This window comes from Gemmatimonadota bacterium (assembly GCA_026702745.1).
In the GTDB taxonomy this organism is placed as follows: Bacteria; JAAXHH01; JAAXHH01; order JAAXHH01; family JAAXHH01; genus JAAXHH01.
Genome location: JAPPBT010000021.1, coordinates 1 through 45,298 on the forward strand (window position 1 = coordinate 1; position 45,298 = coordinate 45,298).

The window sequence follows — 45,298 nt, forward strand, 5'->3', positions numbered from 1 at the left end:
CTGTCCCTACCGCCCAGATACCTGGGCAGGACGTGATCCACGGTCAGGGGTCCTCTCGTCGTACTGCAGTACTGGCACTGGTGGCCGTCGCGCTTGAGGATGTTCTTGCGGGACAGCATGATGCCCTTGCGGGGTATGCGGACGAAGTTCACGAGCCGGACGATACTGGGCCGGTCGAACAGCGTGTAAACGCCCCGCACCGGGTCCGCATAATTGTCAATGATCTCCGCCTTGCGCAGAAAAACGAGAATGACCGCCCGTCTTGCCGTACAAACACTCAAAGGCTCGTAGTTCTGGTTCAGAACGAGGACATGTTCGCTTACCATGCCTTGCACGCCTTTCCGAAACCCCTGTTCCTCCCTCGCGAAACGATCCTGAACCGGTTACGGGAACGATCCCCGTTAAACCTACACAATGTAGATTTATCAAGGGCTTACGTCAATAGTTTTATTGGCGGACACAGGCGGGTGGAACGGAGTTTCATGCACGGTGGCATCCTGTTGCGACGGGGCAAATTACGACTTGATTCCTGACCGGTTCTGGTTATTGTAAGATACGGATTCATATTACGGCGTATCGATCCAAAATCACGGCTCAGTTACAGGTGCGCGTTGACTCAAAACGTATACTGTGTCTGCACCCCGACCTAAGGTAAATATGTCTGACTCAATCAGTAAATTTCAAACACTACTAAGAGAACTGTTTCAGTTCGACTGCGCTGATCTAGATTTCGGCATCTACCGTATCATGAATCACAAGAGAGATGAGATCGAACGGTTTATCACGGTGGATCTGCCAGTTAATGTCAAAGAGGAATTGAATCGTGGAGCACTAGCCGAGCAAGCTCAAGCAGCAGCTGAACTAGAAGAAACCGCACAGCAGATCAGAACCACTTTGACACAGGACGCGATTGACGCCGATGGAAATCTGGTCAAATTTCAGGACGCGGATATCGGTAAAAGGTACCTCGAGCTAAGGGAGAAGGCACATGGCGGTGGCAACCGGGATGCTCTCGAATCAGTAGTCTTCAATCACCTATATGCCTTCTTCAGTCGCTACTACCAGGAAGGCGATTTCATCTCAAAGCCCCGCTACTCCAAGCGCCACCGATACGCGATTCCCTACAACGGCGAAGAGGTCCATTTACACTGGGCCAATAAGGACCAGTATTACGTTAAGACCGGCGAAAACTTCCGAGATTACTCGTTTCAAGTACGCGATGTAACCGTGCATTTCAAACTTCAAGCGGCCGACGTGGAGCAGGACAACGTCAAGGGTGACAAGAGGTTTTTCTTTCCCAGCAACGTGGAACCAACCTGGGACGGAAACAACAGACGGCTCCAGATTGGTTTTGAATTCCGTCCGCTTACCGCGCAGGAGGAAATCACCTACAGCAAAAGAAACCAGCAGGATGCTATTCTCGCCGAAGCAGTTGAAAAGATACCTGGTCGGCTTGAACAGGCCCCCGCTGCATTGAGTGCACTAATGACAGAGAGACGTGAAAACGGGGATAGCAAGCCGGTAACTGTCCTTGAACACCACTTGAAGCAGTATACCCGCCGCAACACCTCGGACTTCTTCATCCACAAGGATCTCAAGGGATTTCTCGACAACGAACTCGATTTCTATCTCAAGAACGAAGTACTGATCCTCGACGAAGTAGAGACGGGTGGAGAAGAACGTGCTGAAGGATGGTTTCAGATAATGAGGATGATCCGTTCTGTAGGCCGTCAGATAATCGAATTCCTGAATCAGATCGAGAATTTCCAGAAATTGCTTTGGGAAAAGCGCAAGTTCATCACTGAAACGCAGTATTGTATATCGGTCGGACATGTTGACCAATGTTTCTATGAAGAAGTCTCTAAATGCGAGGCGCAGTGGGAGGAATGGAAAACGCTGGCCCTTCTCGATATCGGCGAAAATCACACGGACCTGTTTAATCTGACCAATGACTATGTAGGTAAACGTGTAGAGTTCCTGCAGAATCGCCCGACGCTTCCTCTCGATACGAAGCACTTCGACGAGGACTTTGTCGATCGCCTGTTAGGCAGTTTCGAGGATCTGGACGGCATGACGGGCGGGCTGTTGATCCACGGCGAGAACTGGCAGGCGTTGAATCAGTTGTCAAGAATGTACATGGGTCAGTTTAAATGTGTGCATATAGATCCGCCATACAACACACAGACAAGCGGGTTTCTCTACAAAAACGGATACCAGCATTCGAGTTGGCTTGCTATGATGCAAAATCGTATCGCTGCAACAGTCCCGTTACTTGCACAGGATGGTTCCTTCCTGTGCCACATTGACGAGAACGAGTATGAACGACTGTACCTTATGGTGGACGGGTTTCCAATTAGAGATTCCGGTACAGTTGTGTGGGATAAGAGAAATCCCATGACAGGCGGTGGTGGTATCGCAATCCAACATGAATATGTTATCTGGAGATCCGATTCTACCGAAGCATTCAATCTTCGGAACCAGTCTGTCATTAGCATTTTAAACAAAGCAAAGGAACTCGTATCACTGAATGGTGGACTTACGCCTGAATCCAAACGATCGTTTTCGAAGTGGGTAGTTAGTAACCCGGCACTTAGTGGTGGTGAAAGAGCCTACCGTTTTTTGGATGAAAATGGTCACGTGTTTCAAAGCGTTAGCCTTAGGGCACCCGAACCACGTCAAGATCCTAAATTCCATGTTCCACTGATTCATCCGGTAACAGGCCAGCCATGTCCCGTCCCTCCGAATGGTTTCTCACGTACTCCTGAAACTCTTCAGCGTATGATCGAGAAGGGAGAGATCATTTTTGGTAGTGACCACACAACCCAACCGAGGCAGAAACGTTTTTTGACGGAAGACTCAAGAAGGCAATTCACGTCCATCATTCAAGACGCTACTCGTGGCAAATTGGATTTGAAAAACTTAAACTTGGAGGATTTTCCCTATTGCCATTCGGTGCGTTTCTACGAGGGCTTGTTAGCAGCGGCTACACCTGAAAACGATAGCGCTGTCCTTGATTATTTTGCAGGCTCGGGAACTACTGGTCACGCAGTCATAAATCTTAACAGAGAAGACGGTGGCCAGCGTACGTTTATCCTTGTCGAGATGGGCGATCACTTCGACACAGTGCTACTGCCACGCATTAAAAAAGTAACGTTCACGCCAGAGTGGAAGGACGGTAAGCCGAAACGCATGGCAACACAGGAAGAAGCAAATCGTAGCCCGAGCATTATAAAGTACATGCGATTGGAATCCTATGAGGACGCGCTGAACAACATCGACTTCGCCGAGAGATCCGGACAGAATGCCCTACAATTCAACGACTACCTGCTTAAGTACATGCTCCGATGGGAAACGAAACACTGTTCGACCCTCCTGAACGTCGAGAATCTAACCCAGCCTTTCAACTATACGCTCAATTTCCACGTAGACGGTCAGATCCGGCAGCGAATCGCCGACATTCCGGAGACGTTCAACTACCTGATCGGTCTGCGCGTTGATACCCGTCGAGTGTACAACAGCGATGATCGGCGATACTTGGTTTATCGAGGTCAGATTGAGCAGCGGCGAGTTGTCGTTATCTGGAGAGAAACCCAGCATTGGAACAATGCCGATCTGACACGCGATAAGGCGTTTGTAGACGAACTTAGACTGGCAGAGGGTGCGGATGAGGTCTATGTGAACGGTGATTCCCTTATCCGAGAAGCAAATGCACTGGAGCCGGAGTTCAAGCGCAGGATGTTCGCAGGCGCTCAGATGTAAAATGGATTCTTTTTGATACTGAAGTATTCTGGGATTCTGACCTTCAGGTATCTTGAGATGTGGTTAGGTGGTTCTTGTCCAGTCTGACCTTATCCGGGCTTTTGTAAGGAGTTCTGTTATGGATAATGCCTTTAAACAAGCAACTCCTATAGTAATCAAGAAGTTGGTGCGAAATGTGGTGAAATGTGTAGATCCTATACGGATTATTCTCTTTGGCTCAGCGGCCAGAGGAGACATGGAAGCGCATAGCGACCTGGATCTACTCGTCGTTATGCCCGAGGGCGTTCATCGGCGAAGAACGGCGCAGAAACTCTATAGGGAAATTACCGGGCTAGGTGTGCCATTCGACATTGTCGTTGCAACACCGAATGATCTAGAAAAGCACAGACAGAATGTAGGTTTGATCTACAAAAACGCATTGGAGGAGGGTAAGGAGATATATGGCCGTTGACTCTTCCTCTCCAGGCAGTGCCAAAGACTGGCTTCGTCATGCGCGCAGCGACCTGGAACTTGCCTGCATAGACCAGCCGGAAGGCGTCTTGCTGGAAACCCTCTGTTTCCATGCTCAACAAGCCACGGAGAAAGCCCTGAAGGCCGTTTTTGTGTTTCTTGAAACAGATTTCCCTCGAACGCACAATATACGAACATTGCTGGATCTGTTATCGAATCACATCGGCATTCCTCAAGTAGTAGATGCAAGCGCGGGACTTACCGACTATGCCGTTGAATCCCGCTATCCCATGAATACCGAACCCGTCGACGAAGAAGAATACCAGCATGCAATCGGTCTCGCCAAATTGGTGGTGCATTGGGCCGAAACATTGATTTGCGAAAACATACGGTGAGTGGCCATGGTGTTTTGATCGTCTTGGCGTTCATCGTGGACGGTTTACATAGCGGGTTATTGCAAATACCAGCAAATCGAAGTATCGAAACAAGCTTCTACTAGGTAGTCTTCCCAGAGACAATTCTATCTTGGATTTTTACTCGTGTACCTCAAAGCGCAAGATTGCCGAATTCTGTCAGCGCAATCGCATCAAGCGACTCGCCTTAATCGAATCTATACAACGCGACGCTATCACGCTTGAAAGCGACTTGGACGTACTAGTCGCCTTCGAATCGGATGTCCGTATTGGATACATCGGACTGGCCGGTTTAGAGATCGAGCTAATGGAATTGCTCGGGTGGAAGACTGACATTCACACACTAGAGGGAGTAGAAAGAAGCCGCAACTGGTTGCTTCGCAAGATAATACTCGGTTCGGCGGAGACGGTATATGAGCAGACGAGATGATCAATTAGCCTTGGTAAAGATGCGGAACCACGCTGCGGAAGCGATAGCTATACTCGGTGAGTCTAGTTTGAATGATCTCGAAGAAAACCGTGTCACTGAACTTGGATTGTGGAAACTGTTGGAGATTATTGGCGAAGCGGCCAACCGCATTTCTGCAGAGACGCAACGACTCCATCAAGAGGTTCCCTGGCCTCAGATCATGGCAATGGGTAACCGAATGGTATACGGCTACGACGACATCAGTCTTGAAAGATTGTGGGACACAACAAAGTGGGAACTACCGCCACTCGTGAAGCAACTAGATCTCCTTATCGACAAAGAGAATCTATAATGCCTTCCGAACAGCATACCAGCCTAGACCGGCGTCTGGTCCTGTTGGCGTGGTTGAATCGCCAGTTCGGATACGAGCAGAACCGCGATCTACTGGTAGATATGAGAGAAGCGGATGAAGGATTTGACGCCTACGGTCACAGTTCAATCTACCATCGATTGATCAGCCGTGGTGACAAGATAAAGATCCCTCCTGAAATACTCGCCAAATACGACAAGAACATCCATAAACACCTTATGGCTATGAACGCGCTACGTTCTGAGCCCATAGTCTTGAGATACTTCCAACACTTGGCGGCGTGGTATACGGAGTATGCTCTTGACAGTTACTTCAACAGACCGGGGCAAACTGTGAGTGCTCTGAACGACTTCGCCAGAGCGCACAATGCACATACTTCGAACCAGATCGCATTCTCAAAGTCCGATCTGCGCAAGTTGGCTTTCTGGATGGCGACCGGAAGTGGAAAGACGCTTATAATGCACCTCAACTACCGGCAGTTTCTCCACTACAATGATCAGCAGTTAGACAACATTCTTCTGATAACGCCTAACGAGGGGTTGAGCACACAGCACATTGAAGAAATGACGGCGTCGAACATCCCCTGCCGACGCTTCGAACGTCACGGGGACAGCCTGATGTCATCCACCCGCGAGGCGGTCCAGGTCATAGAGATCACCAAACTGACGGAGCAGAAACGTGGCGGTGGAGTAAGCGTCCCAGTAGAGGCATTCGAAGGCAACAACCTGATTTTCGTTGACGAAGGGCACAAGGGATCCGGTGGTGAGGCTTGGAGGAGAGTACGAGAGGAATTGGGAAAGACAGGTTACACGTTCGAGTACAGTGCGACGTTCGGCCAGGCGCTATCATCTGCTGGTAATGACGCGCTGACTATAGAATACGGCAAGGCGATCGCCTTCGACTATTCGTATAGGTACTTTCACGGCGATGGTTACGGGAAAGATTTTCGGGTACTCAATTTGAACGAGGAAACGACATCCGAGTATACCGATCTGCTGTTACTGGGAAATCTGCTTTCTTTTTACGAACAGCAATGCTTGTTCGAAGCGCGAACCGAAGCGTTACGTACCTACGGACTGGAACGTCCTCTCTCATTGTTTATAGGTAGAAAGGTAAATGATGTTTACAACCAGAGTGGGGAAAAGCAGAGTGACGTGTTGACTGTAGCTCGTTTCCTGCATTGCGTCCTGAGCAAGCCGGACTGGGCTGCAGAGGCAATCGGCAGACTCCTCGAAGGAGAGACCGGTCTTTGCACGCCTCATGGACAGGACGTATTTGGCGATCAATTTGGGTATCTTCGTGCAATGAATCAGAATCCCCAAGAGATATACCGGGATCTGCTCACCTGTGTGTTCCACGCCCCGACATCTGGTGGACTGCATCTATGTGCAATACGCGGTTCAGACGGTGAAATCGGTCTGAAGGCAAGCACCGCAGATACCTATTTCGGGTTGATCTATATTGGCGACTCTACCGCGTTTAGAAACCTGGCGGGATCAGATGATTCCGGCATTGTGGTAGAGGAAGATGCGCTTACCGGTGGGTTATTCAACGATATCAATAGCCAAGGCACCACGATCAACGTCCTCATCGGTGCTAAAAGGTTTATCGAGGGTTGGGATTCCTACAGGGTATCCAATATGGGACTACTAAACGTCGGTAAAAGCGAAGGATCGGAAATCATCCAACTTTTTGGACGTGGCGTTCGCCTTCGGGGCAAAGACCGTTCCCTTAAAAGGAGTGCCTCTTTAAGTGGCGTCCATCCTGACCGGATCGAACTGCTCGAGACGCTGAATATATATGCTGTTAGGGCAAATTACATGGCTCAGTTCCAAGTGTACTTGAATCGAGAAGGTATCGACACCGAAGGATACATCGATCTACCACTTACCATACGTTCCGAGTCGGATCTCTCAAATATGGGTCTTCTGATCCCCCGCATACCAGCGGATACCGATTTCGCTCGGGAGGAGGATCTTGCACTGACCCCGGATCATACGGTACAGGTCCGGGTGGATGTAAGCACAAGGGTTCAGACTCTCGAAAGCGGTGTTGAAGGTGTTGAGACAACCGTCGTCCAGGCAGGCACGGAGACGATCCTCACCGATGACCTTTTGGAGCTGATCGATTGGGAAAGAGTGTATATCGAACTGCTCGAGTACAAACATTCGAAGGATTTGAAAAACCTGTACATACAGCCGTCCCTGCTACGGTCCATAATATCGGATAATCTGCATTTCACACTTATAGCAGACGACGACCTGGTCCATCCGAAATCCTTTGAAGAAGTAGCACGCCTTCAGGAAGTAGTGACTACGATACTGCGCCGTTACGTAGACGCATTCTACCGATCCAGGCAGAGAGCTTGGGAATCGAACCGGATGATTTACAAAATACTGGACGAACATGACCCCAATCTGCGCTTTAACCATCTCTACTCTTCTGACGGGAAGGGACAATACATCGTTAGTGTCCGGCGGTCCGAAGACTCAATGATCGAAGAGATTGAAAACCTCATTTCTGGCAACGATCGGATATATCAGGAAGAATCGGCCGAATTACCCCGCCTTCACTTCGACAGGCATCTCTATCAACCATTGCTGATAGAGCAGAATGAAAAGGTTAAAAGTACACCTCCGGCATTAACAAAAAGTGAGCGAGCATTTGTCACCGATCTGAAAGAATACTGGGTGAGCGAAAAGGACAAATCCCTGCTGGAAGTCGAGGTTTTTCTTCTGAGGAATCTCAGCCGCGGGACTGGCGTTGGTTTCTTCGAATCGAGCGGATTCTATCCCGATTTCATCCTCTGGATCAAGGAAACGGGTAAACAACACATCGTATTTATCGAGCCTCACGGTATGATCCACGCAGAAGCATACGAACACGACGAGAAAGCACAACTTCATGTGAGATTACCGGATATGGCCAAGAAGATCGGTGAGAGAAGTGGACGCGACGACATTACGCTTGACTCGTACGTCATTTCGGCAACGCGTTTCCAAGACCTTCGCAAGAGGTATAGCGACGGAACTTGGGATATGGAAAGATTCGCAGAAGCCCACATACTCTTCGCCGAGCAGTACAACTACTTAAGTCAGATTTTCGAAGCTCAACTTTCAACCTGACACAACCCCTATGACCCCCTTCGAAGAACTCGTGGACATCATGGCGAAACTCCGGTCGAAGGGAGGCTGTCCCTGGGACCGGGAACAGACCCACCAGACCCTGCGGCCGTACCTTATCGAGGAGGCCTACGAGGTGCTGGACGCGCTGGACAACGGCGAGGACGGCGACTTCCGGGACGAACTGGGTGACCTGCTACTCCAGGTGGTCTTCCACGCGCAAATCGCTACCGAGGAGCAGCGGTTCGACATCCACGATGTGGCCCGGGCGATCAACAACAAGCTCGTCCGGCGCCATCCCCACGTTTTCGGGGACATCCGGGCGGACACGGCCGACGAGGTGCTGACCAACTGGGAGAAGATCAAACAGGAGGAGAAGGGGAACGAAGGACCCGGGTCGGTACTCGACGGCCTCCCGGCGGGCATGCCGGCCTTGCTCCGCGCCTACCGCATCCAGGAGAAGGTCGCCCGGGTCAACTTCGACTGGGACGACGTTAAAGCGGTGCTCGAAAAGGTCGGCGAGGAAATCGGCGAGGTGCGACGCGCCCTGGAGCACGGGGACCGGTCGAAGATCGAGGAGGAGATGGGCGACCTGCTGTTCTCCCTGGTGAACCTTTCCCGCCACCTCAACGTGCCGCCGGAGGATGCCCTGAGAAGGAGCAACGACAAGTTCATCCGCCGTTTCCGGTATATCGAGGCCGCCCTCGAACTCAAAGGAGAAAGCCTGGAAAAGGCCACCTTCGAGGAACTGGACGCCCTGTGGGACGAGGCCAAGCAAAGGGAGTCGGATGGCGACGCCGGATGAATCGGTGCTCCAGTTCGGCAGCGGCCGGTTTCTCCGCGCCTTCGCCGACCTCTTCATCCACGAGGCCAGGCAGGCCGGGCAGGACATCGGCCGGATCGTCGTGGTCCAGTCCACGGGCACCGGGCGGGCGCAGTTGTTCAACGAGCAGCACGGTCGTTACCGGATCCGGGTGCGGGGGATCCGTGACGGAAAACGGATCGACGAAACCGTCGAGGTGGAGAGCGTCTCGAGGGCTTTGAGTGCCGCGGAGGACTGGGAAGCCGTCCTGGCCGCGGGGCGCGACCCGTCCACGGAGTATATCCTATCCAACACCTCGGAGACCGGATACGACGTGCCGGAATCGGAACGGCTGGACGGCGAGTCGCCGGTTTCTTTCCCCGGAAAGCTGCTCACCGTACTCCATGCGCGGTATGAATACGGCGGCGCACCGGTGACCGTCATCCCCTGCGAACTGATCGACGGCAACGCAGGGGCGTTACGCGGGCTGGTCCGCGACCTGGGCCGGCAACGGCGTCTGGGCGACGGCTTCCTGGGCTGGCTGGAAGAAGGCGTGACCTGGCTGCATACGCTCGTGGACCGGATCACTATCGAACCGCCGCCGGGTTTTCCCAATCCCCACGGCGACGGGCTGCTGGCGCTGACCGAACCCTTCGCCTTCTGGGCCCTGGAGGACCGGCCGGGCGCCGCGCCGTTCATCGAGCATCCGGCCATTACACGCACACCGGACGTCCGTCCCTACGCGCTGCGCAAGGTGCGGGTGCTCAACGGCGCCCACACGGCGCTGGTCTGCCGGGCCATGCCCCTGGGCATCCGGACCGTCAGGGAGGCGGTCGACCATGGGGACACGGGTCCCTGGCTGCGGGAACTGATGCTGGAGGAAATCGTGCCGGCCCTGCCGGACGAGGTGGAAGACGCCCGGTCCTTCGCCGAGGATTGCATCGAACGGTTCCGGAATCCATTCCTGGGCCACCGACTCGAATCCATCGCGGTGGACCATGAAATCAAGGTGAAGATGCGCCTGGTACCCTCTTACGAAGCATACGTCGAGAAGTTTAAGCGCAAGCCGACCCTGCTGTCCGCCCTGCTCACGTGAAGTGTGCGTTCTGAAAAGCGAGTCCTGAAAAGCGAGTCCTGCCCCTATGCCCACTATCGTACTCGAAAAACCGGGACGTTTCGTCCTTGAGGATACTCCCGAGCCGACGCCTCCTGGTCCCGGCGAGGTGCTTGTGCGCATACGCCGGGTTGGGATCTGCGGCACGGACCTGCACGCCTTCGAGGGTACGCAGCCCTTCTTCGACTACCCCCGTATCCTCGGGCACGAACTGGGGGTGGAGGTCATCGCGACCGGTCGGGACGTGACGCACATCCATCCCGGTGACCTGTGCGCAGTCGTTCCCTACATGGACTGCGGGAACTGTGTGCCCTGCCGCATGGGCAAGACGAACTGCTGCTCGAACCTCGACGTCCTGGGCGTACACGTGGACGGCGGCATGCGGGACGTCCTCGTGCTCCCGGCCGGGAAGCTGCTGCGTTCCGATGTCATGTCCCTCGAGCAGCTGGCCCTTGTGGAGACCCTGGGCATCGGCGCCCACGCCGTGGACCGCGCCGCGATCGAAAAGGGCGAAACGGTCCTGCTCATCGGCGCCGGACCCATCGGTCTGTCCGTGCTGACCTTCGCCCTCCTGGCCGGCGCGCGTGTGATTTTGCTGGAGATCAGCGAGAAACGCATCGCATTCTGCAAGCGTCGTTACGACCTTTTCGATATCATTTCCGACACCACGGACGTGCCGTCGAAGCTGTGCGAAATACTGGGCGGCGAACTACCTACAGCGGTATTCGACGCCACCGGCCACGCTGGATCCATGATGCAGGCCCACGACTACGTCGCCAACGGCGGACGCCTGGTCTACGTAGGCATCACCGGCTCGCGCATCTCCTTCGACGGACCCGACTTCCATCGGAGGGAGATGACCCTGGTCGGCAGCCGGAACGCCCGCACGGTCGACCTGCAGCGGGTCATCGGGCATATCGAGGCCGGCCGAATCGACACCTCGCCCTGGATTACGCACAGGGCCGATCCGGACGGCATGCTGGTGGATTTTCCCATGTGGCTCGACCCGGAGAGCGGGGTAGTCAAGGCCGTACTCGAAATGGTCTGACAGAAACGGCCTGACGACGGAGCGAACCAGGACGCTTACCGGGCGCAGAACGCTGATTAATCCGTCACGGCTCACTGATTTGCGGGCCACGACACACTATAGGGAACATTACGCGTTGTATATTCCGGCTGCGGTTCGTATCATGAAAACTACCGAAGGATATGACGACTTTGTTTGTCAAAGTGGACACCAAGGAAAAGGAGAGAAAGCGTGGACAAGCAGACCCTGATCGACAACCTGAACGGAGACCTGGCCGCCGAACTCGGCGCGATCATCCAGTTCACCATCTACGCGGCCAAGGCCAGCGGCCCCTATCGGCCCGAACTGGCCAAGTTCTTTCAGGACGAGGTTGCCGATGAGCAACTTCATGCGCAATACCTGGCCGACAAGATCGTGGTACTCGGCGGCGAGCCCACGACCGTTCCCCGGCCGGTCAAGGTGAGCGATTCGAACCGCGAGAACCTGGAGACCATGCTTGAGGACGAACGTACGATCGTCCGGCGGTACGTCCAACGCCGATCCGAGGCTGAGGAATACGGCGACTACGGGCTCATGGTCCAGCTGGAAGACATGATCCGGGACGAGAGCAGTCACGCCGAAGAAGTGGAACGCATACTTCGGGACTGGCCCCTGTAACTCCAACCGCGGCGGCTGAATGCTTCGATTCATCTGGAAATGGTTCCTTCGGCTGGCCGTCGCAGCCGTGGTCATACTTGTCGCGGTCCTGGCATACTACTCGATCGTATCCCGCCCCATGCCCGAGCATTCATTCACGGATACCGACCAGTTCCTGGCCATCGCCCACCGCGGCGGCGCGGGACTGTGGCCTGAAAACACCCTGTTCGCCTTTCAGAACGCGGTCAGAATCGGTGCGGACGCACTGGAATTCGACGTGCACGCCACGAGCGACGGTGAACTGGTGGTCATTCACGATGCCACGGTCGACCGTACGACCGACGGCGCTGGCCGGGTCGACGAGATGTCCTGGGCCGCACTGCGGGAACTGGACGCGGGTTACCGGTGGACCGCGGATGACGGCGCGAGCTTTCCGTTCCGAGGCATGGGTTTGCGGGTACCATCCCTCGAGGAGGTACTGAACGGCCTCCCCGATACCCGAATGATCATCGAGCTGAAAGACGTGTCCGATGCTGCCAGGGTCCGTTTTTCCGAGGCAATCGCGCAGTGTTCGTACCCGGAACGGAAGGTCATCGCTTCATTTCAGTCCGAGACCGTCAAATACATACGAGACAACAACCCGGGCATCGCAACATCGTCCACCGCCGGCGAGGTGCTCGGCTTCTGGGTGCTGAACACCCTGAGACTCGGGTTCGCCTTTGTTCCCGGTGGAGAGACGATGCAGGTACCGCCCAGTTTTCAGGATCTGACGCTGGTAAGCACCCGGTTCGTATCGGGCGCTCACCGGCACAACATGGACGTGTATGTCTGGACGATCAACGAGGAAGCGGAGATGAGACGCCATGTCGATCACGGCGTGGACGGCATTATTACGGACTATCCGGATCGTCTCCTGCAGGTACTGGACCGGTACCCGGAATTGCGGGAACCGGAAAACGGGGAAGGAGAAGCACCGTCACCATGAGCGAACAGGCTATTCTGTCGGTCAGGGACCTGAGTAAGACCTACCCGAGCGGCGGCGGGATGCTTACCGTTTTGCGGGATATCGAATTCGACCTGATGCCGGGCGACTCCCTGGCGATCATCGGCCCCTCCGGCAGCGGGAAAACGACGCTGCTCGGTCTCTGCGCCGGCCTGGACCGGGCGACTACGGGATCCGTCTCAATGAACGGCATCGTGCTGGACGATCTCGATGAAGATGAACGAGCCCGCGTCCGCAACCGGCACGTGGGTTTCGTCTTCCAGAATTTCCAGCTGATCCCGACCCTCACCAGTCTCGAGAATGTCATGGTCCCGGCCGAATTGCGCGGTGAAAAGGCGGTCTACCGCCGCGCGGAGGAACTCCTGGACCGCGTGGGGCTGGCGGACCGGACCACCCACTACCCGGTACAGCTGTCCGGGGGCGAACAGCAGCGGGTCGCCATGGCCAGGGCCTTCATCAACCGTCCGGCACTGCTCTTCGTGGACGAACCCACGGGCAATCTCGACGCCGATACGGCCGCTACCGTGGAAAGCCTGTTGTTTGAACTGAACGAGGAATCCGGGACGACCCTGGTCACCGTGACCCACAACCTCGACCTGGCACGCAGGACCCGCCGCATCGTCCGGTTGAGCGGGGGCCGCATGGTCGAAGACTACCTTCCCGAGCATTCCGGAATCCCGGAAGCCCCGTCCCTTTCCCTTACTCCAGATCCCCAGTCATGAGCGTTCCTGCCGCATCCGATAAGACGCCGGTACGGGCAGGCTGGCTGCTCAGCATGGCCTGGCGGGACAGCCGGACCTACAGGCGCCGCCTGCTCCTGTACATGTCTTCCATCATCCTGGGCACCGCCGCGCTGGTGTCCATACGTACCCTGGGCGACAGCATGGCGGCCGCAATCGACCTGGAGGCCAAGGCCCTGCTCGGCGCCGACCTCGACATCAACACCCGGACGGCCTTCTCTGATTCGGCCGAAGTCTTTCTCGGAAACCTGGGCGGCGAGCAGTCGCGCCAGTCCAGTTTCGTCTCCATGGTCTCCTTCCCGCGGACGGGTTCGTCACGCCTCTCCAACGTCAGGGCGCTCGAGGGCGCGTTCCCCTACTACGGCGTGCTGGAAACGGTCCCTCCCGCCGCCGCACAGGCGTTCAGAACGGACGGCACGGCCCTCGTGGACGACAACCTGATGATCCAGCACGGCGTGGAGGTCGGCGACTCGATCCGCGTCGGGATGCGCACACTCGAGATCTCCGGCCGCCTGGTCAGCATACCCGGCGAAACCGCGGCCATGAGCACGATCGGCCCCCGGGTCTACATCCCCATGTCGGAACTCGAATCCACGGGATTGATCCAGCCCGGCAGCCGCGTGACCTACCGGGCCCTGTTCCGGTTCGACGACGGTGTGGATGCGGACGAACTCGCGGCAACCTATGGCGCGGACACCGCGGCCAAGTGGGGGTGGGACTGGGACACCGTCAGGGACCGCCAGGCGGGCCTGGAACGGTCCCTGGGCAATCTCTACCGGTTTCTCAACCTGAGCGGTTTCATCGCCCTGATCCTCGGCAGCGTAGGGGTCGCCAGTGCCATTCACACCTATGTGCGGCGGAAACGGGGCACCATAGCCGTACTGCGCTGCCTGGGTGCGGAGGGGCGGCATACCTTCGCAGTGTACGTCATCCAGGCCGTGGCCATCGGCGTGATCGGTTCCGCCATCGGCGCGGTCGTGGGTTATCTCGTCCTTGGCGTATTGCCCGTGCTGATCCAGGACTTCGTTCCCTTCGAACTGGTGGTGGGGTTTACCTGGCTTCCGCTGCTTCAGGGCATGGGGCTCGGGCTGCTCATGGCGTTGTTGTTCGCCCTCCTGCCGCTTCTCGCGATCCGGGACATTTCTCCCCTGCTCACGCTGCGCTCCTCCGTTGAAACACCGCGGCGCGCCAACACGGACCCGCGGCGCATCCTGCTGATCGCCGTGCTCGTGGCCGGCGTCGTGCTCTTCGGCATCACCCAGACCAGGGTATGGCTGCAGGGCGTGGGATTCGCGGGGGGACTGATCTGCGCCTTCCTGCTGCTGACCCTGGTCGCACGGAGCCTGATCAAGCTGGCCCGGCGCATCGTGCCGGCTACGTGGCCCTATGTCTGGCGGCAGGGCCTGGCCAATCTCTTCCGCCCGGACAACCAGACTGTCACCATGGTCGTCGCCCTCGGGCTGGGCGCCTTCCTGATCACGACGCTGTACCTCCTGCAGTACTCCCTCGTGGGACACATTACCCAGGTCGGCGGAGACCGGCAGTCGAACCTGGTGCTCTTCGACATACAACCCGGCCAGCGGGAGGATATCCTGGAATCAATGCGCCGCAACGAGCTGCCGGTCATGCAGCAGACGCCGGTGGTAAGCATGCGGCTGGCGGGCCTGAAGGGGCGGACGGTCGCGGAGGTGATGGCGGATTCGACGGAAAGGGTTCCGCGCTGGGCGCTGCGCCGTGAATACCGTTCGACCTACCGGAGCCACCTGGAAGACGCGGAAACACTCCTGCAAGGGTCTTTGCAGCCCCGCGCCGAGACCGGGAAGGATTCCGTATTCGTATCCATAGAAAAGGGCATCGCCGACCGCCTGGGGCTGGGGATCGGCGACGAGATCGTGTTCGACGTGCAGGGCGTGCCGGTGCCTACCACCGTGGGGAGCGTGAGGGCGGTAGACTGGCAGCGGATGCAGCCCAACTTCTTCGTGGTCTTCCCGGAAGGCGTCCTGGAAGAGGCGCCCCAGTTTCACGTGATCGTGACCCGTATCGATGATCCGCAGGTCTCGGCAAGCTTTCAGCGAGAAACGGTCAGCCGGTTTCCCAACGTTTCATTGATCGACCTGAGCCTTATCCTGAACACCCTCAACGACATACTCGGCAAGGTCTCCCTCATCGTCCGTTTCATGGCGCTGTTCAGCGTATTCACCGGCGTCATCGTCCTGGTGGGCGTCGTGACCAACAGTCGCTACCAGCGAATGCAGGAAAGCGTGCTGCTGAAGACCCTCGGCGGCTCCCGGAACCAGATTCTGAAGATCATGACGATCGAGTACCTGTTCCTGGGCGCGATCGGCGCATTGACGGGGGTCGTGCTGGCCTTTGCCGCCACGTGGATCCTGGCCGTCTTCGTCTTCAACATCTCCTACGTACCGGCCTACATCCCCGTGCTGGCCGTGGTCGGCGGGATCGCGTTGATCACCATCCTGGTGGGCATGGCCGCCAGCGCCGGCATCTACCGCCAGTCCCCGCTGGAAGTGCTCCGGGCGGAAATCTGACGATCCGCGGGATCAGGGCAGAAGTTCCTTCAGAACCGGCTCGAGCACCTTCCAGACCAGCTCGGCCATGATCGCGTGCCCTTCCGCGGTCGGATGGATGCCATCCGGCAGATTCAGTTCCGGTATGCCGCCAACACCCTCGAGAATGAAGGGGATCAGCGAGACACGCTCCGATTCCGCCAGCGCCGGGTAGATCTCCCTGAATTCAGTGACGAAGCGCTGCCCCATATTGGGCGGCGCCTGCATGCCAGCGAGAATGATCTTCGTCGCCGGATACCGCTCCCGGACGCGCCGGATGATGGCCCGCAGGTTCCGGCGGGTGACGCCGGGATCGACACCCCGTAGTCCGTCGTTCCCGCCGAGTTCGAGGATGAACACGTCCGGACGGTTCTGCAGCACCCAGTCGATACGGCTCAGGCCGCCCGCCGTGGTCTCCCCGCCCACGCCGCCGTTGATCACCTTGAACGGCCAGCCGAGTCCGTCGATCTTATCCTGCACGCGTTGCGGAAAGGCCTTGTCGGGATCGACCCCAAACCCCGCCGTAAGGCTGTTGCCGTAGAACAGCACGGTCATCGGCGCTCCTTCGCCCGGGGCGTCCTGCCCGCTGTCCGCCGTGTCCTGCCAACTGTCCGTGTTCGCCGCGTCCTGCCCGCTGTCCGCCGCTGCGACGGGGAGCAACCAGATTACGGGGAGTAGCAAGATCACGGGGAGTAGCAAGGTGGACCGTCGTTTAAGCATGATGTTATCACTCCGGCGTCAGTGGAGAAAACACGAATTTCCAGGGTTTACCGCTTGACGACACTGGCCGCGCCAGGTAGTATGAAAGTATAACCCCAGTCTTTCATCCCTCAAAGATCCATTTCTCCAGAAATCGCCAATTTCAATGCGAAGCAAACCTGCATTTCGCCATCTGCCGGTATGGACCCGGGTCATTACGGCACTCGCCATGACCGGTCTCTTCGCAGCCCTGCTGAACGACTTCGCCATTACCCGCAATGCATCTGCCCGTCTGTACTACCTGGCCGAGGAAACGCCCGAGTGCCAGGTGGGACTCGTACTGGGCACTTCCAAGTACGCCGAGGGGCACGTCAACCAGTACTATCGCGCACGCATCGAGGCTGCCGCCGAATTGTTTCACGCCGGCCGGGTAAGGGCCATTCTCGTCAGTGGGGACGCTTCCACACAATACTACGACGAGACGACGACGATGCAGCGGGACCTGGTCGAACTGGGGGTACCTGAAGACTTCATCATGCTCGACTATGCCGGCGTGCGGACCCTGGACTCCGTCTTTCGGGCGAAGAAAGTATTCGGACTCGACCGCGTCATCGTCGTTTCTCAGCAGTTTCACTGCGAACGGGCACTTTACCTCGCGGATGCCGTCGATCTCGCAGCGACGGGATTCTGCGCCGAAGACACCCCTTATACCCAGTCTTTGCTGGTTCGCAGTCGCGAAACGCTGGCCCGGGCGATGGCTTTTGTCGACCTGAACATCTTCGGCACTCAGCCGCGTTCCCTGGAGCAGGACGAACGGGCCAAACGGGCCAGTCGATGAACATGGCCGGGCGGGCCAGCCGGTGCGCACGGGCCAGTCGATGAGCAAAGGCCGCGCGTCAGGGCATTGACATTCCACTTGTCCCGGCCTCCCCCTCCGTATACATTCCGGTTTTCCATTTCAGCCGACCATTCAGCCGCATCCCCGCGACACCACGACCCGTGGAGGTAGGTGTTTGGATTTCGACACGTCGCTCGAGTACGCGCGACAACTGGACCGCCGCGATGAACTGGGCGGGTTCCGGGATCACTTTCTGATCGACGACCCCGGCCTGATCTACCTGGACGGCAATTCCCTCGGACGGGTTCCAAAGGACGCCATCCCCCTGATGGACCGGCTGATCCGGCAACAGTGGGGGAACCGGCTCATACGGGCCTGGAATGACGAATGGATGGGGCTTTCGAGGCGTATCGGCGGAAAGCTCGCCGGCCTGATCGGCGCCCGACCCGACGAGGTGATCATCGCCGACTCGACGTCGGTCAACCTTTTCAAGCTGATTGCCGGCGCGCTGAAGGAGCGGCCCGGGCGGCGCCGAATCGTAACCGACAGCGTGAACTTCCCGTCCGACATCTATATCTTGAAGGCCGTGGCGGACCTGCTCGATCCCGGTTACGATCTGGTCGTACTCCCCGTGGACAATGGCTTTGCCGTGTCCGAGGAGGCCCTCGACCGGGCCATCGACGACGATACGGCCCTGGTGCTCCTCTCCCACGTCATGTACAAGTCCAGTTACATGTACGACATGGCGCGGATTACCGAGATCGCCCACGGCCGGGACGCGATGATCCTGTGGGATCTGAGTCATTCCGCCGGTGTCGTGCCCATGGCCTGCCACGACCTGGGCATCGAACTGGCGGTCGGTTCCACGTACAAGTACCTGAACGGCGGCCCGGGCGCTCCGGCGTTCCTTTACGTCCGCGAAGACCTGCAGGCCAGGCTGGCCAATCCCATATCAGGCTGGTTCGGCCATCGTAAGCAGTTCTATTTCGATACCGAATTCGAACCGGCGACCGGCATAGACCGGTATCTCACGGGCACGCCGTCCGTCCTCTCACTGGCCATGATCGAACCCGGTGTGGATCTCGCGCTCGAAGCCGGCGTGGAGCCCGCGCGCGCCAAGTCGCTGAGCCAGTCCGAGTACCTGGTCGCCCTCTGGGCGTCTGAACTGGCGCCCCTCGGATTCACGCTGAATTCTCCCCGGGAAGGCGCACGCCGGGGGTCGCACGTCTCCTTCGGCCATGCCGAGGGATACCGCATCGACCAGGCGATCCGGGAGGAAAGACAGGTGATCTCCGATTTCCGCATGCCCGACAACATCCGGCTGGGCATCGCTCCGCTCTACACGACCTACGAAGAACTGCACACGGCCGTGCACGCGCTGCGCGAGGTCGTGCAGTCCGGTTCGTTCCGGCAGTACAGCGCCGTCATCAAGGGAGTGACCTGACGGTGAACGGTCCCGTGCAGATCAATATCCCTTCCATCATCTTTAGTGGAGCGGACGCATTCGACGAAGCGGCCCCCCAGGCCGTGCGCGCCGGACTGAAAAACCTGTTGATCGTCTCCGATCCCTATCTCGTCGAACAGGGCCTGCCCGCCCGCATGGTGGACCGGTGCCGCCAGGCCGGCATTGAAGCCTGTGTCTACGGTGACGTGACCCCCGAGCCCACGGACGTGAACGTCGAGGAAGGGCTCGCCCAGTTCACCGAAAACGGCTGTGACGGCGTCATTGCGGTCGGCGGAGGCAGCAGCATCGACGCGGGGAAAGCCATCGCGGTCATGGCCGCCAATGACGGGCCCCTGTCCGCATACGCAGGCTATCACCGGATACCCCGGCCCGGTGTGCCGCTGTACGCCGTTCCCACGACGGCCGGGACGGGCAGCGAAATGACCCGGGTGACGGTCATCACGGATACGCGGCGCAACGTGAAGATGATGATCCTGGACGCTCATCTGCTGCCTGCGGCGGCCTTCGTCGACTACACGCTGACCCTGTCCATGCCCCGTCCGCTGACGGCCAACGTCGGCGTGGACACGCTGACCCACGGCATAGAAGCCTATGTATCGCGTAAGAACGGCACGATAACGGACGCCCTCGCCCTTGCGTGCGTCGAACTCGTGGGCCGGCACCTGGTGCGGGCCTGGAAACATCCCGGAGACCACGCGGCCCGTGAAGGCATGATGGAAGCCGCCTCGCTGGGCGGCATGGCCTTCGCAAATAGCTCAGTCTGTCTAGTGCACGGCATGAGCAGGCCCCTCGGCGCGGTCTTCCATCTGCCCCACGGCCTCAGCAATTCCGTGCTGCTGCCGGCGGTCACCCGGTTCAGCGTGCCGGCGGCGCCTGAGCGGTACGCGGAACTGGCCCGGAAGCTCGGTTGGGCGGGGGAAGAGGACGATACGTCTACCGCCTGTGATCTGCTCATCGATGGCCTGGAGAATCTGAACGACACCGTCGAAATTCCCGGACTGAGAGACTGCGGTATCTCAAAGGAAGCCCTGACCGGCGCGTTGGACAAGATGGCCGACGACGCTCTCGCTTCGGGGAGTCCGCAGAACAATCCGCGCGTGCCCACGGCCGAAGAAATCAAATCACTCTATCTGGAAGCCTACTGAAGGGAAGCCCCATGGCGTTTAATACGCTGCTCATCGGGGGCAGGGGAACGATCGGATCCGGACTCAGGACGTACCTGCCGGGGATGGACGGGAGATACCGCTTCTGTTCCATCGACCTGCCCGGTGCGCCCGATCGGGCCGAGGGCCGTGCCCAGGGCCGGTTCGTCGATTTGAACATCGTCGAAGAACCGGATCGATTCCGGGCCATGCTCCCCGGGTTCGATCTCGTGGTCTACCTGGCACGGCAGGGCGATCTCACCGCCATGAACGCGATGACGGACCTGGTGTTCGAATCGGTGCTGGATCTGGGCGGTGCGGACGGTCCGGGCAGTCCTGACCACCGACCGATGATCGTGGCTTCGAGTTCCGTGCACGCGGTGGACGACACCTATCGCTTTTTCGAATCAGGCGCGTACGCGTTGATCGCGGAACGGAGGTTCGATTCGATCCAGGAATGGCCTGAGCCGATCTCCGCACACCTGCCCGCCTGCCCGATCAATGAATACGGCCACGAAAAGGCCTATGTCGAGGCCTGGGTGGAACGGGCGGCCGGCCGGGGCTGCGGTGCGGTGGCAACACGCTGGGGTGGCGTGAACCCCCGCAACACGCCCATCACGGAGGAGCGCGGCTATTTCGCCGTCTGGTGCCACCAGCAGGACGCGGCGGCCATGGTCCACGCTGCATACACCGCCCATCTCGCCGGCAAGCTGCCGCCAGCGCGGCACTATTTCGTCATTTCGGACAACACGTACAACATTTTCGACATACAGACGCCAAAGGAAGAAATCGGCTACCTGCCCCGGCACGATGCCGAGACGTTCTTTCGCTGATCACCATCCGAACGGAGAAAAACGCAGACCATGCGATACGATCCCCACACCTACCGCGGTTCGCGGCGCTCAGTCGTCATGGCGCCCCGGGGCATGGTGGCCACGAGCCAGCCGCTGGCCGCACAGGCCGGCATCGATATCCTCAGATCCGGTGGCAACGCCATTGACGCCGCCATCGCCGTCAACGCGGTACTCGGCGTGGTGGAACCCATGTCCTGCGGCATCGGCGGCGACCTGTTCGCCATTGTCTGGGAGGCCGATAGCGGCGAGCTGACCGGTCTCAACGCGAGCGGAAGAGCGCCCTATGCGGCGACGATCGACCATTACTCCGGGCTGGGACACGCCTACGTGCCGGATACCGGCCCGCTGAACTGGTCCGTGCCGGGTTGCGTCGATGGCTGGTCCCGTCTCCTCGATCGTTTCGGCAACCTGTCCCTGGCACAGGTGCTGGAACCTGCCATCTCGTACGCGGAGAACGGCTTCCCCGTTTCGGACATCATTGCGCGAGACTGGGCGGGATCCATACCGCTGCTGAAGCCGTGGCCCGAGTCAACCCGCGTCTACCTGCCCGGTGGACAGGCACCCGAACCCGGCGCGGTGTTTCGTAACACGGACTTGGCCCGATCCTACCGCATCCTGGCCAAGGGCGGACGCGACGCATTTTACAAAGGCGAGATCGCCGAGGCCGTCGTGGCCTGTTCCCGGGAAGTCGGCGGACTGTTCAGCCCCGAGGATTTCCGGGACCACTTATCGACCTGGGACGATCCCGTCAGCGTCGACTACCGGGGCCACGCGGTCTGGGAACTGCCTCCGAGCGGACAGGGCATCGCCGCCCTGCAGATGCTGAATATCCTGGAAGGCTACGACATGGCCGCATCGGGTTGCCTGTCGGCCGAAACGCTGCACCTGCAGATCGAGGCCAAGAAACTCGCCTACGCCGACCGCGCCGTGTTCTACGCCGATCCCGCCTTCGTCGACGTACCCGTGGAAGCGCTGCTGTCAAAGGACTACGCCGAACGGCAGCGCGCACGTATCGATCCCCGCAGGGCGGCGGTCGACGTGCCGGCCGGCGATCCCGTCCTGCAGCACGGGGACACGGCCTACATGACCGTCGTCGACGAGGACCGCAACGCCGTTTCGTTCATCCAGAGCATCTTCCGGGGATTCGGATCGGGCATCGTGCCGGAGCGCACGGGCTTTCCGATCCAGAACCGGGGGCAGCTCTTCTCGCTGGATCCCATGCACCGCAACGCCCTGGCGCCTCACAAGCGGCCCTTTCACACCATCATCCCCGCCATGGTGACCCGGGACGGGAAGCCCTGGCTCACCTTCGGCCTTATGGGCGGCGCCATGCAGCCGCAGGGCCACGTCCAGGTCCTCTGCAGCATGATCGATTTCGGCATGGACGTACAGGAGGCGGGCGACGCGCCGCGGTTCCAGCACTTCGGTTCGGCCGAACCCACGGGCGCCCCCATGGAGGCCGAAGGGGGCCGGGTCAATGTGGAAGAAGGCATCGAAGAAGGCGTCTTCAGGCGCTTAGAGGAGATGGGCCACCGGGTATCTCGTTCTGCCCACGGGTACGGCGGCTACCAGGCGATTCGCATCGACCCGGAATCCGGCATGCTTCACGGCGCGTCGGAACCCCGGAAAGACGGTTGCGCGATCGGTTACTGAGAATAGAAATGCCTGAAGCCGGGACCGACCCGAGTCGCCTCGGCGTGGCGCAGGTCCGGGGTCTAGCGCAGACTCGGCAGCCACGTGGCAAGGAGCGGGGTGTAGACCAGCAAGCTCAGGCAGATGAGCTGGATCACGATAAAGGGCAGTATACCCTTGTAAATATGCCGGGTCTGCACTTCGGGCGGCGCCACGCCTTTCAGATAGAACAGGGAGAACCCGAAGGGCGGCGTGAGGAAGGAAGTCTGCAGGTTCACCGCGATCAGGATACCGAGCCACAGCAGGTCGACCCCGAAGGCGATGAAGATGGGTGTGACGACCGGTACGATGATGTAGGTGATCTGAATGAAATCAATGAAGAAGCCGGCGATGAAGATCATGACGAGGACCAGGGCCAGGAAGGCGTAGGTACTCAGGTTGGCGTCCATGATCAGGCTGGTCATGTACGCGTCGCCCTTCATGCCCCGGAACACCAGACCGAAGGCCTCGGCGCCCACCAGTACGAAGAAGACCATGCACGTGATGTGCGTGCATTCCTTCATGACCTCCTTCAACGTCTCGTAGGAGAACTTGCCCTGGAACACGGTGAGCAGGGTCGCGCCCAACGCGCCTACTGCCGCCGCTTCCGTCGGCGAGGTGATGCCCGCGAAGATGGAGCCCAGCACGACGGTCATCAGGCCCAGGGGAAGCAGAAAGGCCCGGATGATCTTCCGGAACATGCCGCTTTCCCGGAACGCGGCCAGTTCCTCGGCGGGCATGGCCGGGGCTTCGGTGGGTTTGAACATGGCGACAATGGAGATCCAGACCAGGTACATGCCCACAAGAATCGCACCCGGGATAACGGCGCCGATGAACATGTCGCCCACCGACACGTTCAGGATGCTCCCGAGCAGCACGAGCACCACGCTGGGCGGGATAATCTGACCGAGCGTCCCCGACGCGGCGATTGTGCCCGTGGCCACCTGGGGGCTGTAGCCCCGCCTGAGCATGGTGGGCAGGCTGAGCAGGCCCATGGTCACGACCGTCGCGCCCACGATGCCGGTGGAAGCGCCCAGCAGGGCACCCACGATCACCACCGCCACCGCAAGTCCGCCCCGCAGCCGGCCGAAAAGCAGGGCCATGGTCTCCAGCATGTCCTCGGCCAGGCCCGATTTCTCCAGCATGACGCCCATGTAGACGAACAGGGGCACGGCGAGCAGGACGTAATTCGTCATGACGCCCCAGATGCGCAGGGGCAGCAGGTTGAAGAAATCCGCGCCGAAGGTCATCAGTCCGAGGAGTACGGACACGCCGCCCAGGGTGAAGGCGACCGGGTACCCCATCAGGAGCACCAGGAAGAGGACCAGGAAAAGGATGAGGGGCATCGCTTCGGTCAAACCGCGTCCTCCTCCCGGGCCGAAAGCCCTATCGGGGGCGACTCGTCCTGCTCGCCCATGGGATCTTCTCCACCGTGGATGAACCGGTCCAGGGAGCGTGCCGCCAGGGCCAGTCCCTGCAGGAGTATGAGCGAGAACCCGAGGGGGATCATGGCCTTCAGGATGTAGCGGGCGGGCAGACCGCCCGGGTCCGGCGAAACCTCGCCGATCCGGAAGGAATTCAGGACGAAATTCTGGGAGCTCCAGATCGCGATCACCGCGAAGGGAAGCAGAAACAGCAGGCTGCCGATGAGATTGACCAGGGCCTGGTTCCGGGGCTTGAAGTTCATATACAGCACGTCCACGCGGACGTGTTTGTTGTGTTTAAGGGCCCACGCCGAAGCGAGCAGGAAGATCACCGCGAAGAAGTGCCACTCCAGTTCCTGCACCGCCACGCTGCTGCTGCGAAGGAAATACCGGGTGAACACGTCGATACAGACGGTCAGGACGAGCAGGGTCGTAAACCAGGAAACGACCGAGCCCACACGTTCGTTCAGCCCGTCCACCAACTGTACGAATTTGCGAAGCGCATTCAATTCCGTGTTCACCTTCCAGTTGGCCGCGGCGGCCGATCAGCATGGCCGGGTCCGGCCGAGCCAGGCCGAGCCAGGCTGGACCGGTCCATCTTCCGCGGGCGCACCGCGTTCCCGATGGCGATTCGGTTTCCCCGAGGGGGAATCACAGGACAAAGGGGTCTTCAATATGCCGCATCGACTTTTAATATACAACCCTAAATGCCCTCGCCTTTCAATTTGAGTGCCTTCGGCGATGCCATGACTGGGAACAACCAGGCCGTACCGGGCCGTACCGGGCCGGCTCTGGCCGCACAGTACACCGACCGGCCGCGCCGGGCTGGATCTGGCCGCACTCGGGATCGACCGGGCCCCACCGGCCCTTTACCCTTGTCGCCGATTCCGGTGGATGTATATTGCAACTTGACCTGTATCCCCTTGCATACAGCAACATTTGGAGACCCTTAAATGCCGGAGAAGCCACACACCGTTCGCGCGGCGTCATGCGACCATCGGACACCCTACGAAGGCGTTTACGAAACACTTAAGCGCATCACAGAACCGCTTGCTGATTCGTGGGCGCGCATCGAGAAAGCCCAGAAGATCGTCATCAAGTTCAACATGATGAAACCCATGGACAACGTCGTCCGGTTCGAGGGCCGCCGGCAGGAATTGGTGGACGACGCGGTTTGCAGGGCGGTGCTGCAATTGCTCCGCGAGCATACCGATGCGGAGATCTACGCCACGGACACCAATCCCTACGCAAAGGACAAACTTACGCCGGACGAGTTCAATTACGTCCACCACCTAAGCGAATTCGACGTCAAGTACGACGATTCGAACCGGCCGCCCTGGGCGGTGTACGAGGTGCCGGGCGGCGGGAACATGTTCGACCGGTACATCCTGAGCGGCGTGTTCGAGGACGCGGACGAAGTGATTTCCGTGGCGAAGATGAAGAATCACTCCTTCATGGGCATCACGCTGTGCATGAAAAACCTCTTCGGGCTTCCGCCTATCGTTCCGCCCGGGGGACGGGTCCGTACGTATTTTCATCACGCCATCCGGCTGTCCTACGTCCTCCCCGACCTGGCCATGATCACGAATCCCTGCCTGAACATCATCGACGGGCTCGTAGGGCAGAAGGGACGGGAATGGGGTGGCGAAGGCCGAGTGGGCGACGTCTTGATCGCCGGCGACCAGATCACGGCCACGGACGCCTGCGGCGCCCACCTGATGGGGCACGATCCCGCGTCGGACTGGCCGACACCGCCGTTTCGCAGGGACAGAAACCACCTCCTGGTGGCCGCTCAGCGGGGATTCGGCACCATAGACCTGGACGAAATCGATTTCGAATCCGACGTGCAGGCTCCGGTGGCGCACTTCGACTCGGATATCGACGAAGCGCCCGAACTGTTGCACCGGCTGCGGCGCACGGCGTGCGAGCAAGGCCTGTTCTACCAGGATCACCAGAAGGACATCGTGGACCGGTACCGGGGCGAATTCATCTACATGCAGGAAGGCGAAGTCGCCTGGCACGGCGTGGACCCCTCGGTGATCGGCAGCCACCGGACCTACAGCTCGGCAAAGCCCGGGAGCGCCATGTGGCTCAAGCTGGTGGACCCCGAGGAGACGGAAGGTGAGCGATTCGAGGTCTACGACCGCTGCCTTACTGCCCTGTCGGCCTGAACGGAGCGGACTCCATGAAAATTGCAATGCTTTACGGCCCCAGAGACTTGCGCATGGAAGACCATGCCCTGGACACGGATAATCTCGGGCCCCACGACCTGTGGGTAGAGACCGTCATATCGGCGCTCAAGATCGGGACGGACCGTGGTAACTACGAAGGCGCGGAGCAGGTGCCCGGAGCACCGGATTTTCCGCGCTGGGTCGGCGACAGCAACCTGGGCGTGATCCGCGGCGTGGGAGCCGCCGTCGAGGATTTCGCCGTGGGTGACCGGGTCATCTCCCGGTACCCCCACCAGTCCGAGTTCATCGCGAAGGACGATGAAATGTTCGTGAAGGTCCCCGCCGGCGTGCATGACGAGGACGCGGTATACGGCCACCTGTACACGCTCAGCGCCCTGTGCTACTACAAGTCGCAGTTCCAGCCCGGCGAGAACGTGGCGGTCGTGGGACTGGGCGTCTTAGGACTCGGCGCCGTGGGACTCGGCCCCTGCCTCGGTGCGCGGACGATCGGTATCGCGAACAGCCCGGTGCGCATGGAAATGGCCGCACGCATGGGGGCGGACGCGACCTTCATGCACGACGATCCCGATCTCGCCGATAAACTGGACGAATTCACCCACGGCGATGGCGTCGACCTGGTCATACTCACGGCCAATCCATGGCCAGCGTTGCGGACATCCTGCCAGATCGTGCGCGACAACGGGCGGGTCGGCATCGTGGCCCTGCCGGGCCGGGGCGAACCGCCGCTCGATTTCAATCCCCTGGACATGGAATGGTTCTATGCCAAGGGGATCTCCCTGATCGCGATCAATGGGCGGGCCGGCTACCTGTTCCCGCCCGAACGGGGCGACCGGAGGGAATGGTCCGCCATGTGCCGCTTCACGCTGGACCTGATGCGCGAGGGCAAGCTGGAACCGAAGCGCCTGATTACCCACCGGATGCACTACACTCAGATAAACGAAGCCTACGAGATGATATTCAGGCGTGAAAAGAACATGATGGGTGTCGTCTTCAACTGGAAGGACTGAAACATGACCACCGAGACGCGGTTGTCAGCAGCACAGAAAACGGCCTTTGACCGGGACGGCTACTTCATCGCGGAGGCATTCCTGTCCGAGGACGAAGTCGATACCATCCGTCGCGAGATCACGGCGATCGTGGACCGTTACCCGGACGTTCCGGAGGAACTGGTGCAGATCGAGCCGGCCGTACGCCGTGGTGCCGTAACGCCCGAATCCACGGAGCTGGGCGTGAGGAAGTTGTTCCGGATGACCCGCCACAGCGAGCTGTTCCACGCCCTGGCCCTCCATCCCAAGATGGCAGGGATCGCCGTCGAACTGATCGGACCTGACGTATCCCTGTTTCAGAGCATGCTGCTGATGAAGCCGCCCCGGTTCGGAGGCCAGAAGGTCTGGCACCAGGACAACGCCTACTTCCGCCTGGAACCCAACGATGTATTCGGATTCTGGATCGCGCTGGACGACGCCGACGTGGCGAACGGATGCATGCACGTCATTCCGGGGTCGCACCGCGCGGGGATCGGAGACCACGGGGGTGTGGCGGACGATTACGGGTTGTCCTCGGCCCCCACGGCGGATGACGCGGTGGCCTGTGTCATGAAGTCAGGGGACGCCCTCGTGTTCCATGGCGAGACCTACCACTACACGCCGCCGAATACGTCCGACCGCCGCCGAAGGGCGCTCCAGTACCACTACGCTTCCACACACTGCCGATCTTCGAAAGACAGTCCGTTCAAGTCCACTGAGCCCGAGGTGATCGTGGCGGGGGCAGGGGCGAGGGCGGCACCGGATGTCGCCCGGTCCGCCTAGTGGAAGCGGCGCTTCGGCTTACGATGCGCCGGCCATCGGCGGCCGCACGTCCACCTGAAGGGTGACAATATCGGTATCGTGGTATTGCTGGTGGTGCACCGACGAAGCGTAGTGCCTTAAGAGACGGAGTGATATTTCCAATTCCTCCGGCGTCTCCACGGCTCTTTCGTCCCCAAGCAGCTCGATCCTGTCCTGCAGGTTCCCCTCGCCGGTCGCCGCGACCAGTTCGAGGACCGCGCTTTCGCCCTCACGGTGCGCGACCAGGAGCAGCCGCCGGGGCTGGCTTTGCTCACCGTCCCGCGGAATCAGCGCCAACAGTGTTTCTTCGCTCGCGGCCATGAGCCGGTCCGCCGTCCCCTTGTCCCAGCCCTGGCGGCTGGCAAATCCTTCAAGAAACTCACGGATCTTCGGCAGCGCCGCAGGATCGAAATCCGACTCCATCCGGTGACGACGGGGAGATGTGATCTCCAGGAAAAGCGTCATGAGTATGGCGGCCAGTCCGCCGGCCGTCATGCCGTTCTGCAGGAGGCCGCCTGCGAAATCGGAGACCAGCGCCGGGAAGATCGCGTCATTCTGAAAACCGACGCCGATCCAGAATCCTACGCCCACGACCAGCCCCTTCCGGTAGTCGATCCCATCCTGCAGCACCAGCTTCATGCCGATGACGAACAGCATGGAAAGCAGAACGATCAGAAAACCGCCGGCAACGGGGTCCGGAATGGCGAGGACGACCGCCAGGAACTTCGGGATAAACGCGACCAGGATGAAGGCCAGCCCCACGACCACCCCGACCATGCGGGAAGCCACGCCGGTCAACTCGGTCACCGCGATACTCGAGGAATAGGTCGTATTGGGCACCGTGCCCATGAGACCGGACAGCAGGTTGCCCAGACCGTCCGCGGCCACGGCGCCTTGCACGGCACGGTAATCCACCGCCCGCGGCCTGCGCCAGGAAACGCGCTGTATCGCAACCGAATCGCCGATGGTCTCCACGGCGCCGACCAGCGTTACGAACATGAAGGCGGGCAGCAGCGCCCAGAAGGCGGGACCGAAAGAGATATCGATGCCCGGCCAACTCCCGTCCGGTAGACCCAGCCAGGAAGCGGCGGCTACCCGTTCGGCATCGTACAAACCGAAATATCCACCCACGATGGACCCCGCTGCGACGCCGATCACGGGCGCCCAGAGGCGCAGCGAAGACCTCGCCTTCAATGCGATGCCGAGGGTGACCAGTACGGTGGCCACGGCCGTGACTGCCGCGGACGAGGACGGCATGCCTTCAGGCACCCTGTTCAGCATGTTGAACGCGATGGGCATCACGGTGACCGAAATCAGCATGATGACCGTCCCTGAGACCGCGGGCGTCAGTATCCTTCGAAGCAGGGAAAGGCGGGCAGACAGCAGGAACTGAAAAAGCGAGGAGATGATGATGAGCGTCGCCATCAGCGCGGGACCGCCTTGCGCGAGCGCCCCGATGCAGACCGCGATAAAGCTGCCCGACGTTCCCATCATCAGTACGTAGCCCGCGCCGATGCGGCCGACTCGAATGGCCTGAATGATCGTGGTCGTGCCGCTGATCGCCGCCGCGGCGAACACCCCCCAGGTCAGGAAGGACTCGCTTGCGCCCCCGGCCCGGCTCACGATGGCCACGGTCAGGACCACGCCACCAATCGTAAGCAGGGCGATCTGGAGTCCGAGGCCGATGGTCAGGAGAAGCGGTGGACGTTCGTCTGCTTCATAGCGTACGCTTGACTGGCGGGCTGAAACATCCGTGGTCATGCAGGGTCCTGTTCAGATTCAGTGCTACACCTTGTAGCAGGGACTTGGATCGGTCTGCCGACCGAGGAATGGGAATGCTCACGTGCACTGGAATTACGCACAGGATTAGCAAAATAAAGGTACGTGCCAGCGAGTCAAGGCATTCCAAAGGCGCAATATCCGGGGAATCACAGGGCGTGCCAATAAATCTGCTATTGACGTGATGCGGCGGAATACGGTTGCCGGACATCGACCTGGAGTGTGATGATATCCGTATCGTGGTATTGCTGGTGGCGGACCGAAGTAGCGAAATGCCTCAGGAGGCGCAGCGAAACCTCCATTTCTTCCGGTGTTTCCACGGCTCGCGCGTCACCGAGCAACTCGATCCGGTCCTGGAGGTTGCCTTCGCCGGTTGCCGCGACGAGTTCCAGGATCGCCCGGTCGTCCTCACGGCGTACGACCAGGAGCAGCCGTCGGCGCTGGCCGGTCTCGCTTTCCCGTGGACTCAGCGTCAACAGCGTTTCCTCGCTGGCGGCCACGAGCCGGTCCGCCGTCCCCTTGTCCCAGCCCTGCCGGGTGGCGAATGCCTCGAGAAAAGCCCGAATCTTCGGCAGCGCGGCGGTACCGAGGGCGGTCTCCATCCGGTACCGTCGGGGAGCGGCCAGTTCCAGAAACAGCGTCATCAGGATCGCCGCAAGTCCGCCTGAAGTCATCCCGTTCCGCAGGAAACCGCCCGCGAAGTCGGCCACCAGCGCGGGATAAATCGCGTCGTTCTGGAAACCCACGCCGATCCAGAAGCCCACCCCGACGACCAGCCCCTTTCGGTAGTCGATCCCGTCCTGCACGACCAGCTTCATGCCGATGAGGAAGAGGATGGCCAGCAGCACGAGCAGGAAACTGCCGACGACCGGATTCGGAATGGCGAGGACCACCGCCGGGACCTTCGGCACAAACGCGACGAGGATGTAGATCACCCCCACGACCACCCCGACCATGCGGGAGGCCACACCGGTCAGTTCCGTCACCGCGATGCTCGAGGAGTAGGTGGTATTGGGTATGGTGCCCAGCAGGCCGGAAAGGAAATTACCCGTACCGTCCGCGGCCAGGGCGCCCTGCACCGCCCGATAGTCCACGGCCCGGGACCGGCGCCACGATATGCGCTGGATCGCGACCGAGTCACCGATCGTATCCACGGCGTCCACCAGCGTTACGAACAGGAAAGCGGGCAGTAGCGCCCAGAAGGCCGTACCGAAGGAGAGATCGATACCCGGCCAGTGGCCGTCCGGCAATCCGAGCCAGGGCGCGGCGAGCACGCGCTCCGTATCGTAAAGGCCATAGTATCCGCCGACGATGGATCCCGTGACCATGCCGATCACCGGCGCCCACAGCCTCAGCGACGACTTGGCCTTCAATGCGATGAATATGGTCACCAACAGGGTCGCGAGTACCGTGACGGGTGCGGACGATTCCGGGAATCCTTCGGGAACATCGCCCATCATCCTGAAGACGACGGGCGTGATCGAGACCGGGATCAGCATGATAACCGTACCGGTGACGACCGGCGTCAGGACCCGGCGAAGCAAGGAAAGGCGGGCGGAAAGCAGGAACTGGAAGAGCGACGCGACGATGATGAGGGTTGCCATCAGCGCGGGACCGCCCTCCAGCAGCGCCGAAATGCTGATCGCGATGAAACTGCCCGACGTGCCCATCAGAAGCACATAGCCCGCTCCGACGCGTCCGACGCGCAAGACCTGGATGATCGTGGTCGTTCCGGTGATCACCGCGGCGGCGAATACCGCCCATGCAAGATAGTCCTCGCCGGCGCCTCCGGCACGGCTCACGATGGCCACTTTCAGGAACACGCTTCCCACGGTAAGCAGGGCGAACTGGAGACCGAGTCCGATGGCCAGGAGAAACGGCGGTCTTTCGTCCGCCTCGTATCGAACGCCGGACTGGAGGTTTGTGCTACTGTTGTCCATGGACCTTTATACCCGTTCGAACAACCGCTGCCATGCCCCGTGTCCGGTGGCGACCTTCTCCGGATGCGACCGGCTACGGGCGATAAAGCCCGGAACCTGGTCCCTTCCCGTGGGCTTTCGCCAGTCGCTGTACCGGATATCAAGGCTCCATCGTATGTGATCCGAGAAATTCGGCGCGGATCGGTGCACCGTGGTGTGCTGCAAGAGGAGCACGCCGCCCTGGGGAATGGGACAGGATACCCGCTCGCCGGCGGGCAAGGCGCCTGGTACGATATTCTCCGGTGAGTCCTCGAAGGGCAGCCGTTCACTGCGGTGACTGCCGCGGATGACCTCCAGGCAGCCGTTGCGTTCGTCCGTATCCACCAGCGGCAGCCAGAAATTGACCATGAAAGTCTGTATCACGTCCGGTTCCAGGAACCCGATGTCCTGGTGCCAGTTCACGACCGACGTCCTGTCCGGAAGCTTGGCCCGGGAGTTGAACTGGGGATGGACGAGGATCTCCGGGCCGATGAGGGATTCGACCACGTCCAGGATCTCGGGCAGGGTCATGACATGAAACATGCCCGCGGTCTTACGCTTTCCCAGGACGGCCTCGTGCAATTCCCCGCACTGGCCATCCATGGCCTCATGGATCCGGTATAGTCTCCGTTCGAAGGGCTCGTCCGCAAACCGTTCCGAAAGCCTCCCTTCCGCGTGGAACCGCTCCGCCCAGGTATCGACGACCTCGTTCAATTCCGCGATCAAGGGATCGAGCGAAGTGGGGTCGAACAGCCTTTCAATCGGCAGGAAGCCGTCTTCAAGATACTGATTGATCTGGTGGTCCGTCAGACCGCTCGCCATGACATGCATCCTCGAAGTGGCGGGACCAGGTTAGGTCCGGTTAAGTCCATTGATGGGACAAAACGATATGATTATACTTTGCAAATGTCAATGACTTGGGCGCTGAACGGTATCGGGGACCGTAGCGTCCTGTTGAAACTGAAATCGGAGGATTTTCATGGCTTTCGACCTGGTGCTGACAGGGGCGACGATCATCGATCCGTCCCAACAGAAGAACGAAAAAGGCGACGTAGGCATCAGAGACGGCAAAATCGCCGCGGTTTCCGATCATCTCGAGGCCGGCGCAGATACGACCATCGACGTATCGGGCAAGTACCTTACGCCCGGCTGGATCGATCTGCACGCCCACGTATACGCCGGCGCCACGACCTTCGGCATCAAGGCCGACGCTCTCTGCCTGGCCACTGGCGTAACCACCATCGTGGACGCCGGAAGTCCGGGATGGACCAACCTGCGCGGCTTTCTCGAGTTCATCGTCGAACCCTCCCGGACCGAAGTGCTCACCTTCGTCCATATCAGTAGCATCGGGCTCCTGAATTCCATGCGCGGCGAGATGGAGGACATCAAAAACGCCGATCCCGAGCGTACGGCCCGGGTCATTTCGATGTGGCCGCGGCACTGTGTCGGCGTCAAGGTCCGGCAGGGGGCTTTCCAGGTGGGAAGCCACGGCGTGGAGCCGCTCCGGAGGGCCGTCGAAGCCGCCGAGATGGCGGACACCCGGGTAATGGTACACATCGACAAGGGCGTCGCCCTGCCGGATATCCTGGAACTGCTTCGTCCGGGCGATGTGGTGACTCACTGCTACCAGGGCAAGGGAGATCATATCCTCGGCGACGACGACCGGGTGATTCCCGAGGTATACGAAGCCAGAGAACGCGGCGTGTTCTTCGACCTTGGACACGGCGCCGGGAGTTTTCATTACGGCATCGCCAAAAGGGCGGTCGAACTGGGTTTCCTGTCCGACGTGATCAGTACCGACCTGCACGTCTACAGCCTGAGATCGCCGGTGTACAGTCTTCCTGAAACGGCATCCAAACTGCTGAACATGGGGCTGGATTTCGAGGAGATCGTCCGCCAGACGACATCAAATCCCGCGGGAGTACTGAACCGATCGGATGATATCGGCACGCTGAAGGAGGGAAGCGTCGCCGACATCGCCGTTTTCGACCTGGAAGAAGGTCGTTATACCTTTACCGATGCCCACGGCCGGCAGGAAATCGGGCCCAGCATGATCACCCCGCATCTTACCGTACGGGCCGGACAGGTGTACTATCCGGACGACGTGAAAGACGAGGTGGTGGAGACGGAGCGCCGCGCCGAAGAGATGGTGGGGATCACCGGGGTGCCCTACGGGACCATCCGGGACATAAAGAAAGTGCAGTGAGTACGAAAACGACGGCGCTTTTCATGAATTTCTATATATCTCGATACTGCGAATAAGTGTAGTTCGATTAGTACTAATATTATCTGTTTTATTTTATTATATATTGATACGTTCAAAGTTAAGTCGAACAGGACTCAGGAGATGAGAAAACCCAGACCGGACGGAATGAGGGGAAAAGGGAATGAAGGAGGAAGTGAAAAGGAGCGGATGGCGCGGAAACCGTAAAAACGGGATGGCCCGGTGAAAACGATAGTACGTTTCGTATTAAAGAAGGATGGGAGACTGGACCTGACCAAAAAATGCACCGGATGAGCAGAGACCGGATGAAAAGAAGGACGAAATCGGAATTCGGCCCGATGAAACCAGAACCGAAACCTTTTTCCGACCCACTAACCTATCACGAGGGAGGTTGCCGGCCATGACCCCGGAAATTATCAAAATTGAAACCGTTGTATTCCAGTACACCGTCGAAAACATGGGCGTGGACTACAACGGATTCAACCTGGTGTACGAGAAAGGCGCCACGCGCAAACTCGGCGGCGGCCTGTTGCGGATACACACCAACCTGGGGATCGTCGGCGAATACCTGGGCGGTCCCTCGCCGTCGGGACCGGCGGTCAAGTACCTGCTGGGCCGCAATCCCTTCGAACGGGAGAAGATCTACAACGATCTGAAGCGTGGCCTGCGGCATACCGACCGTACCCAGATCGGCGCGGTGGACGTGGCGTTGTGGGACTTCGCCGGGAAGTACTACAACGCGCCGGTCTACCAGTTGCTGGGCGGTTACCGGACCGCCCTGCCGGCTTACGCGAGCACGTACCACGGCGACGAAAACGACGGGCTGCACACGCCCGAGGCCTTCGCGGACTTCGCCGAACAGTGCCGGGACCTGGGATACCGCGCCTTCAAGATCCATGGCTGGGGCAACGCCCCCATCGAGCGAGAGGTCGCCAACGTGAAAGTCACGGGAAAGCGCGTGGGAGACGGCATGGACCTCATGATCGATCCCGCCTGTGAATACAATACCTGGGCGGACGCGCTCAAGGTGGGCCGGGCCTGCGATGAAGCCGGGTTCTTCTGGCTGGAGGATCCTTACAAGGACGGCGGCGTGTCCATTTTCGGCCACAAGAAGCTGCGGGAACACATCACCACGCCGATCCTGCAGACCGAGCACATCTTCGGCCTGGAGCAGCACGTCGATTTCGTCGTGAACGGGGGAACGGACTTCGTGCGGTCCGGGGTCTACGAGGACGGCGGCATCACCGGCGTGATGAAGATCGCCCACGCGGCCGAGGGACTCGGGCTGGACATGGAACTTCACGGCGGCGGCCTCGCCCACCGCCATATCATGGCATCCGTCCGGAACAGCAACTACTACGAACTGGGGCTCGTGCATCCCGGTATCACGAAGAACAAGCCGCCCGTCTACGCGCCCGAATTCACCGATGAGCTGGAGAACATCGATGAACACGGATGCGTTCCTGTCCCCCAGGGCCCGGGTCTGGGCGCTGAAATCGACCGGGATTACATCGAGGCGCATCGCATCGATACGATCGTTCACGAGGTGTAGAAGAACCGGAGGGGCGGCCGTGCACGAGGCGTAGCAGGTGCCGCTTCTACGCGCCGGCCAGCATGTCCCGTACCCGCTTGACGACCTGCTTCTCGTCGCGGGTCATTTTCTCCAGTTCGTACATATCGTCCGACAGTTTCTCGCGGTGCTCTTCCAGCGGATACAGGTGGGGCAGGTCGAAGAACCAGCTGAAAACGTACCGCTGGAAGATGTTCAGGCGGGGATAGTCCTGGGTCCACGGACTGGCGTTGTGAAGCAGGCGGGTAGAGAAGATGATGACGTCCCCCGCCTTCATGGGGATCGTGATAGACGTGGGAGGATCGTGCTCGACAGGTAGTCCTTCCGGTTCCGGCACCGTGGTCTTGTGACTGCCCGGCACCAGGCAGAATCCCGTACCGGGCGGCACGTCCGCCAGGGCGACCCACGTGGCCAGGTGGCTGCAGTAGATCTCGCCGTCCGCCACCTGGAAATCGTTGTTGGGATTGCGGAATCCGTGGGTGACCTTGACCCCGTCGTCATCCCGGTGAAAGTGCAGTTCTTCCGGGCCCTTGACCATGTGGGTGAATACGCAGTGCATAAGGCGGGGACAACCCCAGGTCAACCCGGCCACCACGCGGATGATCTCCGGGTTCATGTTGAGCCGCTGGAACACCTCGTGGCCGTAGTGGATATGGCCGATATGGGTCTTGTTCGGCTCCTGGCGCCCCCGCTTGAGTGGCGCGGGAAGTTCCTTCTCGTCCGCGTTCAACCAGCCTTCCAAGACCGGACGCATCTCGGACAGGTCGGCGTCCGGAACAACGCCGGTCAGCAGCAGGTAGCCCTGCAGCTCGAAATGCCACTTCTCTTCCGGTGACAGGAAGGACACCGGCATCTGTGTCGTCATACCCGTTCCAGCTTCCACACGTCCGAGGCCATGTGACTGCCCGCCCAGTCCCGCTTCGTATCGAAGGCACTGTCCAGGTAGGTGTTGGGCTTCACCAGCGACCAGTCCCGCCCGTCGGTGGACCGCCAGACATCATTGCTGCAGACCCTGGGGTAATGGCGCTTGTCGCGCGGATTCCAACCGTCGATCAGCCACATGGCGTCGTCGAAAACCAACGCGCCGGCCCCGTCACGGGGCGCGAAGGAGGCGCGGGCGGTTACCTGCGTCCAATGATAAGCCAAATCAGGCGCCCGGGATCGCGTCCAGGTCTTTACTGCATTGCTCGAGCACGCCCATCAGGCTGAAATCGCCGCCCCAGGGCACGAGACTCGCCCCGAGGCCGCGGTAGTGGGCGACAAGTTCGGGGCTGCCCGCCGTGATGCCCCAGGCCTTGCCGTGACGCTCGGCCGCGTCCGACACTCGGGAAATGGCATCGTCCAGCGTCCAGTTGACGTTGGGATCGGTCTCCAGGCGGTGCGTCAGGTCGGCGGGACCGATGAAAACCACGTCGATGCCTTCCACGGCCGCGATGGCGTCCACGTTGCGCAGGCCCTCCACGGTCTCGATCTGGCCGACGATGAAGGTCTCCCGGTTGGCGTCCTCGAAATAAGTCGAACCCTCTTTCCACACCTCGATCCCGAAATCGCCGTCGAGGCCAGCGCCGTCGATGCCCCGGTTGCCCAGGGGCGGGAACTTCGTACAATCGACGACTTGGCGCGCGACGTCCGCCGTGGACATGAACGGGATCATGAAGCCCGTGGCGCCGTCTTCCAGGTAACGGTACAGGCGGGTCCTTTCCAGGGTGGGCGGACGCACCATGCAGTCGATGTCGTGCTGCTTGCACATGGCCAGGATGGACTGGACCTCCCGGGCATCCATGGCGCGGTGTTCCAGGTCGAACCAGAGGCCGTCGTATTTGAATTGGGCGGCATAGCGTATGTAGAACGGCAGATAATGGCCGAGACCGGCCATCCGGACGAAGCCGGAGGAGCTAAGCTTGGACAGGACCTTGCTCTTGCGCATGCCGGATCCTTTCGGGGGAACATCAGGAAATGGAGACAGGGTGGAAAAGCGACATTCAGGCAGTGGATCAGTGCGGAGATTATCCACGCCCCGATGTGCGGTGTCAAGGCCTAATGGCGCTGGAATCCTCACCTGCGCCATCCCGTATGATGAATCGCGGTGGCCCCTGTGCGGCCTGTAGGCCTCTATTGGATTTTATTGTAGACTGCCGAACATTTATGTATCATGGACTAAATTCCACACGTTGGATGGCACGGGTACCTGAGGCCAGCCAACCACCATCCAGGAAACTGGATCGCAGGAGTATCGATAGGACCATTTCAGAAGGCCTATTACAGAAGGCACACCGCAGGAGGCACCTCGATGATTTAGCACCTCTCGACCGCGGCGATCGGCGCACCCATTACCAGACTGGGCGTTTCGTTCTTTCCCGTCTACCTTCCGTCAAACGATCCTCCGGAGATCAGGACCGGAACCTCCTCCGGGATCGTTGTCAGGGAGCTTGAAAACGCGGAAGTAGGATCCCTGCTGGCCGTCAACCCGACCGACACGCCGATTCTGATCGTCGACGGCGAGCACTTCCTGGGAGGCAAGCAGAACCGCGCCGTAAACGCCTCCGTGCTGGTTCCGGCACGGGCTGAACGAACCATGCCCGTATCGTGTCTGGAGCAAGGGCGATGGGGACAGGCCCAGTCGTACGAGCGCGATGTGGTGAATGCCTCGCCGCGGATTCGCAGGGTGATCCAGGAGGGCGTGTACGACTCGATACAACGGGAGCAGACCCACGAGAGCGACCAGGGGAGGGTCTGGTCCGAGATCGCGGATGAACTGCAATCCCATCAGGCACAATCCAGCACCTCGGCCGCGACGGAAAGCCATCGGCAGATCTATCGTCGCGACAAGGCACGGGCCGCGGCGGCCCGGGAACTCAGTGAGCTCGGACCGTTGCCGGGGCAATGCGGCATCGCCGTATCCCAGGGTCGGTGGATTACGGCCGTGGAGATATTCGGCGCACGGCATCTGCTGGCGGAACATTGGGGCGCGCTCATCAAATCCCACCTGATGGAGCACCCCGTCCATACCGGACCTCCGTCGGCCGATATAGCGCTGTGGGTGATCCGCCGCTTTGCTTCCATGGCTTCCCAGGAGGCTCCGGGTGTCGGACTCGGTACCGATCTGCGACTCCGCGATAAGAAGCGAATCGGCCAGGCTTTGACGTACGAGGAATCGCTGGTGCACGGCAGTTTCTGGATGCGGCAGGCCAAGGCGGCGTGACGTTGTGGCGAGTGCAGGACCGGCCACCGCCGGCAACTCGGTATATCTTGCTCTTGTTGTCTGTTCTTGTGGTCTGTCGCGGACACCGTAATCAACTGCTTGACCCAGGTTACATCTGAATTAAAGCGCAAACTACTTGTCGTTTATCGATATTCGATATATCTAGCGGTAGAGGTAACGCTTGTGAAGTGGAGATTGTTGATTACCACTGAAAGGGAATACCTTCCATGACACGAATGAATCCTGTGCATCCCGGTGAAGTATTGAAATTCGACTTCATGGAACCTTTTGGACTGTCTTCGAACGCGTTGGCAAAGGCCGTCGGTGTAACGCCAGCCAGGATAAACGAGATCGTTCGTGGCCGCCGGGGGATTTCTGCTGAAACCGCATTGCGACTCGCCAAGTACTTCAATACGGACGCGCAGAGTTGGATGAACCTGCAGGTTCAATACGAACTGGCACAGGCGAAACGTACGGCAGCTTCAGCGCTGCGAGCCATCAGGCCACATAAAGTCGTGTGACTGTCACAGCGAGAGCGGACTGTCCAAGGTAAATGCCAAATGGTAATGAAGGTCTTGACTTAACCAGATAAAACAGTAAACTAAGTCATATAAACTTAGTCTGAATATGAAACCGAGGAACACGACCATGCGAACAGTGAACATGCACGAGGCCAAAACGCACCTGTCGAGGCTCGTCCGGGACGCTGCGAACGGTGAACCATTTATCATCGCACGGGCAGGAAAACCCGTAGTAAAGGTCATATCCGTCGACGCACCGGATCCAGGTAAAGGCGTAGAACATCGGATAGGGTTTCTGGATGGCCAGTTTTCCGTACCCGATGACTTTGACCACATGGGTTCAGCGGAAATCAAGAAGCTTTTTGAGGGCGAGCAGTGACTATTCTCCTGGATACCCAGATTCTGTTATGGACCTCGAGCGTTTCGGATCGTTTACCTGCCGAAGCAAAAGCCATGATTAGCAATCCAGCGAATGATCTGGTGTTTAGTGCGGCTTCGCTCTGGGAAGTCACCATAAAGAACGGTCTGAAGCGGGAGGACTTCAGTGTGGATCCCCATTTACTGCGGCGGAGTTTATTGGATCATGGCTACAGTGAACTGTCCATAACGGGCGCACACGCGTTATGCGTAGACCTGCTTCCAATGATACACAGGGATCCATTCGACCGCATCCTGGTTGCACAGGCTCAAATTGAAAGGATGACCCTGTTAACCACAGACGCAACGCTGGGGAAATACCCTGGCCCCATTCAAGTACTTGGTTGATAACCACGACTCGCAATCGACGAATTGCTGCAACCTGGGTCAAATGTGATACGGTTCTTATGGGCCGAAGTCCGGTTGAGTTTCCCAATCCACGAGTCCACAGAAAACAGAAAGACTGTTAAGCCGATGACCTCCCTTGCCATCACCACCCCGATGCCACCACCGGCCTGGGCACTCCTGCAGAAGGAGTCCATGAAGGCGCAGGCCCGGGCCTGCGAGTACTTCTACAGCCGTTACTTCGACGAGCAGGGATACATGCGCTGCGTGCCGCGTTGGGGCGGCGACGACGGCCCCGACGACGCCATCGAGAACCTGACCGGTTGGCCCCTGCTGTACATGATGGGTGGCCCGGAACAGTTGCTCGCCCTGAGCAACCTGGCGCAGGACGGCCATATCAAGCAGTACACCGAGGCGAAGACGGTCGACGTGCCCTTCTGCCGGGACGGGATGTACTACAAGGAGTTCCCGGTAATGTTCGACTGGCTGCACAACGGCGAGAGTATGTCGGTCTTCGGGGACCTGGGCTTCTGCGACCCTGACTCCGAGGAATTCGAACGCCGGGTGCGCCTGTGGTCCGGGTTCTACATGGACGAGGATCCCGAAGCGCGGAACTACGACCCGGAGCACCGGATCATCCGCAGCCTGTTCAACGGGAGCCGCGGCCCCATGCTCCGCAAGGCCACGGCCCTGGACTGGACGGGCGATCCCATAGAGGAGGGCCGTTTCGTCCTGGCCCACGGTGAGCGCAACTACCAGGAGATGCTGGGCCATTTCAAGGACTACACCGACGTGGTCGGCGACCATCCCTCCAACATGCTGGCCACGGGACTCGCCTTCAACGCCTTTGCGCTGACGGGCGAGGACAAGTACCGGGACTGGATCCTGGAATACGTGGACGCCTGGGTCGAGCGCACCCGCGCCAACGGCGGCATCATCCCCACCAATATCGGCCTGGACGGCTCCATCGGCGGCGCCTGTGACGGAAAGTGGTACGGCGGTTGCTACGGTTGGGGATTCACGACCGTCGCCCCACAGGACGGCCGGACTGTACACCGCGACACGATCCACCTGGGCCTGTCGGGCTTCAGCCACGCGCTGCTGCTGACCGGGGACCGGTCCTACGCGGCGCCCTGGATCGAGATGATCGACCGGATCAACGAGAACGGCCGGGAAGAGGACGGCCGGATGGTGTACCCCAACAAGTACGGGGACGACGGCTGGTACAACTTTACCCCCGGACCCTACGGCGTCGGTGCGATGGAGACCTGGTACTGGTCGATGTCGGATGCGGCGCGGGCGCGCTGCGCCGATGATGCGTGGGTGCGTTTCGTGTCCGGCGAGCATCCTGCCTATCCGGAAGAGGCATTGCAGGCCGACCTTGCGTCGGTCCGGCAGAAGGTTGAGTCGATACGCAACGACCCCTTGACGCCGGACACCCGCCTGTCCGACAATACCAACGGTTTCAACCCCGCGACGCCGAACGCGCTGTTTCAGTTGACCATGGGCGGTCCTGCCCCGAAGCGCGCCCAGGCGGTGCACTGCATGTTCCGGTATTTCGATCCGGGAAGGCGCAGGCCCGGGCTGCCGGAAGACGTTGCGGCGCTGGTCGACACGGTCGGCGAAACGAACTCGGCGGTAACCCTGGTCAACCTGAACCCGGTGGACCCCGCCGAAGTCGTCATGCAGGGCGGCGCCTATCGGGAGCACGTGTTGAAATCGGTTTCGGTGGATAGTGCGGCAGCGGAAGAGGGCGGCCGTACCGTGGAAGTGTCCGGCGACTGTCTCAAAATCCGGCTCTCGCCCGGTTCCGGCGCGCGGCTCGAGATCGCCATGGAACGATATGTGAATCGGCCGACGCTGGCGTTTCCGTGGGGATGAGCCACCGGTTCCGCCGAGACTGCTATCAGCTTAAGTTCGACGCCTGATTTAGAACGAGGTACAGTCACAGAATTAGACATATTCATCAAGATAGTTCTTGACGCATCAATCCCACCGGTTCTTTAAATACGAAGGACACGAGAAGGGAGGATACCTGATGAGTACGCAACGAGAGAAGTTCTCCAGCCAGGCTTTGCCGGAGTTGCTGGCTGCTGTGCGTGGGATAGCACGCAAGGAAGGTCGCCATTTTCAAGCGGTTCTGGAAGACGCCATGCAGGAATACATTGAAAACCACGACCGGGAAAAACTCCGAGCCTCTGTAATGGCCCACTTTCAGGCTAGTGTAGACAAGAACCGTCGTCTTGGCAAACTGCTGGCCAATGCCCCATGAATTTCTGCCAATGACTATGCATCTAGCTACCAAGCCGGCATCGGCCAACGAGGCGGTTGGTCAACTACTCCGTACTGATACATTGTTGTTGTAACCCTTCCAAGTCGCCACGTGCCCCTCCCGTTTGTGTTCCCACCCCCTCACTCCATCACCCTGAACGGACTGTTCCCCACACCCGGCCATATCCGCACCACGCCCAGGGTCGCCCTGACGCCGATCCAGACCCCGGTCATCAACCAGATCCAGTCCAGGGCATGGGGACCGGCGAGCAGCCCGGCCGCACCCGTGCCGGTGGCGAGGACCACGGCGTTCCTCAGGTACCGGTAGTCTCCCGAGCCCCAGTGCAGTCCGTCTGTGGCGAAGGCCAGAGCGTTCACCGGCTGTACGACGACAGCGATGATCCAGGCCGAATGAAAGTAGGCTACCGCGGTCGCGGGTACGAGCAGATCGATGATGACTCCGCTCCCCAGCCACAGGACGAGACCCAGCAGGCCACCCGACCACACGCTCCAGTGACACACGATGCGCGCCACTTTCCGGGCGCTTCTGATCTGATCGCCGCCGAGGAAGTAGGCCACCAGGCTCTGGCCCGTGACGGCCAGGGCGTCCAGCACAAAGGTGCCGAACATCCAGACCTGCCTGATCGCCTGGTGGGCGGCCCCGATGTCGGCCCCACCGTGCGTGGCCTCGCGGGTCGTCAGGAGGAGAAACAGGTTCAGTACGCCGGTGCGTATGAAGAGATCGGCGCCGACGCGCATCAGCCGGCGGACCGCGCCGAGATTTACCTGGAAGGACCAGCCCAGCTTTCGCCTGACGATCCAGATCGACCAGACCGCGCCGATCCAGTACGCGACGACGCTGGCCACCGCCGCGCCGGCAATACCCAGGGCGGGCACGGGGCCCGCGCCGAAAATGAGTATCGGGTCGAGCACGATGTTGATGCCGTTGATGCCGAGGGCGATCCAGAGCGGCGAGCGCATATCCTGGAGTCCCCGCAAGGCGCCGCAGGCCGTCAGTGTGATCAGAATGGCGGGGGCGCCGAGCCAGCGCCAGAAGATGTAGTCCACGGCCCCATCGTGGATCACTCCCGACGCACCGAGCAGCGTGGCCAGGTGCGAAGTAAGCGGAACGCCGAGGACGATGATCAGCAGCCCGAAGACCATGCTCATGATGATGCCCAGGCTGCTCATGGAAACGGACCGGGACCGGTCGTTGTCTCCCTCGGCCTGGGCTACTTCGGTCTGGGTACTGATCCCGAGGAAGTTGAAAACCCAGAAGAGGCCGGAAAGCGACACGGCGCCGACCCCGAGGGCGGCCAGGGATTCCGCGCCGAGCCGCTTGATGAAGGCGGTGTCCACGAGCCCGGTAAGCGGTTCCGCGATGAGTGACAGCAACACGGGGAAGGAAAGCCGCACAAGCGTCGCATGGGGCCTGGCCGTAAAAGGATGGGCGGACGAGGTGCTTGCGGGCTTTGTATCGCACATATTCACCTGGGCGGCGTAGTTGATTAGCGTACTTCGTCGGCGTTCTTAGACAGCGTACTAGATCGGCGCACTCCGGCGGTGCACTTCGCCGGCGCGCTCAGGCGGCGCACTCCGGCGGCGCACCTAGTCGGCGAACCGGTCCACCGCGAGGAGATCCAGGTCTATATCGAAGTCGAGGTCGCTGTCGGTCCGCTCACCGGCTATGAGCCGGCGGACCAGCTTCCCTGTCACCGGACCGAGGGATACCCCGATCATGGCGTGGCCGGCCGCCACAACCAGGTTGCTGAAGTCCGGGACCCGGCCCAGAAAGGGCAGGCCGTCGGGCGTGCAGGGACGCAACCCGCACCAGGTCTCCAGGATCTCATAAGAACCGATATCGAAATCCGGCAGATACCAGGGAATGGCATTCAGAATGGCGGCAACGCGCCGCTGGTTAATGGTCTGGTCCATGCCGGCCAGCTCCAGGGTGCCCCCGATTCGGAGCGTGTCGCCCATGGGCGTGACGGCCACGCGGGATTCCGACAGCATGAAGGGCATTTCCGGCCAGCCAGCAGGCCGTCGCAGGGTAACGCTGTACCCCTTGGCCGGCTGAATGGGCAGCAGAACACCAGCGAGACTGCCGAGCGCGGCGGACCAGGAACCCGCCGTGAGCACCACCTCTCCCGCCGCGATATCCCCCCGGGTCGTGTGGGTAACCGAGATACGTCCGTTTTCTTTCGTGAAGCCCTGTACTTCCGCTCCGGTAAGCACCGTCACGCCTTGCCGTTCTGTGTAGTCCGCCAACGACCGCACAAACTTGGCTGGCGTCAAGTGGGCATCCTGCCTGAAGTGCAGACCGCCCAACGCATTCAGTTCCAGCCCTGATAGTACCTCGGCCAGTCCGTCCGGAGTAAGTGTGTCGATCTCCAGTCCGTAGGAGGAGAGGAGGCTCCGTTCCTCCTCCCCTTCTTCCAGGCCGTCCTGCGTTCCGTACACAGCCACCACGCCCCGCTGATGATAGTCGAAA

At 59.9% G+C, this 45,298-nt stretch carries 40 protein-coding genes; 28 read left to right on the forward strand and 12 right to left on the reverse strand.

Annotation, left to right across the window (positions count from 1 at the left end; all coding sequences use genetic code 11):
- Nucleotides 1-326, reverse strand: a 326-nt coding sequence (locus OXH56_04020; GenBank protein MCY3554470.1) for an HNH endonuclease, incomplete at its 3' end; no start/stop codon positions are given.
- Nucleotides 327-657: 331 nt separating this feature from the next.
- Between OXH56_04020 and OXH56_04025 the strand changes: the two genes are divergently transcribed.
- The 12 genes from OXH56_04025 (at nt 658) to OXH56_04080 (ending at nt 16,391) form a co-directional block, all read left to right on the forward strand.
- Nucleotides 658-3,759, forward strand: coding sequence for a site-specific DNA-methyltransferase (locus OXH56_04025; GenBank protein MCY3554471.1), 3,102 nt, complete (start codon nt 658-660; stop codon nt 3,757-3,759).
- A 118-nt stretch (nt 3,760-3,877) separates the two neighbouring features.
- A complete protein-coding gene (locus tag OXH56_04030) occupies nt 3,878-4,210 on the forward strand; it encodes a nucleotidyltransferase domain-containing protein (protein ID MCY3554472.1) in 333 nt (110 codons plus the stop codon).
- Nucleotides 4,200-4,604 (forward strand): HEPN domain-containing protein, encoded by a 405-nt coding sequence (locus OXH56_04035; GenBank protein ID MCY3554473.1) that lies wholly within the window; start codon nt 4,200-4,202, stop codon nt 4,602-4,604. Before OXH56_04030 ends, OXH56_04035 begins: the two co-directional genes overlap by 11 nt.
- Nucleotides 4,605-5,035: 431 nt before the next feature.
- Nucleotides 5,036-5,383: a DUF86 domain-containing protein gene (locus OXH56_04040; protein MCY3554474.1), complete on the forward strand. Its 348-nt coding sequence runs from the start codon at nt 5,036-5,038 to the stop codon at nt 5,381-5,383.
- Complete coding sequence (locus tag OXH56_04045; GenBank protein ID MCY3554475.1) at nt 5,383-8,526, forward strand: DEAD/DEAH box helicase family protein; 3,144 nt, start codon at nt 5,383-5,385, stop codon at nt 8,524-8,526. The genes OXH56_04040 and OXH56_04045 overlap by 1 nt, the downstream gene beginning before the upstream one ends.
- Before the next feature lie 10 nt (nt 8,527-8,536).
- Nucleotides 8,537-9,328, forward strand: coding sequence for a nucleoside triphosphate pyrophosphohydrolase (mazG, locus tag OXH56_04050; GenBank protein ID MCY3554476.1), 792 nt, complete (start codon nt 8,537-8,539; stop codon nt 9,326-9,328).
- On the forward strand, nt 9,312-10,421 hold the full coding sequence (locus tag OXH56_04055) for an altronate dehydrogenase (protein ID MCY3554477.1): 1,110 nt from the start codon (nt 9,312-9,314) through the stop codon (nt 10,419-10,421). The genes mazG and OXH56_04055 overlap by 17 nt, the downstream gene beginning before the upstream one ends.
- A 46-nt stretch (nt 10,422-10,467) precedes the next feature.
- On the forward strand, nt 10,468-11,487 hold the full coding sequence (locus OXH56_04060) for a zinc-binding alcohol dehydrogenase family protein (GenBank protein MCY3554478.1): 1,020 nt from the start codon (nt 10,468-10,470) through the stop codon (nt 11,485-11,487).
- Between the two features lie 210 nt (nt 11,488-11,697).
- Nucleotides 11,698-12,123 (forward strand): ferritin-like domain-containing protein, encoded by a 426-nt coding sequence (locus tag OXH56_04065; GenBank protein ID MCY3554479.1) that lies wholly within the window; start codon nt 11,698-11,700, stop codon nt 12,121-12,123.
- 19 nt (nt 12,124-12,142) lie between these two features.
- Nucleotides 12,143-13,087, forward strand: coding sequence for a glycerophosphodiester phosphodiesterase (locus OXH56_04070; GenBank protein MCY3554480.1), 945 nt, complete (start codon nt 12,143-12,145; stop codon nt 13,085-13,087).
- The gene (locus tag OXH56_04075; GenBank protein MCY3554481.1) at nt 13,084-13,827 is read left to right on the forward strand and encodes an ABC transporter ATP-binding protein; all 744 of its coding nucleotides are present in this window, start codon (nt 13,084-13,086) and stop codon (nt 13,825-13,827) included. Before OXH56_04070 ends, OXH56_04075 begins: the two co-directional genes overlap by 4 nt.
- The gene (locus tag OXH56_04080) at nt 13,824-16,391 is read left to right on the forward strand and encodes an FtsX-like permease family protein (GenBank protein ID MCY3554482.1); all 2,568 of its coding nucleotides are present in this window, start codon (nt 13,824-13,826) and stop codon (nt 16,389-16,391) included. Before OXH56_04075 ends, OXH56_04080 begins: the two co-directional genes overlap by 4 nt.
- Before the next feature lie 12 nt (nt 16,392-16,403).
- On the opposite strand, the gene OXH56_04085 is transcribed toward OXH56_04080, so the two are convergent.
- Nucleotides 16,404-17,129 (reverse strand): arylesterase, encoded by a 726-nt coding sequence (locus OXH56_04085; GenBank protein MCY3554483.1) that lies wholly within the window; start codon nt 17,127-17,129, stop codon nt 16,404-16,406.
- A 145-nt stretch (nt 17,130-17,274) separates the two neighbouring features.
- Here OXH56_04085 and OXH56_04090 point away from each other — a divergent pair, with 145 nt between their 5' ends.
- The 5 genes from OXH56_04090 (at nt 17,275) to ggt (ending at nt 23,060) form a co-directional block, all read left to right on the forward strand.
- A complete protein-coding gene (locus OXH56_04090; protein ID MCY3554484.1) occupies nt 17,275-17,946 on the forward strand; it encodes a YdcF family protein in 672 nt (223 codons plus the stop codon).
- A gap of 175 nt (nt 17,947-18,121) precedes the next feature.
- Nucleotides 18,122-19,390 (forward strand): kynureninase, encoded by a 1,269-nt coding sequence (gene kynU / locus OXH56_04095; GenBank protein ID MCY3554485.1) that lies wholly within the window; start codon nt 18,122-18,124, stop codon nt 19,388-19,390.
- Between the two features lie 2 nt (nt 19,391-19,392).
- Nucleotides 19,393-20,556 (forward strand): iron-containing alcohol dehydrogenase, encoded by a 1,164-nt coding sequence (locus OXH56_04100; protein ID MCY3554486.1) that lies wholly within the window; start codon nt 19,393-19,395, stop codon nt 20,554-20,556.
- A gap of 11 nt (nt 20,557-20,567) precedes the next feature.
- Entirely contained in the window at nt 20,568-21,386 is an 819-nt protein-coding gene (locus OXH56_04105) for a hypothetical protein (GenBank protein ID MCY3554487.1), read from the forward strand.
- Nucleotides 21,387-21,416: 30 nt separating this feature from the next.
- Nucleotides 21,417-23,060 carry a gamma-glutamyltransferase gene (gene ggt / locus OXH56_04110; protein MCY3554488.1) on the forward strand — a complete coding sequence of 548 codons (1,644 nt, stop codon included), beginning with the start codon at nt 21,417-21,419 and terminating at the stop codon, nt 23,058-23,060.
- A 62-nt stretch (nt 23,061-23,122) separates the two neighbouring features.
- On the opposite strand, the gene OXH56_04115 is transcribed toward ggt, so the two are convergent.
- Nucleotides 23,123-24,436: a TRAP transporter large permease subunit gene (locus OXH56_04115; GenBank protein ID MCY3554489.1), complete on the reverse strand. Its 1,314-nt coding sequence runs from the start codon at nt 24,434-24,436 to the stop codon at nt 23,123-23,125.
- Nucleotides 24,433-25,023, reverse strand: coding sequence for a TRAP transporter small permease subunit (locus OXH56_04120; GenBank protein MCY3554490.1), 591 nt, complete (start codon nt 25,021-25,023; stop codon nt 24,433-24,435). The genes OXH56_04115 and OXH56_04120 overlap by 4 nt, the downstream gene beginning before the upstream one ends.
- 432 nt (nt 25,024-25,455) lie before the next feature.
- Between OXH56_04120 and OXH56_04125 the strand changes: the two genes are divergently transcribed.
- From OXH56_04125 to OXH56_04135, 3 genes are read left to right on the forward strand one after another with little or no spacing between them, the layout of a single operon-like run.
- Nucleotides 25,456-26,673 (forward strand): DUF362 domain-containing protein, encoded by a 1,218-nt coding sequence (locus OXH56_04125; GenBank protein MCY3554491.1) that lies wholly within the window; start codon nt 25,456-25,458, stop codon nt 26,671-26,673.
- 14 nt (nt 26,674-26,687) lie between these two features.
- Nucleotides 26,688-27,701, forward strand: coding sequence for a zinc-binding dehydrogenase (locus OXH56_04130; GenBank protein MCY3554492.1), 1,014 nt, complete (start codon nt 26,688-26,690; stop codon nt 27,699-27,701).
- A gap of 3 nt (nt 27,702-27,704) precedes the next feature.
- Nucleotides 27,705-28,502, forward strand: a complete 798-nt coding sequence (locus OXH56_04135) for a phytanoyl-CoA dioxygenase family protein (protein MCY3554493.1) — start codon at nt 27,705-27,707, stop codon at nt 28,500-28,502.
- Nucleotides 28,503-28,520: 18 nt separating this feature from the next.
- Here the strand turns inward: OXH56_04135 and OXH56_04140 are convergent, their stop codons facing one another.
- From OXH56_04140 to OXH56_04150, 3 genes are all read right to left on the reverse strand, one after another.
- Entirely contained in the window at nt 28,521-30,281 is a 1,761-nt protein-coding gene (locus OXH56_04140) for a hypothetical protein (protein ID MCY3554494.1), read from the reverse strand.
- Nucleotides 30,282-30,472: 191 nt separating this feature from the next.
- On the reverse strand, nt 30,473-32,239 hold the full coding sequence (locus OXH56_04145; GenBank protein MCY3554495.1) for a SulP family inorganic anion transporter: 1,767 nt from the start codon (nt 32,237-32,239) through the stop codon (nt 30,473-30,475).
- A 6-nt stretch (nt 32,240-32,245) separates the two neighbouring features.
- Complete coding sequence (locus OXH56_04150; protein ID MCY3554496.1) at nt 32,246-33,079, reverse strand: phytanoyl-CoA dioxygenase family protein; 834 nt, start codon at nt 33,077-33,079, stop codon at nt 32,246-32,248.
- 157 nt (nt 33,080-33,236) lie between these two features.
- Here OXH56_04150 and OXH56_04155 point away from each other — a divergent pair, with 157 nt between their 5' ends.
- Both OXH56_04155 and OXH56_04160 read left to right on the forward strand, forming a co-directional pair.
- Nucleotides 33,237-34,463: an amidohydrolase/deacetylase family metallohydrolase gene (locus tag OXH56_04155; GenBank protein ID MCY3554497.1), complete on the forward strand. Its 1,227-nt coding sequence runs from the start codon at nt 33,237-33,239 to the stop codon at nt 34,461-34,463.
- A gap of 418 nt (nt 34,464-34,881) precedes the next feature.
- A complete protein-coding gene (locus tag OXH56_04160) occupies nt 34,882-36,033 on the forward strand; it encodes a mandelate racemase (GenBank protein MCY3554498.1) in 1,152 nt (383 codons plus the stop codon).
- A gap of 46 nt (nt 36,034-36,079) precedes the next feature.
- Here OXH56_04160 and OXH56_04165 read toward each other — a convergent pair whose 3' ends face one another.
- The 3 genes from OXH56_04165 to OXH56_04175 are packed head-to-tail and all read right to left on the reverse strand — an operon-like array spanning nt 36,080 to nt 37,978.
- Nucleotides 36,080-36,916, reverse strand: coding sequence for a phytanoyl-CoA dioxygenase family protein (locus tag OXH56_04165; GenBank protein ID MCY3554499.1), 837 nt, complete (start codon nt 36,914-36,916; stop codon nt 36,080-36,082).
- Nucleotides 36,913-37,197: a hypothetical protein gene (locus OXH56_04170; GenBank protein MCY3554500.1), complete on the reverse strand. Its 285-nt coding sequence runs from the start codon at nt 37,195-37,197 to the stop codon at nt 36,913-36,915. Before OXH56_04170 ends, OXH56_04165 begins: the two co-directional genes overlap by 4 nt.
- Before the next feature lies 1 nt (nt 37,198).
- Nucleotides 37,199-37,978 (reverse strand): aldolase/citrate lyase family protein, encoded by a 780-nt coding sequence (locus OXH56_04175; GenBank protein ID MCY3554501.1) that lies wholly within the window; start codon nt 37,976-37,978, stop codon nt 37,199-37,201.
- Nucleotides 37,979-38,626: 648 nt separating this feature from the next.
- On the opposite strand from OXH56_04175, the gene OXH56_04180 reads away from it, so the two are divergent.
- From OXH56_04180 to OXH56_04205, 6 genes are all read left to right on the forward strand, one after another.
- The gene (locus OXH56_04180) at nt 38,627-39,253 is read left to right on the forward strand and encodes a hypothetical protein (protein ID MCY3554502.1); all 627 of its coding nucleotides are present in this window, start codon (nt 38,627-38,629) and stop codon (nt 39,251-39,253) included.
- A 227-nt stretch (nt 39,254-39,480) separates the two neighbouring features.
- Nucleotides 39,481-39,774 carry a HigA family addiction module antitoxin gene (locus OXH56_04185; GenBank protein MCY3554503.1) on the forward strand — a complete coding sequence of 98 codons (294 nt, stop codon included), beginning with the start codon at nt 39,481-39,483 and terminating at the stop codon, nt 39,772-39,774.
- A 127-nt stretch (nt 39,775-39,901) separates the two neighbouring features.
- Nucleotides 39,902-40,153: a type II toxin-antitoxin system prevent-host-death family antitoxin gene (locus OXH56_04190; protein MCY3554504.1), complete on the forward strand. Its 252-nt coding sequence runs from the start codon at nt 39,902-39,904 to the stop codon at nt 40,151-40,153.
- Entirely contained in the window at nt 40,150-40,539 is a 390-nt protein-coding gene (locus tag OXH56_04195) for a type II toxin-antitoxin system VapC family toxin (GenBank protein MCY3554505.1), read from the forward strand. The genes OXH56_04190 and OXH56_04195 overlap by 4 nt, the downstream gene beginning before the upstream one ends.
- A 126-nt stretch (nt 40,540-40,665) precedes the next feature.
- Nucleotides 40,666-42,417 (forward strand): hypothetical protein, encoded by a 1,752-nt coding sequence (locus OXH56_04200; protein ID MCY3554506.1) that lies wholly within the window; start codon nt 40,666-40,668, stop codon nt 42,415-42,417.
- A gap of 157 nt (nt 42,418-42,574) precedes the next feature.
- Nucleotides 42,575-42,808, forward strand: coding sequence for a hypothetical protein (locus tag OXH56_04205; GenBank protein ID MCY3554507.1), 234 nt, complete (start codon nt 42,575-42,577; stop codon nt 42,806-42,808).
- A 140-nt stretch (nt 42,809-42,948) separates the two neighbouring features.
- On the opposite strand, the gene OXH56_04210 is transcribed toward OXH56_04205, so the two are convergent.
- Together OXH56_04210 and OXH56_04215 are read right to left on the reverse strand one after the other, a co-directional pair.
- Nucleotides 42,949-44,292, reverse strand: coding sequence for an MATE family efflux transporter (locus tag OXH56_04210; GenBank protein ID MCY3554508.1), 1,344 nt, complete (start codon nt 44,290-44,292; stop codon nt 42,949-42,951).
- Nucleotides 44,293-44,415: 123 nt separating this feature from the next.
- Nucleotides 44,416-45,298, reverse strand: an 883-nt coding sequence (locus OXH56_04215) for an FAD-dependent oxidoreductase (protein MCY3554509.1), incomplete at its 5' end; no start/stop codon positions are given.

Bases quoted from the DNA above. Each gene is read 5' to 3' on its own strand.
- OXH56_04025 (MCY3554471.1), top strand. From the start codon at position 658: ATGTCTGACTCAATCAGTAAATTTCAAACACTACTAAGAGAACTGTTT.
- OXH56_04030 (MCY3554472.1), top strand. From the start codon at position 3,878: ATGGATAATGCCTTTAAACAAGCAACTCCTATAGTAATCAAGAAGTTG.
- OXH56_04035 (MCY3554473.1), top strand. From the start codon at position 4,200: ATGGCCGTTGACTCTTCCTCTCCAGGCAGTGCCAAAGACTGGCTTCGT.
- OXH56_04040 (MCY3554474.1), top strand. From the start codon at position 5,036: ATGAGCAGACGAGATGATCAATTAGCCTTGGTAAAGATGCGGAACCAC.
- OXH56_04045 (MCY3554475.1), top strand. From the start codon at position 5,383: ATGCCTTCCGAACAGCATACCAGCCTAGACCGGCGTCTGGTCCTGTTG.
- mazG (MCY3554476.1), top strand. From the start codon at position 8,537: ATGACCCCCTTCGAAGAACTCGTGGACATCATGGCGAAACTCCGGTCG.
- OXH56_04055 (MCY3554477.1), top strand. From the start codon at position 9,312: ATGGCGACGCCGGATGAATCGGTGCTCCAGTTCGGCAGCGGCCGGTTT.
- OXH56_04060 (MCY3554478.1), top strand. From the start codon at position 10,468: ATGCCCACTATCGTACTCGAAAAACCGGGACGTTTCGTCCTTGAGGAT.
- OXH56_04070 (MCY3554480.1), top strand. From the start codon at position 12,143: ATGCTTCGATTCATCTGGAAATGGTTCCTTCGGCTGGCCGTCGCAGCC.
- OXH56_04075 (MCY3554481.1), top strand. From the start codon at position 13,084: ATGAGCGAACAGGCTATTCTGTCGGTCAGGGACCTGAGTAAGACCTAC.
- OXH56_04080 (MCY3554482.1), top strand. From the start codon at position 13,824: ATGAGCGTTCCTGCCGCATCCGATAAGACGCCGGTACGGGCAGGCTGG.
- OXH56_04085 (MCY3554483.1), bottom strand. From the start codon at position 17,129: ATGCTTAAACGACGGTCCACCTTGCTACTCCCCGTGATCTTGCTACTC.
- OXH56_04090 (MCY3554484.1), top strand. From the start codon at position 17,275: ATGCGAAGCAAACCTGCATTTCGCCATCTGCCGGTATGGACCCGGGTC.
- OXH56_04105 (MCY3554487.1), top strand. From the start codon at position 20,568: ATGGCGTTTAATACGCTGCTCATCGGGGGCAGGGGAACGATCGGATCC.
- ggt (MCY3554488.1), top strand. From the start codon at position 21,417: ATGCGATACGATCCCCACACCTACCGCGGTTCGCGGCGCTCAGTCGTC.
- OXH56_04125 (MCY3554491.1), top strand. From the start codon at position 25,456: ATGCCGGAGAAGCCACACACCGTTCGCGCGGCGTCATGCGACCATCGG.
- OXH56_04130 (MCY3554492.1), top strand. From the start codon at position 26,688: ATGAAAATTGCAATGCTTTACGGCCCCAGAGACTTGCGCATGGAAGAC.
- OXH56_04135 (MCY3554493.1), top strand. From the start codon at position 27,705: ATGACCACCGAGACGCGGTTGTCAGCAGCACAGAAAACGGCCTTTGAC.
- OXH56_04140 (MCY3554494.1), bottom strand. From the start codon at position 30,281: ATGACCACGGATGTTTCAGCCCGCCAGTCAAGCGTACGCTATGAAGCA.
- OXH56_04145 (MCY3554495.1), bottom strand. From the start codon at position 32,239: ATGGACAACAGTAGCACAAACCTCCAGTCCGGCGTTCGATACGAGGCG.
- OXH56_04150 (MCY3554496.1), bottom strand. From the start codon at position 33,079: ATGGCGAGCGGTCTGACGGACCACCAGATCAATCAGTATCTTGAAGAC.
- OXH56_04155 (MCY3554497.1), top strand. From the start codon at position 33,237: ATGGCTTTCGACCTGGTGCTGACAGGGGCGACGATCATCGATCCGTCC.
- OXH56_04160 (MCY3554498.1), top strand. From the start codon at position 34,882: ATGACCCCGGAAATTATCAAAATTGAAACCGTTGTATTCCAGTACACC.
- OXH56_04165 (MCY3554499.1), bottom strand. From the start codon at position 36,916: ATGACGACACAGATGCCGGTGTCCTTCCTGTCACCGGAAGAGAAGTGG.
- OXH56_04175 (MCY3554501.1), bottom strand. From the start codon at position 37,978: ATGCGCAAGAGCAAGGTCCTGTCCAAGCTTAGCTCCTCCGGCTTCGTC.
- OXH56_04180 (MCY3554502.1), top strand. From the start codon at position 38,627: ATGCCCGTATCGTGTCTGGAGCAAGGGCGATGGGGACAGGCCCAGTCG.
- OXH56_04185 (MCY3554503.1), top strand. From the start codon at position 39,481: ATGACACGAATGAATCCTGTGCATCCCGGTGAAGTATTGAAATTCGAC.
- OXH56_04190 (MCY3554504.1), top strand. From the start codon at position 39,902: ATGCGAACAGTGAACATGCACGAGGCCAAAACGCACCTGTCGAGGCTC.
- OXH56_04200 (MCY3554506.1), top strand. From the start codon at position 40,666: ATGACCTCCCTTGCCATCACCACCCCGATGCCACCACCGGCCTGGGCA.
- OXH56_04205 (MCY3554507.1), top strand. From the start codon at position 42,575: ATGAGTACGCAACGAGAGAAGTTCTCCAGCCAGGCTTTGCCGGAGTTG.
- OXH56_04210 (MCY3554508.1), bottom strand. From the start codon at position 44,292: ATGTGCGATACAAAGCCCGCAAGCACCTCGTCCGCCCATCCTTTTACG.